At 47.4% G+C, this 57671-nt stretch carries 45 protein-coding genes (1 of these 45 running past the window's edge); 38 read left to right on the top strand and 7 right to left on the bottom strand.

From position 1 onward, the window contains the following. Window positions 1-266: 266 nt before the first annotated feature. From AC5JR3_RS20870 to map, 3 genes are all read left to right on the top strand, one after another. Complete coding sequence (locus AC5JR3_RS20870) at window positions 267-2015, top strand: pentapeptide repeat-containing protein (RefSeq protein ID WP_495848493.1); 1749 nt, start codon at window positions 267-269, stop codon at window positions 2013-2015. Window positions 2016-2151: 136 nt separating this feature from the next. Beyond that, window positions 2152-3198 carry a tRNA 2-selenouridine(34) synthase MnmH gene (gene mnmH, locus AC5JR3_RS20875; RefSeq protein WP_495848494.1) on the top strand — a complete coding sequence of 349 codons (1047 nt, stop codon included), beginning with the start codon at window positions 2152-2154 and terminating at the stop codon, window positions 3196-3198. Window positions 3199-3514: 316 nt separating this feature from the next. Next, window positions 3515-4339 (top strand): type I methionyl aminopeptidase, encoded by an 825-nt coding sequence (gene map, locus AC5JR3_RS20880; RefSeq protein ID WP_495848495.1) that lies wholly within the window; start codon window positions 3515-3517, stop codon window positions 4337-4339. A gap of 76 nt (window positions 4340-4415) precedes the next feature. Here the strand turns inward: map and AC5JR3_RS20885 are convergent, their stop codons facing one another. Both AC5JR3_RS20885 and AC5JR3_RS20890 read right to left on the bottom strand, forming a co-directional pair. Beyond that, entirely contained in the window at window positions 4416-4880 is a 465-nt protein-coding gene (locus AC5JR3_RS20885) for a hypothetical protein (protein ID WP_495848496.1), read from the bottom strand. Beyond that, window positions 4873-5019, bottom strand: a complete 147-nt coding sequence (locus tag AC5JR3_RS20890) for a hypothetical protein (protein ID WP_495848497.1) — start codon at window positions 5017-5019, stop codon at window positions 4873-4875. The genes AC5JR3_RS20885 and AC5JR3_RS20890 overlap by 8 nt, the downstream gene beginning before the upstream one ends. A gap of 53 nt (window positions 5020-5072) precedes the next feature. Here AC5JR3_RS20890 and dxr point away from each other — a divergent pair, with 53 nt between their 5' ends. The 10 genes from dxr (at window position 5073) to AC5JR3_RS20940 (ending at window position 22143) form a co-directional block, all read left to right on the top strand. Continuing rightward, window positions 5073-6269 (top strand): 1-deoxy-D-xylulose-5-phosphate reductoisomerase, encoded by a 1197-nt coding sequence (dxr, locus tag AC5JR3_RS20895; RefSeq protein ID WP_495848498.1) that lies wholly within the window; start codon window positions 5073-5075, stop codon window positions 6267-6269. Between the two features lie 58 nt (window positions 6270-6327). Further along, window positions 6328-6546, top strand: a complete 219-nt coding sequence (locus tag AC5JR3_RS20900; RefSeq protein WP_495848499.1) for a hypothetical protein — start codon at window positions 6328-6330, stop codon at window positions 6544-6546. A gap of 436 nt (window positions 6547-6982) precedes the next feature. Next, the gene (locus AC5JR3_RS20905; protein WP_495848500.1) at window positions 6983-7204 is read left to right on the top strand and encodes a hypothetical protein; all 222 of its coding nucleotides are present in this window, start codon (window positions 6983-6985) and stop codon (window positions 7202-7204) included. 284 nt (window positions 7205-7488) lie between these two features. Next, entirely contained in the window at window positions 7489-8988 is a 1500-nt protein-coding gene (locus AC5JR3_RS20910) for a glycosyltransferase (RefSeq protein ID WP_495848501.1), read from the top strand. Window positions 8989-9139: 151 nt separating this feature from the next. Continuing rightward, on the top strand, window positions 9140-10123 hold the full coding sequence (locus tag AC5JR3_RS20915) for an L-lactate dehydrogenase (protein ID WP_495848502.1): 984 nt from the start codon (window positions 9140-9142) through the stop codon (window positions 10121-10123). 695 nt (window positions 10124-10818) lie between these two features. Further along, window positions 10819-11736, top strand: a complete 918-nt coding sequence (locus AC5JR3_RS20920) for a hypothetical protein (protein WP_495848503.1) — start codon at window positions 10819-10821, stop codon at window positions 11734-11736. Continuing rightward, entirely contained in the window at window positions 11733-15566 is a 3834-nt protein-coding gene (locus AC5JR3_RS20925; RefSeq protein WP_495848504.1) for a TonB-dependent receptor, read from the top strand. Before AC5JR3_RS20920 ends, AC5JR3_RS20925 begins: the two co-directional genes overlap by 4 nt. 321 nt (window positions 15567-15887) lie before the next feature. Continuing rightward, entirely contained in the window at window positions 15888-17951 is a 2064-nt protein-coding gene (locus tag AC5JR3_RS20930) for an OmpA family protein (RefSeq protein WP_495848605.1), read from the top strand. A 45-nt stretch (window positions 17952-17996) separates the two neighbouring features. Further along, window positions 17997-19748, top strand: coding sequence for a hypothetical protein (locus AC5JR3_RS20935; RefSeq protein WP_495848505.1), 1752 nt, complete (start codon window positions 17997-17999; stop codon window positions 19746-19748). Between the two features lie 388 nt (window positions 19749-20136). After that, window positions 20137-22143, top strand: a complete 2007-nt coding sequence (locus AC5JR3_RS20940) for a hypothetical protein (RefSeq protein WP_495848506.1) — start codon at window positions 20137-20139, stop codon at window positions 22141-22143. On the opposite strand, the gene AC5JR3_RS20945 is transcribed toward AC5JR3_RS20940, so the two are convergent. Further along, on the bottom strand, window positions 22132-22275 hold the full coding sequence (locus AC5JR3_RS20945; RefSeq protein WP_495848507.1) for a hypothetical protein: 144 nt from the start codon (window positions 22273-22275) through the stop codon (window positions 22132-22134). The genes AC5JR3_RS20940 and AC5JR3_RS20945 overlap by 12 nt on opposite strands. A gap of 83 nt (window positions 22276-22358) precedes the next feature. Here AC5JR3_RS20945 and AC5JR3_RS20950 point away from each other — a divergent pair, with 83 nt between their 5' ends. The 8 genes from AC5JR3_RS20950 (at window position 22359) to AC5JR3_RS20985 (ending at window position 38638) form a co-directional block, all read left to right on the top strand. Beyond that, on the top strand, window positions 22359-26489 hold the full coding sequence (locus AC5JR3_RS20950; protein ID WP_495848508.1) for an SdrD B-like domain-containing protein: 4131 nt from the start codon (window positions 22359-22361) through the stop codon (window positions 26487-26489). 66 nt (window positions 26490-26555) lie between these two features. After that, complete coding sequence (locus tag AC5JR3_RS20955) at window positions 26556-27452, top strand: mechanosensitive ion channel family protein (protein WP_495848509.1); 897 nt, start codon at window positions 26556-26558, stop codon at window positions 27450-27452. A 210-nt stretch (window positions 27453-27662) separates the two neighbouring features. Further along, window positions 27663-28280 carry a pseudouridine synthase gene (locus tag AC5JR3_RS20960; RefSeq protein WP_495848510.1) on the top strand — a complete coding sequence of 206 codons (618 nt, stop codon included), beginning with the start codon at window positions 27663-27665 and terminating at the stop codon, window positions 28278-28280. A gap of 289 nt (window positions 28281-28569) precedes the next feature. Next, window positions 28570-30816: a serine/threonine phosphatase gene (locus AC5JR3_RS20965; RefSeq protein WP_495848511.1), complete on the top strand. Its 2247-nt coding sequence runs from the start codon at window positions 28570-28572 to the stop codon at window positions 30814-30816. A gap of 129 nt (window positions 30817-30945) precedes the next feature. Continuing rightward, window positions 30946-32202, top strand: coding sequence for a protein kinase domain-containing protein (locus tag AC5JR3_RS20970; protein ID WP_495848512.1), 1257 nt, complete (start codon window positions 30946-30948; stop codon window positions 32200-32202). 745 nt (window positions 32203-32947) lie between these two features. After that, window positions 32948-36097 (top strand): ABC transporter transmembrane domain-containing protein, encoded by a 3150-nt coding sequence (locus tag AC5JR3_RS20975; RefSeq protein ID WP_495848513.1) that lies wholly within the window; start codon window positions 32948-32950, stop codon window positions 36095-36097. A 517-nt stretch (window positions 36098-36614) separates the two neighbouring features. Next, window positions 36615-38249 carry a beta-barrel domain-containing protein gene (locus tag AC5JR3_RS20980; RefSeq protein ID WP_495848514.1) on the top strand — a complete coding sequence of 545 codons (1635 nt, stop codon included), beginning with the start codon at window positions 36615-36617 and terminating at the stop codon, window positions 38247-38249. A gap of 29 nt (window positions 38250-38278) precedes the next feature. Beyond that, window positions 38279-38638, top strand: a complete 360-nt coding sequence (locus tag AC5JR3_RS20985; RefSeq protein WP_495848515.1) for a HetP family heterocyst commitment protein — start codon at window positions 38279-38281, stop codon at window positions 38636-38638. Window positions 38639-38666: 28 nt separating this feature from the next. On the opposite strand, the gene AC5JR3_RS20990 is transcribed toward AC5JR3_RS20985, so the two are convergent. Beyond that, window positions 38667-38825, bottom strand: a complete 159-nt coding sequence (locus AC5JR3_RS20990; protein WP_495848516.1) for a hypothetical protein — start codon at window positions 38823-38825, stop codon at window positions 38667-38669. Window positions 38826-39232: 407 nt separating this feature from the next. Between AC5JR3_RS20990 and AC5JR3_RS20995 the strand changes: the two genes are divergently transcribed. The 10 genes from AC5JR3_RS20995 to AC5JR3_RS21040 all read left to right on the top strand — a co-directional run bounded on the left by AC5JR3_RS20995 (window position 39233) and on the right by AC5JR3_RS21040 (window position 43462). After that, window positions 39233-39460 carry a hypothetical protein gene (locus AC5JR3_RS20995; RefSeq protein WP_495848517.1) on the top strand — a complete coding sequence of 76 codons (228 nt, stop codon included), beginning with the start codon at window positions 39233-39235 and terminating at the stop codon, window positions 39458-39460. A gap of 197 nt (window positions 39461-39657) precedes the next feature. Beyond that, window positions 39658-39933, top strand: coding sequence for a hypothetical protein (locus tag AC5JR3_RS21000; RefSeq protein WP_495848518.1), 276 nt, complete (start codon window positions 39658-39660; stop codon window positions 39931-39933). Window positions 39934-40231: 298 nt separating this feature from the next. Continuing rightward, the gene (locus AC5JR3_RS21005) at window positions 40232-40468 is read left to right on the top strand and encodes a hypothetical protein (RefSeq protein WP_495848519.1); all 237 of its coding nucleotides are present in this window, start codon (window positions 40232-40234) and stop codon (window positions 40466-40468) included. Window positions 40469-40495: 27 nt separating this feature from the next. Further along, complete coding sequence (locus AC5JR3_RS21010) at window positions 40496-40720, top strand: hypothetical protein (protein ID WP_495848520.1); 225 nt, start codon at window positions 40496-40498, stop codon at window positions 40718-40720. 29 nt (window positions 40721-40749) lie between these two features. Further along, a complete protein-coding gene (locus AC5JR3_RS21015) occupies window positions 40750-40974 on the top strand; it encodes a hypothetical protein (protein ID WP_495848521.1) in 225 nt (74 codons plus the stop codon). A 29-nt stretch (window positions 40975-41003) separates the two neighbouring features. Beyond that, entirely contained in the window at window positions 41004-41216 is a 213-nt protein-coding gene (locus AC5JR3_RS21020) for a hypothetical protein (RefSeq protein ID WP_495848522.1), read from the top strand. Window positions 41217-41276: 60 nt separating this feature from the next. Continuing rightward, on the top strand, window positions 41277-41636 hold the full coding sequence (locus tag AC5JR3_RS21025) for a hypothetical protein (protein ID WP_495848523.1): 360 nt from the start codon (window positions 41277-41279) through the stop codon (window positions 41634-41636). Between the two features lie 58 nt (window positions 41637-41694). After that, window positions 41695-42306 (top strand): hypothetical protein, encoded by a 612-nt coding sequence (locus AC5JR3_RS21030; RefSeq protein WP_495848524.1) that lies wholly within the window; start codon window positions 41695-41697, stop codon window positions 42304-42306. 159 nt (window positions 42307-42465) lie between these two features. After that, a complete protein-coding gene (locus AC5JR3_RS21035) occupies window positions 42466-43203 on the top strand; it encodes a peptidylprolyl isomerase (protein ID WP_495848525.1) in 738 nt (245 codons plus the stop codon). 67 nt (window positions 43204-43270) lie between these two features. Then, window positions 43271-43462 carry a hypothetical protein gene (locus AC5JR3_RS21040; protein ID WP_495848526.1) on the top strand — a complete coding sequence of 64 codons (192 nt, stop codon included), beginning with the start codon at window positions 43271-43273 and terminating at the stop codon, window positions 43460-43462. Window positions 43463-43648: 186 nt separating this feature from the next. On the opposite strand, the gene AC5JR3_RS21045 is transcribed toward AC5JR3_RS21040, so the two are convergent. Then, a complete protein-coding gene (locus AC5JR3_RS21045) occupies window positions 43649-44500 on the bottom strand; it encodes a PEP-CTERM sorting domain-containing protein (protein WP_495848527.1) in 852 nt (283 codons plus the stop codon). Window positions 44501-45161: 661 nt separating this feature from the next. On the opposite strand from AC5JR3_RS21045, the gene AC5JR3_RS21050 reads away from it, so the two are divergent. Both AC5JR3_RS21050 and AC5JR3_RS21055 read left to right on the top strand, forming a co-directional pair. Then, window positions 45162-47093: a protein kinase domain-containing protein gene (locus AC5JR3_RS21050; protein ID WP_495848528.1), complete on the top strand. Its 1932-nt coding sequence runs from the start codon at window positions 45162-45164 to the stop codon at window positions 47091-47093. A gap of 304 nt (window positions 47094-47397) precedes the next feature. Beyond that, a complete protein-coding gene (locus AC5JR3_RS21055) occupies window positions 47398-47667 on the top strand; it encodes a hypothetical protein (RefSeq protein WP_495848529.1) in 270 nt (89 codons plus the stop codon). 99 nt (window positions 47668-47766) lie between these two features. Here the strand turns inward: AC5JR3_RS21055 and AC5JR3_RS21060 are convergent, their stop codons facing one another. Together AC5JR3_RS21060 and mrdA are read right to left on the bottom strand one after the other, a co-directional pair. Then, window positions 47767-48804 carry a class I fructose-bisphosphate aldolase gene (locus tag AC5JR3_RS21060; protein WP_495848530.1) on the bottom strand — a complete coding sequence of 346 codons (1038 nt, stop codon included), beginning with the start codon at window positions 48802-48804 and terminating at the stop codon, window positions 47767-47769. A gap of 1203 nt (window positions 48805-50007) precedes the next feature. Beyond that, window positions 50008-51813, bottom strand: a complete 1806-nt coding sequence (mrdA, locus tag AC5JR3_RS21065) for a penicillin-binding protein 2 (RefSeq protein WP_495848531.1) — start codon at window positions 51811-51813, stop codon at window positions 50008-50010. A gap of 402 nt (window positions 51814-52215) precedes the next feature. Here mrdA and AC5JR3_RS21070 point away from each other — a divergent pair, with 402 nt between their 5' ends. The 5 genes from AC5JR3_RS21070 to AC5JR3_RS21090 form a co-directional block, all read left to right on the top strand. Further along, window positions 52216-53340: an ABC transporter ATP-binding protein gene (locus AC5JR3_RS21070; RefSeq protein WP_495848532.1), complete on the top strand. Its 1125-nt coding sequence runs from the start codon at window positions 52216-52218 to the stop codon at window positions 53338-53340. Between the two features lie 9 nt (window positions 53341-53349). Then, complete coding sequence (locus AC5JR3_RS21075) at window positions 53350-53757, top strand: hypothetical protein (RefSeq protein WP_495848533.1); 408 nt, start codon at window positions 53350-53352, stop codon at window positions 53755-53757. 101 nt (window positions 53758-53858) lie between these two features. Next, window positions 53859-54983 (top strand): ABC transporter substrate-binding protein, encoded by a 1125-nt coding sequence (locus AC5JR3_RS21080; RefSeq protein WP_495848534.1) that lies wholly within the window; start codon window positions 53859-53861, stop codon window positions 54981-54983. Window positions 54984-55105: 122 nt separating this feature from the next. Next, window positions 55106-55984 carry an ABC transporter permease gene (locus AC5JR3_RS21085; protein WP_495848606.1) on the top strand — a complete coding sequence of 293 codons (879 nt, stop codon included), beginning with the start codon at window positions 55106-55108 and terminating at the stop codon, window positions 55982-55984. A gap of 139 nt (window positions 55985-56123) precedes the next feature. Beyond that, window positions 56124-57671, top strand: the 5' portion of a protein-coding gene (locus tag AC5JR3_RS21090) for a tetratricopeptide repeat protein (RefSeq protein ID WP_495848535.1). It continues 54 nt past the right edge of the window; the window shows 1548 of its 1602 coding nt (coding positions 1-1548); its start codon is at window positions 56124-56126; its stop codon lies off the right edge, out of view.

Raw genomic sequence — 57671 nt, forward strand, 5'->3', positions numbered from 1 at the left:
TTCCCTCCTCCACTTTTGCCCTTCTCTCTTTTGTAAAAAACCTACACCTGTGAGCTTTTTTTAAGGGGGGCTGGGGGGGATCAAAACCAAAATAGTGCAAAAGCAGTTTAGGAGACCTGTGTATACACCGAGCGTAGAGGCAAAGCTGTTTAAGGGAGCTTTTTCGTCTAGTGACTACGCGATCGCACTGACGGCAGCAGCGCATAGACTTAGATACTTTAGACAAGATGCCCAAATATTACGGCTGCGGCTAAAGCGTGACAACTATGTCTGACTCTCAACAGGATTTAGCGTCTCTGATTTCGAGAATTTCTCAGCTAGAAGAACGACAAAATGTTTCCGCAAAATACATGGTAGGGCTGAAACGACAGTTCGACAGCCTGACGCAAGAGTTCAACACGCGCCCAGAGTTGCAGCAAATCGAAAGCTTTAAAAGTGAAATTTCCGCTTTGCAACAGCACCTCCAGCAGCTACCAACTTTGAGCAATGGTTTAGATACTGAGATTAAAGACGCACCTGCTGAGCCTGAAAAGCTTGATGATGCTGAGGTAGTTAGGCGATTTACTGAACGAGTAGAGCAGCAACTACGTCAGGAAGCCCTCGAAAAAATGGTAATTGCATCATCCGAGCAGTTAGCAGAAGTTGAAGTGGAGACTGACACGGCTGAAGCTGAAGAAGCTGTAGAACAAATTACCAGAGTTTTTAGCGATCAGGAATTTAAAACTGAAAGAGCGATGTGGCTGGTAAATAGAATCTATGCAGCAGAGGAAGATACTCAGGAAATACCTGTTACTGCTGAAGAATTTTGGCAGTGGTTTAACGAGGGAAAACGGGATTTTACAGGGATTAACTTAGCTGGAATTGACTTAGCTGGCAAAAACCTTGAATATGCTGGACTTAACCTAAGTCAAGCCAATCTCACCAGCGCAAAACTAAATCAGGCAAAATTTTGTGCTGTAAATTTCAGCGGAGCAAAATTAAAAGGGGCTGAACTCTATGAAGCAAATTTACAGGAAGCAAATCTAAGCAACGCCAATCTGGAATGCACTAACCTTTGTAAAGCAAATTTATTTAAAACAAAATTAGAAAAAGCAAACCTAAAAAAGGCAAAGCTTGAAGGAGCAAATCTGAGGCAAGCAGTATTAATTGAGGTAAATCTGAGTCAGGCTGATTTACGTCGAGCAGCTTTGTCGAGTGCCAATCTAGAAGGGGCAAATCTAGAAGGAGTAAATCTTCAGCAAGCAGTTTATAACGAGAAAACTGTATTTCCCAAAGATTTTGACCTTATTAAAGCAGGAGCTTACTTGATTGCTGCTGGGTCATCCTTATTAAAGGCTAATCTTACTGGTGCTAATTTGAATGAAGTCAACTTGAGTGGTGCAAACCTGCAAGAGGCAAACTTAAATTCAACTCAATTAAGAAGTGCAGATTTAAGTCAAGCCACCTTGAGTAGAGCAAGCTTAACTAAAGCAAACTTGAATGGAGCAAAACTTCTTCAGGTGCATCTCAACTCCGCTAATCTGAGTGAGGCAAACCTCAGTTCTGCAAACTTAACGGCAGCAAATCTCAGTTCTGCAAACCTAACGGCAGCAAATCTCAGTTCTGCAAACTTAGCGGCAGCAAATCTCAGTTCTGCAAACCTCAGTTCTGCAAATTTGCAAAAAACGAACTTGGCAGCAGCAGATCTCAGTTTCGCGAATCTAATAAACACCAAATTTGATAAGAGGACAAATTTAAGTGGCGCAATCCTTACTGATGTCAATCTAGCCGGAATAGACCTTCAGGGAATCAATATGGTGAGAGCCAACTTTAGTAGGGCAAACCTTTGTGGAACATGGCTCACTTCTTCAAATTTGAGGGGGGCAAATCTCTCTTCTGCTGACCTGCGTGGGGCCAACCTCAGTTATGCATACCTGGAAGGAGCGAACATGAAAGGTGCTAACTTGAGTGGGGTAATTTTGACAGAGGCAAAGCTTAGTGGCGCAATTATGCCGGATGGCACGACTCACGAGTAGACTTTGCGGATGAGCTGAAATAGCTGGGTGAGTAAAAACGCGATCGCCTCACCATCGTGTCTCCCTTCGCTACTAAAGCCAAGCAACGACCTCACAAAGAAAGCGATCGCTACTAGATACCATGTAAACTTGAGTCATGCGATCGCCTGTTTATACCAGCACCCCTTGGACAGAAACTTACAGCGAAATTATTGATGTTCGCTCCCAAAGCGAATTTGCTGAAGACCGGGTTCCGGGTGCCCTCAACTTCCCAGTTCTCAATGATGACGAACGTGCCAACGTCGGCACCCTCTACAAACAGATTAGTGCCTTCGATGCCCGCAAAGTTGGGGCTTCTCTAGTTGCTAAAAATATTTCTCAGCATCTTGCCCATCACTTCACAGACAAAGACAAAGACTATCATCCCCTAGTCTATTGTTGGCGCGGTGGACAGCGTTCCAACAGCTTGGCACTGGTACTCAGCCAAATTGGGTGGCAAGTCACAGTCTTAGAAGGCGGCTACAAAACCTACCGCGCCCACGTCCGCGAACAACTAGAACACCTGCCCAAACAATTTACCTATCAGGTACTGTGCGGACTCACAGGTAGCGGCAAAACCCATATCCTGCGACGATTGGCACAACGCGATGTTCAAGTGCTGGACTTAGAAGGACTTGCCAACCATCGCGGTTCCCTCCTCGGTCAAGAGTGGGAAGGTAAACTCTCACCCCAACCCTCACAAAAACGCTTTGAGTCCCTTATTTTGCACGAACTCCAACGCTTTAACTCCCAAAAACCAGTTTGGGTAGAAGCCGAAAGCAGCAAAATCGGACAAGTTTATCTCCCTTCCTCCCTCTGGCAACAGATGAAGCAGGCTCGTTGCGTAGAAGTGCAACTTCCGACATCCGCCAGAATTGATTGGCTGTTGCAAGAATATCCCCACTTAGTGACTCACCCCGATATCCTGAAAAACAAACTGATGCGGCTCAAATCTCGCTACGGTTTGGAAAAGCTGACGCAGTGGTTCCAGCTCATCGATTCTGATCAGTGGGAAACTTTAGTGGGCGATTTGCTGGAAGCTCACTATGACCCAACTTACAGCCGCTCAATGAGTCATAGTTACGATCGCGTCGAGCAAAGATTACCCTTGTCGGATTTGTCGGATGCGAAGGTTGAGGCGTTTCTGGATGAGTTGAGTGCTTAAAGAAGTCCAGAACTGTATCGTTCTGTACCGGGATACGCCGAAGCGGGGATGATGGGGAAAACGCGATCGCCTCCTAGTGCAGAATTTCAACCCATAAAGACGTGGTTATACAACATCTCTACAAGTTAAAGGAATGTTAAGCTGGCTACAGTAGAAGAAACCCCTAAAATTGAGTAGTGTCGGCTACTGTTTCCCAGTTTCTCACAACACAACTTTTGTTCAGTTCTGTTGCCCTTGATGCTTTAGAAAGCAGCCAGACTGAATTAACACTTAGCTTTAATTGCCCTAAAAATTTCAGCCTTCTGTCACCCTCCCCATGAACATTTTTAGTAACCTGCTGCCTCAACCCACTCAACCTCGTGCCCAGAAAAAACGCCGCAGCATCGAAATCAAATCAGAGCGGGAAATTGAAATTATGCGGCAGGCGGCAAAAATTGTCGCGACAGTGCTCAAAGAAACCTCGGAAAGGGTTGAGCCAGGGATGACAACGGCGGATTTAGACGCTTATGCCGAAAAACGCATCCGAGAAATGGGAGCCTCCCCCAGCTTCAAAGGCTATCACGGCTTTCCTGGTTCCATTTGCTCCAGTATCAACAACGAAGTTGTCCACGGTATCCCCAACCCCAAAAAAGTGATTCGTGCCGGGGATGTGTTGAAAGTAGACACAGGTGCCTATTTTGAAGGCTTTCATGGAGACTCCTGCATCACGATTGCAGTGGGTGAAGTGACAGCAGATGCCGCCAAGTTAATCCGCGTTGCGGAAGAAACCCTCTACAAAGGCATCGAACAAGTCAAAGCCGGAGCCTACTTACTCGACATTGCCGGAGCCATTGAAGACCACGTAAAAACCAATGGTTTCAGCGTTGTAGAAGAGTTTACGGGGCATGGTGTAGGTCGCAATCTCCACGAAGAACCTTCTGTTTTCAACTTCCGCACCCGCGAAATGCCCAATGTGAAGTTGCGTGCGGGAATGACCCTAGCAATTGAGCCAATTTTAAACGCAGGTTCTAAATTTACGCGGGTTTTACGCGATCGCTGGACAGCCGTAACCGTTGATAATTCCCTATCCGCTCAGTTCGAGCATACGGTTTTGGTGACAGAGACAGGCTACGAAATTTTGACCGACCGCTCTAAAGTTTAATCGTCAGGAAAGCGATCGCGAAGGGCGTATCTCTAGGAGTTGCAACTTGCCGACACAGAAGCAATCCCACACCGCGTTACAGATTGGTCGTGCTTGAAGGTTCGCTCAAGAAATAGGCTAATGGCAAACCATCTGCCGCCCGGAGAATGATGTAACCTTTCGTAAAAGTGGGTGAGGCTTCTGCCTGCCGGGGACGACCTCTTCTCCTTTTAAAAGTACCCAAAATTTCCACTACCCGAACTGGAGTGCTGGCAAGCGGATCGTCTTCTGAGTCGAGAGGTTCTGCCCCTAATCGAAAAGCCTCTCTATAGCTCATTACACTGTTCTTGATAACTCTTGGGTTACATTCTCCAAAGCGTGTCGCTGCTATATTAATGGCTCTTTGTGCTGCATCGCGATCGCCAATATCCGCCTCAGGGTTAGCCGGAGGTAGGAAGCCTCGTAGTGTCTCATAGCTTGTAGGAGGTAGTTGGCGGCTAGGTTCTTCAGGATTTGGTGCTGGAGTATTCACAAGATCGCTGAAAGTCTTAAGTTTAACCACTGGCGTGACTAACACCAATGACTTCAACCAAGCCAGCTATAAAGATATATCTCCCCAAACCATAAAGGCGATCGCTCTCAAAAATACGCGATCGCCCTCTTCTTGACCACTCCTGACGTTTTCCTACCAAGAAGCCCAAAGAATTAGCCCAAAGAATTTTATAGTGGAGTGGCGCGTGATTATAAAAAAATTGTGAAAGCGATTACTCTTCTTGGCTCTACTGGCTCTATTGGCACGCAGACTTTAGATATTGTTGCTCAGTACCCTGACCAATTCCGGATAGTGGGGTTGGCAGCAGGGCGTAATGTGGCGATGCTAGCCTCGCAGATTCGGCAGTTTCGCCCGGAAATTGCCGCAATTTGCGCCGAAGACAAGTTTCCCGAACTAAAAGCAGCCCTAGCTGACCTCGATCCCCAGCCAATTTTACTGGCAGGAGAAGCGGGAGTGGCACAAGTGGCTCGTTACGGCGACGCCGAAAGCGTGGTAACGGGGATTGTCGGTTGTGCTGGGTTGTTGCCGACATTGGCTGCAATTGAAGCTGGGAAGGACATCGCCCTAGCCAATAAGGAAACACTGATTGCTGGCGCTCCAGTGGTGTTGCCCTTGGTGGAAAAGCACGGGGTGAAGTTGCTACCCGCAGATTCAGAGCATTCAGCAATTTTTCAATGTCTTCAAGGCATCCCTAAAGGTGGCTTGCGGCGGATTATCCTGACGGCTTCTGGAGGTGCCTTCCGGGATTGGCCCGTGGAAAAATTACCAGAAGTGACCGTTGCCGATGCCTTAAAACACCCGAATTGGTCGATGGGGCGCAAAATCACGGTAGACTCTGCCACCTTGATGAACAAGGGATTAGAAGTGATTGAGGCTCACTACCTCTTTGGCATGGACTACGACCATATCGACATCACAATTCATCCTCAAAGCATCATTCACTCTTTAATTGAGTTGCAAGATACCTCCGTACTCGCACAGTTGGGCTGGCCCGATATGCGTTTACCCCTACTGTATGCTCTCTCTTGGCCAGAGCGAATTTATACCGACTGGGAACAACTAGATTTGGTAAAGGCTGGGACTCTCACCTTTAGAGAACCAAATCACGACAAGTATCCCTGTATGCAACTTGCCTATGCCGCCGGACGCGCGGGCGGTTTGATGCCTGCGGTTTTGAATGGGGCAAATGAACAGGCGGTAGCACTCTTTTTGGAAGAGAAGATTCGATATTTGGAAATTGCCCGTTGTATTGAATATGTTTGCGATCGCTTTCAATCCCAAAATACTGCCACTCCTTCCCTAGAAGACATCTGCGCCGCTGATGTTTGGGCAAGACAGGAAGTTTTAACCGTTAGCCAACTGCTAGCCAAAGGCGATCGCATTATCTCTGTTCGTTAAAGCCAAATTATCAGGCAAGAATTGAGGCTAACGCCATGAGCCGCGTTAACAAGTCGCTATGCCAGTAGAACTACTTATCGTCCTTGTTGCCTTGATTGTGTCCTGGCTGGTATTTACCGTGCTGGTTCAGGTCGTCAAAGCCAGCATCAGGACAGCAATGGCGATCGCGATCGCCATCCTCATTTTGCAGATAGTCTTTGGCATTGGCCCCACCGACCTTTGGCAGGAAATTACCCAACTTCCCCAAACCCTGTGGCGAACTCTCACCGGGAAGTAATGCCAATCCTCGTAAATGCTTGCTACAGATCTTTTTCTTGCGCCCCCTTTTTTAAGGAGGGTTGGGAAGATCTATGTGTAGCCTCTTAAAAGGGAAATGGTATTAGGGGGTGGTGCAAAAACTGAGTGAAGTATATTCCTTTTAAAGCACTTTTAACTCTTTGCTCTCCCTACAATAAATACCTACATTACATCTATCTAAAGCCGTATTTTCGTAGAAGTTTTTACCTGTACACTTATAGGTAGCTCCCTCCTGTGATAGAAGGATAGCAAATCATCAACCGTTATTTTTTTAGTAAGTAGAGGTAAAGCTCTACTTATTTAAGAGTTTTAATCGCCTAGCTTAAATTTTTCTCAATCACATTATAGACTGCGATTGAAGCTTGTATCTGCTTTTTAGATCACTTGAATAAAACATTTGAAAGGATGGAGGATTTATGCATAATATTGGGGATAAAGTCCAAGCATTCGACGGACGTATTGGTACAGTCGTTGATGCCAAAACAATGGTAAATGATGCCATGTTTTCTAATTATCAACATATTGTGGTGAGATTTCCCGACCTCTCCACAATGGATGGGCTGTCAGAGAATTTCAAAGCTGTGTTTGAAAGACCCTTTGCCAAATTGAGAGATTTTGTTAAATATATGACCCTCTGAGCGAAAAAACTTCACTCCTATCTCCACTGAACAGTCCGCAAAGACTAATCAGCGATCGCTATCCAAATCTTGCAAAACCTGGGTCTTAGACTCAGGTTTTACCATCTCTATTAAGTACTTACCATTCCAACTGATCTCTGACACAATGTTACTAAGTTAACTACTGATTTGTGCCAGTTACCTCTATTCTTAAAGGAGTCAAATTAGGACGGCGTAAATATTTTACCTTGTCTTACATAATTTGATTTATTCTCACCTACTCAACCTTAGTATTAAATTCTGTAATGCACATTGGATTTCTCAACCCCCAAGGCAACTTCGATCCGGCTGATAGCCACTGGACAGAACATCCCGACTTCGGCGGTCAACTGGTCTACGTCAAGCAAGTTGCCCTGGCAATGGCAGAGCTAGGACACAAGGTTGATATTCTTACTCGCCAGATTGTTGACCCGGAGTGGCCAGAATTTTCTGAGCAGTTTGATGCCTATCCCAATGCGCCCAATGTCCGGATTATTCGCTTACCAGCAGGGCCCAAAGAATTTTTACGGAAAGAATTGTTCTGGTCTCATCTGGTTGAGGACTGGGTGCCTAATATTTTGAAATTTTATCAAGAGTCTGGCGGCTTGCCAGATGCCATGACAAGTCATTATGCCGATGGAGGGTTGTGCGGTGCCCTTATCGAAGATGCGGTCGGCGTTCCCTTCACCTTCACAGGTCATTCTCTTGGTGCCCAGAAACTGGATAAACTCCATGTCACTCCAGAAACCTTGCAGGAAAAGAATGATTACTTCAACTTCGCACAGCGTATAGTTGCCGAACGTTTGAGCATGAATCGTTCAGCCATCAACATCACGAGTACGAAGCAAGAACGTTTTGAACAGTACGCTCATCACGCCTATCACGGGGCGGTGGATGTGAATAATGACGATCGCTTTGCACTGATTCCACCAGGAGTTGACCCTTCCATCTTCGGTGTCGAAGCCCGCTCAAAGAACGAGGACGCCACCTATCAACTGATTCAGGATCGATTAGCGCGGGACATAGCTGAGGAACGGCGGGACTTACCCGTGATTGTGGCAGCAAGTCGTTTAGCTCCCAAGAAAAACCTTTTAGGGTTAGTGCGTGCCTTTGCCCAAAGCCAAACCCTTCAAGAACGAGCTAATTTGGTCTTCTTTACCAGTGGGCTAGATAATCCACTCCAAGAAGAAGCCAGCGACGAGGCAACCGAACAAGAAGTTCTTACTCCCATTCGTGAGGTGGTGCAAGAAAACGGCTTGAAGGGGAAAATCAGTGCCTTTGCCTTACCGAATCAAGCCGCATTAGCCGCTGCTTACCGATTCTTAGCTAAACGCCGTTCAGTGTTTTCCCTAACCTCGCACCATGAACCCTTCGGCTTAGCGCCCCTAGAAGCAGTCGTTGCTGGTCTCCCCGTGGTCGTCACCCAGAATGGTGGACTCAATGAGAGCCTGCGAAAGGATGACAAAGAATACGGCATTTTTGTTGAACCGAGTGATCCCAGTGATATTGCCCGAGGGTTAGAGAAAATAGTTGGCAATACCCAGGTATGGGAAGACTTTTCCCAGTGCGGTCGAAATTATGTATTAAAGCATTACACCTGGGAGCGTACAGCCAAAGACTACCTGAAACAGCTGGAGCAAATTGTGGCATCACCGGATGCACGTCGTCCTGATGACCTGCTTCCTATTCATCCCTACTTTCGCAATCCCAGCCCAGAAACCGATGTTTCCCTGAAAGAATTGAGTGACCTCTACTTTGGTTCCTAAGCGGCTAGGCATTGATGTGGAGAGATCAGGGGAAGCTTACAACTTGATGACAACCTCTACCTTAGTGAAGAGGAGATGTTGATACAGTTTAGATAATTAATAGAGCTGCCGAGCGTCAATTGCCATTGCAAACTGTTTAGGCGAAAACTCTATGCTGGATTCTCTATTTACCAACATCCCGGAACCGGAGCAAGATTTGAGGCTCAATCGCCGCCGTCGTCGTAAAGGGGCGATTATCGGTACAGGTCAAGTGGGTATGGCTTGTGCTTACTCAATGCTGATTCAAAACACCCTTGATGAAATGGTGCTCATTGATATGAATGCCGAAAAGCTAGAAGGGGAAGTGATGGATTTGCTGCACGGGCTACCCTTTGTTGAACCGATAGCAATTCGAGCCGGGACGTTAGCGGATAGTAAAGACGCTGATGTTGTCATTGTGACGGCGGGAGCCAAGCAGAAGCCAGGAGAAAGCCGCTTAGACTTGGTTAATCGCAATGTAGAGATCTTTAAAGATTTAATTCCAGAAATCGTTAAGCATTGTCCGCAGGCGATTTTGCTGATTGTCACAAATCCAGTGGACATCATGACTTATGTTTCCCTGAAGCTATCTGGCTTGCCCAGTTCTATGGTGCTTGGTTCCGGGACATCATTAGATACAGCACGTTTTCGTTATCTACTGGCGGAGAAGTTTCAGCTTGACCCGCGCAGCTTCCACGCCTATATCATTGGCGAACATGGTGACAGTGAAGTGCCTGTTTGGAGCAAAGTCAATATTTCAGGAATGCACCTGTTTGAGGAAGAGTCGCAGGATGACGATATTAAACAAGTTTTTGAACGCGTAAAGAATGCCGCCCACGAGGTGATTCAGCGTAAAGGTGCAACCTGCTACGCGATTGGTTTGGGGGTGACTCAGATTGTGCAGGCAATCTTACATGATCAAAATCGGGTGATGACGGTTAGTACTTTGATCGATGGGTTTGAGGGCATTCATGATGTCTGCCTTAGCTTACCTACAGTTATTAATGCTCAAGGTGTAAGTCGGACTTTGAATCTCTCTTTGTCTGGGACTGAAAAGCAGCAACTGCTACAGTCCAGTAAAGTTTTACAAAAGACAATAACAGAACTCAATCTTTGAGGGAAAGACACTCTGGATTGAAAGTCAGCTATTGCAAATTTAACTCGGCATATTCATTTGGCTAATAGATAATTTAGATGCCAATCTTGCAGCTTTTTTAACTAGCTGTTTGGTTCTGCTTTTCTTTAACGCAGAGAACGAGAGAGGTTTGGGTGCAAGGTGTTAGTTAGATACAGGGCTTTAATTTATAGAATTTCCCAATTCACTAACTGAGGTGCTACTTTTAACCTCTTTTTTGGGAAGGATGGATTGGGGTGCTCTTGTAACGAGTTTATGAAACTGTATCGAATAATACTTCAGTTTGGTTATAATCTTGACTGACTAAGCTGCCGAACCTATCAGCAGTAACTTCTTTGAGGTTTACACCGCTTTACCTTCTCTTGTCAGGAAATCTTTTTTTCCGAGGAGAGGTATTTTAAGCTGACTAGTTGACAATTCCCCACTTTTTTGAATTGAAAAGTTAACAAATAAGTGTTTTCGCCTTATCATGTCATCTACGTAAAACTACAGGGCTATGTAGAATTTTTTTGATAATTTGCTTGTGAAAATTAGTCAAAGCCGTGTATTCTCGTAGGGGCTTATTCTTTCCACAAGCCGATCATCAGGGAAATTGCATTAACTATATAGATCATCAGGGCATCTACTATTACAAGCTTTGAGCAATCAAAGAACCGTTTCTTTAGCTGTGTCTACCAATGAAATCCCTGATACAGAAGCTGGGGTGTGCTTACCAACTATGGACAGTTATCCTAACTGGATGTGTTGTCTCTATAGCACTGCCAATTGCCGCCGACCCAATTACCAATACCGCTTCAGCAACCTTTGGCGAGGTTACACCGACAACTGTCACCTCCAACGAAACCTCTCTCACCGCCACTCAAGCGACGCTAGAACTCCTCAAAACCGCTGACCGTGCAGCAGCAGAACCGGGTGATACGGTCGTTTATCGTCTGGCTTTAAGAAACACTGGTACTATTGCCGCTAGTAATATTAGCCTCACCGATACACTGCCTTTAGGTCTGCGGATAGTCCCTGACTCTGTACAAGGTTCCTTAACTACAGGAACGACTACAGCCCCAATCAACTTACCACCGATAACGGCATCCAACCGGACAGTTACGTTTAATTATCCGAGTTTGGCACCCAATCAGACGTTGAACGTGGTTTATGCCGCTGTTGTGACACCCGATGCGGTGCGGGGTGATGGCAGAAATACCGCAGTTGAACCTAGAAGTAACATGGCTAGTTACCGGCTGCGGATTGGCGAAGGAATCTTGTCTGATTGCGGCACCCTAGTAGGGCGAGTGTTTGTGGATAAAAATTTTGACGGCGAACAGCAACCGGGAGAGCCTGGGGTACCCAATGCGGTCATTTTCATGGATGACGGCAACCGCATCACCACGGATGCGAATGGGTTATTTTCTTTAGCGAATGTCATTGCTGGCAATCGCACAGGTACGCTGGATCTCAGCAGTTTGCCAGGGTACGCACTGGCACCGAATCTCTACTTTATTGAAGGCAACAGTCAGTCTCGTTTGGTACGTCTAGCACCGGGAGGTATGGCACGGATGAACTTTGCTGTGACACCTGCCTATGGGGAGGAACAGCAATGAAAGATTTAAATCAAAAGAGTGGTAATCAGCAGTTTTTGCGGCTAAATGCCAAGTTCTCGCCGCTTTCGATCGGTTTGTTCTCAACACTACTCGGAGTAATAGGGGTTCTCCCAGCTCCGGCTGAAGAGGTGAAGAATGCACCCAGTGCAGACATTAGCGATCGCCTATACAGCCAAAACCAGATTAGCGAAAACGCGATCGCCCCACAAATAACCGAGGCGATTACTCAATCTGACTCAACCGCCATTTCAGAGACAGTGCCAACAGCGGTAGAGGTGCCAGTCTCCGAAGATCCTGAGGCATCCAGCTTAGAGATAGATCAGGTAGAACCCCTCGCTGATGAGGCTCAAAGCGATCGCCCCATTGACATTCTTCCCACCCCTCAAACAGAGGAAGCCAATCCAGCACTCAGCCAAACCCTTGCCCAGCAAGGAATTCGCATCCTCAGCCCCCAATCCGGCATTGCAGGAACGCGATCGACGAATCTAGTCGTCCAATACGGCGCAGATACTCAAATAGAAGTCAGCGTCAACCAGAACCCTATCGACCCGGAAACCCCTACCCAAATTGAGCGCGACGAGACGCAGAATCTGATTACTCAGGGTTGGTACAACATCCCTTTGGAAGCGGGTAAAAATATCCTCACTGTCCAAGGCAACAACGGAACATCTGCAAGCGTTGAGTTAGACGTTGAAGACACTGCCATTCGCCTCAACGTTGCTCCTGTTGGCAACCCTCGCGTCGTAGCGGATGGTCGCTCCATCATCACCATTGCCGGACAACTTACTGACGAAAACGGTCAAGCGATCGCTGAAGATGTCGAAGTCACCTTAACCGCTAGTGCGGGTGAGTTTGTAGATGCCGACCAAGACGAAGACCAGCCAGGGTTTCAGACCCTTGCTAGACAAGGACAATTCAGCGCTCGATTGCAATCGACCTTAGACGCCCAAAAGGTTCGCATCCGTGCGGCTGTAGAAGAGCAGGAAGTAGAAATTCAGGAATCCTTGGTTCCGGCTCCCTCAACACTTGAGGCATACACCCAAGTTGAGTTCATCACCAATCTTCGCCCCTCTTTGGTAAGTGGTGTAGTTAACTTGCGGATTGGGCAGTCAGGAACAGACTTCTGGGGAAGCCGCCGGGAATTTCTCAACCCCGATCTCATTGACGATGGCACTGAGGTTGATTTAGAGGGCGCGGTTTTTGCGACTGGGCGAATAGGGGAATGGCTCTTTACAGGGGCTTATAACTCCGAACGTCCCTTAAATGAAACCTGTGATGGCATAACCCGGTTATTTCGGGGCCCGCAGTTTTGCGAACAACAGTATCCTGTCTATGGTGATAGCTCTAACGTTGATTATCTGACGCCTTCTAAAGATAGTGTCTACCTGCGCTTCGAGCGTACCTCCCCCGTTCCGGGTGCCGAACCGGATTATGTGATGTGGGGAGACTACAACACCCAAGAATTAACTAGAGCATCGCAACTCTTTTCTGCAACCACTCGCGCCTTACATGGCTTTAAAGGCAACTACAACTTTGGAAATCTCCAACTTACTGCCTTCTACAGCCCTGACGTTCAGGGGTTCCAGCGAGACACGATTGTTCCCAACGGTACCAGTGGCTACTACTTCCTCTCACGACGCCTGTTGGTGGAAGGAAGCGAGAACATTTTTATCGAAACTGAAGAACTCAATCGTCCGGGAACCGTTGTTGAGCGCAGACCTCTAAGACGCGGGCCCGACTACGAGATTGACTACGATCGCGGCACCTTGCTCTTCCGGCGTCCCATTCAGGCAACAAAATTTAACTTCTTTGGTACAGATGTCATCGAACCCAGAGAAAACGTGCCTGAGGGAGCCGTTGGTGCAACAACGCTAGTGCAACGGATTGTCGTTACCTATCAGCACGAAGGCATCGAGGGCGACGATACCGATATCTACGGCGGACGGCTGCAATACAACTTCTCCCAGGAGTTCGGCTTAGAAAGCTGGATTGGGGCAACTTACCTGCAAGAAGACCAGGGTACACAAGACTTTGAGCTATATGGTGCCGATTTTCTAGTGCCTTTGGGGAGAAACGGGCAATTTATTGGAGAATACGCCCATTCCACCCATAATTCTCCATTTCTGGGCAATGTTTCCGGTTCCGCCTACCGCTTTGAACTTTACGGCAGTATTCTGGGGAATTTAAACGGTCGCGCTTACTACCGCTCAGTAGAAGAAGGCTTTGCTAATAATGCCACCTTCAGTTTTACGCCAGGACAAACCAGATACGGGGCAGCGATCGCCGCTCAAGTTACCTCCACTACCAGTCTACAAGTTGGGTACGACCACGAAGAAAACTTCGGCATCGCCCCCGCCGTGCGGACAGACTTCTTTGATCTATTTAACCCCGTCCCGGTGCCCCTTCCTGGAACACGGGTAGACAATGAACTCACCACGATTCGGGCAGGAATTCAGCAACAAATTGGCAACGCCAGTTTGGGGGTTGATTACGTTAACCGCTCCCGCGAAGACCGAGTTAGCAACCTGTTTCAAGGCGACGCCAGCCAACTGGTTTCCCGCCTAGGCATCCCGATTACGCCCTCTTTAGCCTTTCGCGCCCAGAATGAACTGAACTTGGGGTCTAGCGATCCTCTCTATCCCGATCGCACTACCTTTGGCTTAGATTGGGCAGTTCATCCCGGCGTCACCCTACGTCTAGCTCACCAGTTCTTCGACGGCGGCTTATTTGATGACAACTCCATTACCAGCCTCGACACCCTTGTCGAACACCGCTTTAGTGAAAACACTGTTGTTACAGGTCGGTACTCAGTAATTAGCGGCTTCGGGCGCGTCACCGGACAGGGAGCTATTGGTCTCAATCACGGTTGGGTGATTGCTCCAGGACTGAGGCTGAACCTGGGCTATGAGCATATCTTCAACGATATCTTTACCCCCACGGCAGCGGGAGAACGCTTTCCCCAACCCTATGCCGTTGGTCAAACTGCCGCCTCGTTAGGACTTTTTGGCGGTGATACCTACAGCGTCGGGCTGGAATACACCGAAAGCCCTGACTTTAAAGCCTCAGCTCGTTTCGAGCATCGCACAGGATCAGGGAACAACAACACCGTTATCAGTGCCGCTGCGGCGGGTAAACTTTCCCCCGCTCTGACTGCCCTTGCCAGTTACGAACAGGCGAACTTCTCTAACCAACTGATTGAGGGACTGGGAGATTCGGCAACCCTGAGACTCGGTTTAGCGTACCGCAATCCCTTTAGCGATCGCTGGAATGCTCTTTTCCGCTACGAATACCGCAAAAATCCCTCCACGATTCCCGAAACCTTGCTGATTGGCAGTGGTACGGGTTCTAGGGAACACCTCGTCGCTGGGGAAGCCATCTACTCTCCCAATTGGCGCTGGGAGTTTTACGGGAAAGGGGCATTTCGCACGAGTACCACGTTCTTAGCTGATAACTTCAGCAACTCTTCAAGCGTATTTTTAACGCAACTGCGGGCAGCTTACCGTCTTAACTACCGCATGGATTTAGCCGTTGAAGGACGCTGGATCGGTCAGCCTTCAGAAAACTTCAACGAATTTGGTGTTGCCCTGGAAACTGGGTATTACCTATCGCCCGATTTGCGACTCTATCTCGGGTACAGCTTTGGCAGTGTGGATGACCGGGACTTTACTGGGTATCGCTCAGAAGGCGGCCCTTATCTAGGGATAACCTTCAAAGTTAACGAACTCTTTGGTGGGTTTGGGCGACAGAGAGTTTCGCCACCTCAACAACAAGAGTCCCAAGTGCAACCTGTAGCGATTGAGGCACCTGCTGCCAATACTCCGAATGAGTAGCAATTATTTAAGAAGTGTGAAGTGTGAAGGATGAAGGATGAAATGCGTTTTTGGTTACATGCCTCGTCCCTTATGGACGAAAAAGAATTAGATTTTTTCAAAACTCCTACCCCAAGGAAAAACAGGGCAGTTTCAGGTTCTAAAAATGCCTCATTTTCTCCGAGTTTTGACCTCTCCCCCAACCCCTCTCCTTGTAGAAGAGGAGAGTATGAAAACTCCTTCCTTCATAGGAAAGGGAGTAGAGAGGATGTTAGGTCTCTTCAAAATAAAACAGCCCTACCAAGAGAAAAAAATCCTTTCATCCTTCATACTTCATCCTTCATCCTTTTCCTTATCGTCTTGTTTCCTTCCCTCGCCAGCGCTCAGACAGCAACCCGTGTTGTTGTTAATGGCAACCAAGATGGAGCCATTCAACCGGATGATGCCTTGACATTGCGTGAAGCGATCGCTTTCGTCAATGGGCAACTCAACCTTGAACAACTTAGTGCTGCCGAACAAGGGCAAATTCAACCGCTCAGTTCTGGATCTCCTCTGATTGCGTTTGATTTACCAGCCGGACAAACAATTATCCAACTCCAGGAAATATTGCCCCCCCTGGAAACACCAGGATTGGTAATCGACGGCACTACCCAACCGGGATACGACGCCACCCAATCCGCCACCGCAGAAATTGAAATTCCGATTCCGGTTGTCGAAATTACTCCTGCACCGGGTATTGACATTTTGCGCGGATTAACCATCACCGCCGACAATGTCACCGTCCGGGGGTTAAGCATTTATGGCTTCAGCGAGAAGCGGGGGGCAACCCTAAGTACACCGCCTGCGGATATTTTCATTGCCCATCGCAATCCCCCTCCAGATATTAGTCAGCAGCAACCCCCGAATAATGCCTTTCCCTTCTCTGAGGAGGATGTTCCGCCGAAAAATGTGGTAATTGAGCAAAATTGGCTAGGAATCCCTCCGAACGAGCAGATGCCTCCCAAATTCTCAGCTTTTGGCGTATCCGTCTTTAATAGCCTCGGTACGACTATCCGCCGCAACCGCATTTCTCAGCACGATGGCAGTGGGATTATTACCTCCGTGCGGGCAAATAATTTGCTGGTAACGGAAAACATTATTGTCGGTAATGGGATTGCCGGAATGCCGGATGGGATTCGCTTAGAAGGCGTCATTAATGATTCGCAAATTACGTCCAATTTGATTTGTGGCAACGATGGTAGTGGGGTGTATCTCTTTAAACCTGAAGGTTCTGTAGAGATTCGGGATAACCAAATTACCTTTAACGGCAGAAGATTTCGCCGCGCGGCGGTGTACCTGATGGGGGACGAGCATCAGGTGGTTGGCAACCAAATCCGCAACCAAACAGGGCCAGGAGTTGTGGTGACGGCTTATCCGAAGAGCGATCGCAACATAATTCAAGGCAATCGCTTTGCCGAACTCGAAGGGCTGAGTATTGACCTGATCACCGAACAACATGTGGAGCCGATCCATTACCAACGCGGCGATGGTGCCAACCCTCAACGGAATTCTGCCTACGATCGCCAAAAAACAGGTAATTCGGCAATCAATGCGCCAGAATTTGGGACGAGGGAATTATTTGCCTTGGGTTCAGGCGTGCAGCTCTTTGGTAGGGCAGAGCCAGGTTCCCGCGTGGAAGTTTACCGCGTTACTGAAAGGACTCCTATTTCCAGAGGGCCATTAAGCGAGCCACTGACCGAGGTAGAAACGGATGCTGAGGGACGTTTTAGCGTAACGATTGATAACTTGCAACCGGGAGAACAAGTTAGTGCGATCGCGACTCACCCCCAGTTCGGCACCTCTGAACCTGCCCTCAATACCTTAGTACAGTTTCCTGATGGTAGCGTTCCCCCCGGCTCAGACGCACCCACACCACCTGTCACCCCGCAATGCACAACACGACCTGCACCCCCGCCACCACCACCGGAGGAACCACCACCACCACCCGAACCCCTAACGCTGCGGGTGCCGAGGAATGTTCACTTTGCCCTCGACCAATCCACCATCAGTGCTGAGAGTGCCGCCATTCTCGACCAAATTGCTGCTGTTTTGCGGGAATATCCCTTCCTGACGGTGGAACTTGTCGGTCACACTGACCCCCGTGCTAGTGCTGCCTACAACCAAGCATTAGGAGAGCGTCGGGCTTTAGCTACCCGTAATTACCTGCTGCGTCAGGGAATTGCTCCAGAACGGCTGACGATTCGCTCTCAAGGAGAAATGGAACGCCGCACCACCGGGGAAACCCGTCTAGATTTTGCCCGCGATCGCCGCGTTGAATTAATCTTCCAAGACACCAGAGGTCTGGACATCATCTTTGAAACCCAGGAAACCGACCTGCAACTGGAACCCCCTAGAGGCACAAGGTAGCATCACAACTTCGCCACGACTTAATGCCATCTACTCGTCCGACTCATGTTCTCAATCATTAGCCAGCAAGTGGAGCGATCGCGTTCTTTCGATACCATTCCTTCTCATACCAAATCCGCATTGATAGCCCCCTTGGTATTTTTCTCCCCTGCTCCCGTTCGGCTGAGCGTTCGACTGCCCTTCGGCAGGTGGAACACTGAGCTTGTCGAAGTGCTCAGGAACCGCGCTCACGCCGAAGTCTCACGTCGAAGCCTGCCCCCCTGCCCCCCTGCTTCTTCAGGAATAAAGGGGTTTTCTGAATGGATTTGGTATCACCCCTACCTCACCGGATTCGCTAGCCTTTTGCTCTTGGGGCTGTTTAGTTCCCCCGTAGCTGCTCAAAATGTTTTAGTCGAAGAGCCGTTTCAGACTAACACCACGTCCCGATGGCAGGTGGGCGTGGCTAACCCCGCCAACGTTGAGGCTCTGCCTTGCTTAACTGCCAGATCCCCTGATGACCAGTCACCTACCGACATTGGCGCTTGTCCTAATGGTCCCTTAGACCCGATTGGGTCGGGCGTTCTGAGACTCACTAACCGTGAAAAAGATCAAGCAGGCTTTGTTTTTTTCCAGGAAGCCATTCCTTCAAGTAAGGGGCTTGTGGTGCTTTTTGACTTCTTCTCCTATGGCGGAACTGGAGCCGATGGCTTGAGTTTTTTCCTCATTGATGGTAATGCATCACCCAATGAAGCAGGTGCCTTTGGGGGTTCCCTAGGCTATGCGTTTTGCTTGGAAAGTTCTGGCAATTGCGAGCGAGACATTCCTGGACTCGTTGGTGGTTATGTAGGCATTGGATTTGATGAGTTTGGTAATTTTTCTAATCCCAACGATAACGGCAAAATTGGTGGTCCAGGACAAATCCCTGATTCAGTAGCCCTTAGAGGCGCGGGTAGTGGATTGACAGGATACCAATACTTAACTGGCACCGATCCGAATGAGCTGCCTACATTGGACTTCCCCAATGTAACGACTCGTCCAGAAACCACACCCAGACGAGTGAGGCTTACGCTCACTCCTAATAACCGCATCTCTCTGGAGATAAATTTCTTTGATGGTAGAGGTTTTGTACCTGTACTTGAAGAATACGACTTGAACACAGCACCGGGTCAACCGCCTTTTCCGTCGAGCTTCAAATTTGGTTTTGCCGCTTCCACCGGAGGTCAAACTAACATTCACGAAATCCGCGCCTTTCGGATCACAACGATTGAGCCAAACCTGCGATTGGTGAAGCGCATTACATCAGTAACTAGAGGCGGCACTCCCCTGAGTGGTGTCAACTTCAACGAGGGTCAAGATAACCCCAACGACCCGGAGGACACCGCAGCAGGCTGGTCTCAACTGCCTCCAAGTGAGCGATCGCCCTCAGGAATTCCCAGAGGGATTGTTAACCTTGACAATACTGCTGTCAACAGTGGTGATGAAGTGGAGTACACAGTTTATTTCCTCTCCGATGGTGGCGCAGACGCAACGGCTGTCAATGTCTGCGACCTGATTCCTGCTGGAACTACATTTATTCGCGATAGTTTTGCACCCCAGCAGGGTATTGTTTTAAATCGAGCGGGAACCACCACCACCCTTACGAATGCATTGGATAACGATAGTGGACGTTTTGTCCCCCCTCTGAACCCCCTACCCAGCAGTAGTGCTTGTTCAGACCCCAGCAATCCGAATGGGGCAGTTTTAGTCAATCTTGGTGAAGTTTCTAGCGACCCTGGGGATAACTATGGGTTTATTCGCTTCCGAGTTCGAGTCAACTAAAGCTAATTGTCATGAGTTACCAATAAACAAAAAGTCTCGATTGTTTAATTAAGTAAAAAACGTCAAATTTCTAAAGATAGTCGCGATTTGGGGTGCATCGGAGTCAATAACCACAGTAAAGCTGAGGAGTGCGATCGCTTATGACTTAAGAGTCATTGCTGAGAAATTGACGGGAATCTATGTTGGATACCGATTGTCTGGAGTCTTAGTTAACTAGTCATTACTAAACTTTGAACAATCAAGCGGATTTGTGTTTGCTCAAGCAAGCGATCGCCTTTTTGAATACATTTTCAAAAACGTTGAGCAATCATCTTTGAAAAATAAAAACTGACAAAGAACGCTTGCTGCCAACTCGACTGTATACCCTTATGAGTTCTTCTTTTCTCCCATGCCCCCAATCATCAGCCAGCAAATTGCCAAAGTACTAAGTAAAGCTTTTCTTCCCATCGTCTTTGCTCAGAAAAGAAGCTGGCTAAGTGGTGGCATGTTTCTGCTAATAGCAACGAGTAGTTCCCATGTCGCCGCCCAAACCCTTCTAGTTGAAGAGGAATTTAAAGAGCCAACCAGCTTTGGATGGTCAGTTGGTGCGGTGAATGACGCCGCGATCGCCTGCTTAACGGCAGGTAATGCGACTACGCCGCCATCTTCAATTCCTGCCTGTCCGACTACACTCGATCAACCAGGCTCGGGAGCTTTGAGAATAACGACCGCCGAGAGAAACCAAGCTGCCTTTGCTTTCTATGACTTTCCCATTCCTGCTGGGTCTGGGCTAGAAATTAACTTCGACTATTTTTCCTACGGCGGTACTCCAATAGAGCCAGGTGGTAGTGAGGCAGACGGAATCACTTTTTTCCTATTCGATGGCTCTACCAACGCACCTGTACCTGGGGGATTTGGTGGCTCCCTTGGCTACGCTCAATTAATACCTCTTAGGGATGCACCTTTGCCTGGGGGTCTTCCTATTCCACCCACTTTACCTGGTCTAACTAATGCTTTTGTTGGTGTGGGATTCGATGAATTTGGTAACTTTGCTAGAGATGTTGAAGAGAGAGTAAGCCGGGGTCAGGGCTGTACTAATTCCTCTCCTAATGCTGAAAGAGTCCTCGATTCTGTAACGGTTAGGGGATCGGGGAGTGGGCTAACAGGATACTGTTATCTCGCCAACTCAGGGGAATTATCCGAAGGTATCGACGTTCCCAACGCACCTAATCGCGAGATTGCACGACGCCGAGTCAGGATCGTGCTGACTCAGAATTTCGACCTCTCCGTTGCAATTGCCTTTGGTGATGGTCAATTCCAAACTGTCATTCCTGGAATTAGCTTGCTTAGTTTCCCTGATCAAGCTAATCCTCCTAGCAACTTCAAGTTTGGTTTTGCTAGCTCAACTGGGGGCGCAACAAATATTCATGAAGTCCGCAACCTCAGAATTCAAACTATTGCTACCGCACCGCAACCTGACCTGGAAATTACTAAAAGTCATGCTGGCAATTTCATTGCTGGGGGGAAAGGCGAATACACCTTAACGGCGACGAATATCGGTAATGGTCCGACCTATGGACCTCTGATTATCAGAGATACTTTGCCTCCTGGCTTCAGTCTTTCCTCCTTTAGGGGTACGGGTTGGGATTGTTCTGAAAACCCACCAGGAACTGTTACTTGTGTCTATGAAGGCGACCCCCGTTCAGCAGACCCGGCATCAGACCCGCCCCTCGCTCCTGGTGAAAGCCAATCAGTCGTCATTGAGGTGAATGTAACGGATATTCCTGGCACTTACACCAACCTAGGAGAGATCACCAATCCGGCGGATCTTAACCCAGAGAACAACACGACAACAGACGAAACGATAGTTGTTGCTGACGGTCTTGAACCTGAAGCACTGCGTCTAGTCAAACGAATTACAGCGGCGACAAGAGCCGGTGTTCCCTTAAGTGGCATCGGCTTTGACCGCTTTGTTGACAATCCTAACGACCCCAATGACAATGCTCCGGGTTTTTCTCAACTTTTGCCTGTAGGCGTGACGCAGATCGATCCAGCGATTGAATTACAAAGCCAAGATGAAGTGGAATACACCATCTACTACCTGGCGGATGGTGGCGAACCACTCCAAGCAGTGAATGTCTGTGACTTGGTTCCTACCGGAACTACCTTCGTCAATAATAGTTTTGGCTCAGAGCAAGGTATTTTATTAAATCGTGCTGGACTTGTTAGCCCTCAAACCAATGCCTTAGATACGGACGCCGGAAGCTTCTTCTCGCCTCTGACTCCCCTCCCTAATAGAAATGGTTGCCAAGACGCCAGTAACCCTAATGGTGCGGTGTTGATGAATCTCGGTGAAGTCTCAAATAAGCTAGGGAGTAACTTTGGGTTTATGCGTTTTCGAGTGCTAATTGATTAACTTTCTCAGATTTTTAGTGCGATCGCGTTTAGCAATGTACCTTTCGCTACCCGCTTCGGCGGTTTTGTCCTGCGTCTCAAGAGATAGTGCAGCAAGACTTAACACGCGATCGCCTAAACCTGTGGAAAACACGGATTGCTTCTGCCACTAAGTTTGCTTGAGTAGAAATTGACTCTGAATCGGCATTGAGCAGCGATCTACCACCCGCTGAATTCGTGAGTGATTTTATACAGAACCAGGATGCCATGTCGTCTCGTAAGTCCGGTATTTTTCCCATCCCCAGTGTTTTGATTAAGCCAGGTATCAGCCCAGTAGTTTACCAATCGTTGACTGGCATCCCCCACCGATTCTGGTTCTGGCTACCTAGCAGCGTTGCACTCCTAGCTGCCTTAATCGGATTTCCCCGCACTACCCTGGCTCAAACCGTTTTCCCATCGGTGAACGGGCTAAACTTCCAAACTAGCGGACCATCTCGCGCTCCTACAGTTGGTGATTGGTATACGACAGCAACTAGTGCCAGCACTGACAGGATTCATCGCATTAGTGTCAGCATTACCCCAGCCATGCTCGCAGCGGGAGGTGGTAGCGTCACAATTACTGTTCAGGATGCAGAGAGTAACGGAGCCTTGGATGAAATTGACAATCAAGCAATTGGCAATCGAAGTTGTCCCCCAGCGAGTAGCTGCGATCCCACTCGCTTTGAATTACGTGCAGCCGATGGCACAACAATTCTCCCAAGTCAAACTGTGGGGACAGCAACTGGGACAGGTGCTCCTGATGGGACAACTGTTGTCTTTACAGTCACGACACCCGGCACTTACCAAGTTACCAGCGAAACTGGAGCTTTGCCAATTTTTGCCAACAATGCTAATAACCTTAACAACGATGACAACACCTTTAGAGTTGTTGTTTCTCAAAGTGGCGGACTAGTTGGTAACTTCCAAGGTACGGTGCAGCAAAATACTGGCGAAAACCTAACTATTCCGTTCTACTTTCTAGTTGGTCCGACGGCTAATGGAACAAGTAATTTATTCTTACGAAATTTTGATCTGGATAATGGAGGAACCGTAACTTATATCCCACCGACAGGCGGGGTTGTACAAGGGACAACATCAGATAATGGAGTTTGGAATGGTATTAATGGAAGCTTGGACACAGGCGGCGATACCGTAATTGCCAACAATACTAAATCAGCGACGGGTGGAGATGCTGGAATCTGGGGCTTAACGATCGCTAACTTTACAAACAATAACCAGACTCTTTTTGAGGCAAATGGGGATGGCGCACGCCTACCCTTGTACGACCGACGCCCCACTACTGCTGGAAACTTCACAATTACCGCTCCAGACGATAACACTCGCTCAACGACAATTGGTACGCCTGTCGATCATCCCTTTACCATCACCAATAACTTTTTTACCAACGATATTTTTAATCTCACGACTTCAGGTACAAATCCCAATTACACCGTGCAATTGCTCGATAGTGCAGGTAATCCTTTACCCGATACTGATGGCGATGGAGTGCCAGATACAGGGATTTTGACCCCAAGACAAACGGGAAACTTTATTCTTCGCGTTACCCCCAATCTAGGAGCAACAACGGCTGACACGACTCAGATTAATGCCGTTTCCTTCATGGATAACAAGGTCGATCCTGCGAGTAATACCATCCAGTCCATTCCGAAAACGACGACAATTACCACAGCGGTGACAGGTTCAATTGGCGATCGCGTTTTCAACGATTCCAACGGGAATGGCACGCAAGACCCAGGAGAACCCGGTTTAGCCAATGTCACTATTACGTTGAGGGATAGCAACGGTAATGTAGTTGCCACGACAACCACCGATGCTAATGGCAACTACAACCTTACAAACCTGCCAGCGGGTAGCTACACCGTAACCGTCACCGATCCGGCTGGCTTTACTCTCACCACGAATAACCAATCCCTAACAATCAACCTCGCTTCCGGTCAAACCGTAAGCAGTGCTGATTTTGGCTATCGCCAGACGAATAGCTCAATTGGCGACTTAGTATTTAACGACTTAAACGGCAACGGTACGCAAGACCCAGGAGAACCCGGTTTAGCCAACATCACCGTTACCCTGAGGGATAGCAACGGCACGGCGATCGCCACAACTACCACCGATGCTAATGGCAACTACAGATTTACAGGTCTACCCGCAGGTAGCTACACCGTCAGTGTTACTGACCCAGCGGGCTTTGCAATCACGACGGGAAACGACCCTTTCCTTGTGAATTTGGCAGCCGGAGCAGCCGTTAACAATGTTGACTTTGGCTTCCGTCAGAGCAATGCCTCTATTGGCAATCTCGTCTTTAACGACATTGACGGCGATGGGGTACAAGACCCAGGAGAACCGGGCATCAGTGGCATCACGATTAATCTCAGGGATGCGAATGGGAACGTTATTGCTACAACCACAACTGACGCCAACGGGAACTATACATTTAATAATCTCCCAGCAGGTACCTACACTGTTGCAGTTCCCAATCCTCCGACTGGCTTCAATGCCACTCCCACGACTGCCCCTGGTTCAATTACCCTAGCAGCGGGTCAGAACATTGATAGTGCCGACTTTGGCTTCCGTCAGCCTAACGGTTCGATTGGCGATCGCGTCTTTAATGACACCAATGGCAATGGCATTCAAGACCCAGACGAACCCGGTATTAGCGGCGTTACTGTTATTTTGAGTACTAACGGAGCGGAGAGCGCCAGAACCACCACTGACGCCAACGGCAACTACAACTTCACCAATCTCCTACCAGGAACTTACACCGTTGAAGTTCCCGACCCTCCGGCTGGCTTCACTGCCACAACTCCTGCCCCTAGCCCGATTACCCTAGAACCCAATCAAAGCGTTGACGATGCTGACTTTGGCTTCCGTCAACCTGACGGCTCAATCGGCACCATTGTTTTTCGGGACTTGAACGGTAACGGCACTCAAGATGCTGGCGAGACAGGATTCCCAGGTGTCACGGTAACCCTGCGAGATACGAATGGGAATGTTATTGCCACCACTACAACTGACGCCAATGGTAACTACTTATTCAGAGAGCTACCATTTGGTACCTATATTGTCGATATTACCGACCCTACTGGCTTTACCCTCACAACCAACAACGATCGACTGACGGTCACGCTCAATGACAATAATCCCAACTTCTCCTTAGCAAACTTTGGCTTCCGGGCAGCAGGTACAATTGGGGACTTGGTTTTTAACGACGCCAATGGGAATGGCACGCAGGATGCTGGAGAAAGCGGCATTGGCGGCGTCACCATCACCTTGAAAGATGCTAACGGCACGGCGATCGCCACAACCACCACTGACGCCAACGGCAACTATAGCTTCACCAATCTGCCCCCTGGTAACTATATCGTTGAAGCGACGACCCCGGCTGGCTTTACCCTGACCACGGGAAATTCTTCCTTTCCTGTTACCCTGAATCCCGATCAGTCTGTCAGTAACATTGACTTCGGCTTCCGCCAACCCGGAGTCAGCCTTGGAGACTTAGTTTTCAACGATATTAACGGCAACGGAACTCTAGATCCGGGCGAAACGGGACGTGGCGGCATCACCGTAACCCTAAAGGACGCTAACGGCAACGTTATTGCCACCACTACCACCGACGCTAACGGGAACTATCGCTTCGGTGGTCTGGCAGAAGGGACGTATTTTGTCGAGGTAAGTCCCCCTCCTGGCTTTACCCTGACAACGGGTACCGCCTCTATCCAAGTGACAGCTACAGCCAATCAAACGGTCAACAATCTTGATTTTGGTCTCCAACCAGGTACAACCGCTGCTGGCAACCTCCGCTTAGTCAAGCGCATTACCAATGTCACTCGCAATAGCGTTCCTATCAGTGGGGTGGATTTCACTCGCTTTGTGGATGATTCCAATACCACTAATGACAATGCTTCAGGCTTTTCTCAACTGTCACCAGTGGGAGCGATCCGATTACTAGAGGACAATGCTTTGCAAAGTGGCGATGAGGTGGAGTACACGATCTACTTCCTCTCCGATGGCGGTACTCCAGCTAACAATGTAAGATTCTGCGACCCAATCCCTACCGGGACAACCTTTCTGCCCAATAGTTTTGGTGGAGGTAGAGGGATTTTGTTACGTCAAGATGGGGTGGATGCACCGCAATCTAATGCCTCGGATACCGACAAAGGGAGATTTTTCTCGCCCCTTGCACCTGTAACGACTCCTTCTTGCCCAGATCCGAACAACCCCAATGGATCGATCGTCTTGCAGTTGGGCAATATTACCAACACTGCCCCTAATAATGTAGGATTTGTACGCTTCCGAGTCAAAATTGACTAACTTTTGTCTGGGTGGCTCTAAGATGGCAGAACATAATTAGCAGTGAAAAAAGTCTATCCATAACTCATGAATGCCTTGATTGATAAAATTCAAGCCAGCTTTTTGGAGCTGATTGGTTCTGCCATCGAGTTCTTGCCAGGATTGATTGCAGGCTTGGTGATTTTCTGTTTGACGAGCTACGCGGCTGAGTTTGCCGAAAGAATGGCGTCACAGGTTAGTCCTCGAGTCGTCCGCAGCAAGTCCTTGCAATTTCTCTTAGCACGGACGAGTTACGTTGCGGTTTGGGTTGTGGGAATTTTGACGGCAAGTGTGTTGGCATTTCCGGGATTGCGACTAGGTGATATTGTTGCCGCTTTAGGGTTGGGTTCGGTTGCTATCGGCTTTGCGTTCCAAGACATTTTCAAAAATTTCTTGGCTGGCGTACTGCTGCTCATCCAAGAACCGTTTCAAATTAATGACCAAATCGTGATTGAAGACTACGAAGGGACGGTTGAGCGCATTGATATCCGCACGACGCAAATTCGTACCTATGGGGGAGAACGGGTACTGCTACCCAATTCCACTGTATTTACCAATGCGGTGCAAGTAAGAACGGCTTACGGATATCGGCGGACAGATTTGGAAGTGGGAGTGGATTACAATACTTCGCTACCTGAAGCCGCAGAAATTTTAGACAAAACCATTCGACAGGTGGAGGGAGTTTTGTCTGATCCGCCACTGGAAATTGACTTGGTTAGCTTTGGTGAGAGTTCGATTGATTTTGTGGTGCGTTATTGGACGACGCCGAGACAACCGCAAGTGCGTTACGTCCGCACGCACGCAATTATTGCAATTAAAGAAGCGTTTGACCAGGCAAATATTAATATTCCCTACCCAATTCGGACTATTTACTCCTATGACCAGCAAAAGTTTAATGATTATTTGCCAAGCTCGGCAAATGATGGCGATTCTAAGTCAGGGTAAGGAGTTTTAGTCAGTAAAGGGAGCTTAAAAAAACTAAAATGTGACTATAGAATTTAGCGCTTCAGATATCCGAACTCTTAGAGAATTCGGGTATCGCGGAGCAGGAACCACACCAGGTAAGTGAGGACGTTGAGGAAAAAGAACAGGAAATTTTATCACTCCTAAAGGGGTATCTATAGACCACGGACATGGATAATTGATTGCTGACTAATGACGAATGACGATCGCTACCTCTTGTTTTACAAGCCTTACAATGTCTTGAGTCAGTTTACCGACAAGGAAGCGGCAGAAACTGAGCGGGAAACGTTGAAAGATTACATTCCGGTACCGTCGGTTTATCCGGTGGGACGGTTGGATCGAGATAGTGAAGGATTGTTGCTGCTCACCAATAATGGGCGTTTACAGCACCGACTTTCAGATCGACAATTTCAACATCCCCGTACTTACTGGGTGCAGGTCGAGCGCGTTCCTGATGCGGCGGCTATGGAGACACTGCGCCAAGGGGTGACGATCCAAGATTACCGCACGCGACCCGCTAAGGTAAGGCTTTTGGAAAAGGAACCGGACTTACCACCGCGCAATCCTCCGGTGCGCTTTCGCTTATCTGTGCCGACGGCGTGGCTGGAGATGACGCTGACGGAAGGGCGCAATCGGCAGGTACGGCGGATGACGGCGGCGGTGGGATTTCCAACGTTGCGGCTGGTGCGGGTAGCGATCGCCCGCCTCTGTTTGACTGGGTTAGCACCGGGAGAGTGGCGTGATCTGACGGCGGCTGAACTCAAGGGGCTTTTGCAGTTGTGTAGACTCTCTGTATCTAAGCTAATGTGATCGGGGAGCTTGTGTGGCATTGTTTGATTTCGGTTCGGTTAAAGTGACAACAACCGGACTCGGTAAATTGGTGAGCGTAGATTAAAGATAAGTTAGATAAATAACCGCAGGGTTGGGGAGAGATTTCACGGCTATCAGTTGCTGCCTTGTCCATAATCCTGTAACTCTGAAGAAGATGTAACCAGAATGGTTTATACGCAAGAGGCGATAGGGAGATGTGGCAAACTAGATGGCAGTTAACTTGTCAGAAAAATTTAGAAACCCCGATGGGATTTGAGGAAGTTCCATTATGTTGATCTGTCCCCAGTGTCAGTTTGAAAACCCCAATACAAACAAGTTTTGTCAAAGATGTGGAACTTCCCTGACTCACAAAACCTGTCATGAATGCGCTACCCTTGTCCCGGTAAATGCGGCAAATTGCCAAAATTGCGGGGCGTTTACAGGAACTGTCTGGTGGGCAATCATTTCTAGAGACTCAGGAGACTCAGGCTTACAGACGGTGGCGGAGGGTGAAGCACAAGCGCCAGTAGAGGCAATAGAACCAGTTGCCCAGAACGCGGCGGAAGTAGAAACAGAAATACCTCAGCCCTTAATTTCAGAAGCTGACGAAACCTTACCGCCGCTAGAGTCTTTGCCGGAATCCACCTCCAAGACCTCAGAGACTAGTCCCCTTCCGGAGCCGGAAGAAATAACAGAAATACAAGTCCCGCTCAATCAGGCAAGTTTAGATTCAGAGGATCAAGAGGCTGTAATGCCTGAGAAAGGGAGTCTGAATGCTTCCCAGGAAGTGGCAGGGAGCGACAATGCTGTTGCCTCAACAACGGCAGTCACATTTTTAGATACGCAGCAACGCTACCGACTGTTGTCTTCTCAAGGCTTTGAAACGATAACAACTGGGGAAGTTGTCGTACCAGTGTTGGACTCTCAACCGTTTCAAAAGTCGCTTTTGGAAGCGCTGATGGAGCAGCAACAAACCGATGGGGGAAACTTGGATGCGGCTGGTTTTTCGGCACGAATTGAATCAGACGCTTGGGGAGTGATTGGCATTCCCGCGATCGCTAAACCTTATCTGGCTCTACAAGGCTCCTATTACCCGATCATGCCAGAGGTACACGATGCTTGGCAGCAGGATCAAACGGCGGTGGTATTGCTGGAAGACCGTTCGGATTACCAACTCCTCTCTGAGTTGTGGGGACAAGAAGATATCCCAACGTTACAGCTTTTGTACTGGCTGGATGAAATGGCAAAGCTATGGGCAGCTTTAGAACCTTGGCACTGTCGTCAGAGTCTCTTGGAAGAGAGCAATTTGCGGGTGGATGAAGACCAGTCTTTAAGCCTCCAACGCTTGTATGTAGAAGCCCCAGGGCAGGTATTAACGCTTCAGGATTTGGGGAACAGGTGGCAGCAACTGTTCAATCAGTCCCAGCGAACGCAGTTTACCTCCCTCGATCAGTTACTTCGCTCTTTGCACGGTGGTGAGATCCAAACCGTCGAGGAATTGCGATCGCACTTAGAAGCGATCGCCCACGAACAACAATCTTCTTCAGATTCAATTCCCGAAGCCATTAATTCCACCGCGATCGCTACAGGAGCCACTCAGTCCATGACATCAGCATCTAACAACCCAGCAAATACCGGAGTCTTAGGCAAGGAGGGCGAGCGTAGCAATGAGGCAGACGATCTGCCGACAGTAATTTTACCAATGCAGTTATTAAGTCTCGATGATGCGGGTTGCACTGATATTGGTCAGCAGCGAGACCACAACGAAGACTCCTTCGGTATCCAAACCTCGATCAAAAAGCAGGAAATGCCTATAGGACGGACGCTGCAGGCACGGGGCTTATACATCCTCTGCGATGGGATGGGGGGACATGCAGCCGGGGAAGTCGCCAGCGCCATGGCAGTAGATAGTCTAAATCGCTACTTTAGTGACCGCTGGAAAGATGAGTTGCCCACAGAAGAAACAATCCGCGAGGCAGTGCATCAGGCAAATCACGCCATTTATGATGTTAACTTGCAAAATTCCAGCACCGGCAGCGGACGGATGGGAACGACGCTGGCAATGATTTTAATTCAAGATACCAATGTGGCGATCGCCCATGTAGGAGACAGTCGCCTTTATCGCCTCACCCGCAAACGCGGCTTAGAACAAGTCACCACCGACCACGAAGTCGGTCAACGGGAAATTCGGCGGGGAGTAGAAGCCGCGATCGCCTATTCTCGTCCCGATGCTTACCAGCTCACTCAAGCCTTAGGCCCGCGCAGCGAACAATTTGTCAGCCCTGACATCCAATTTTTAGAACTCAATGAAGATACATTATTTATATTGTGTTCTGATGGCTTGTCGGACAACGATCTGTTAGAAACATGTTGGCAGACTCACCTGGCTCCTTTACTCTCGTCTCGTGCCAATTTAGATCAAGGCATTCTGCAACTTGTTGAACTTGCCAACGAGCACAATGGTCATGACAACATCACCGTTATTCTCATCCGCGTCAAAGTGCGACCCAATTTTGACGGACAGCAATTAATTTAAAGATGGGGATTGGCAGAGCGGGAATTGACGCTTTGATGAATAGAATTTTGGTAATCAATCATGAGCAAATAGCAATGAACTATGAATAACGGACTAATGATTCATGTCTAAATGACTAATGACTAATTTATGGTCACGCTGACACTTTTACATCCCCCGGCGCACACTCCCTTACAGCAGTGGCACTTTCAAAACCAATCGATTATTCGGATTGGTCGTTCCCCTGATAATGATGTCGTTATTAACGATCCCTTAGTCTCGCGGTATCACCTGGAACTAAAGGCAATCAATGCCTCAGCCGATAGTGCCTGGAAACTGCTCAATCAAGGAACCAATGGCACCTTTCTCAATGGGGTGCTAGTGTCGCGGGGGCTGCTTCCAGCGGATGCTCTAATTCAGTTGGCAAGAGAAGGGCCGTTGCTGAAATTTCAAACCCAGCCATTAACTGCTCCTGATTCGCCAGCGACGCCCAGCGCTCCACCGCCAAAGGAGTTACTGGAGAAAACAATCCACTCTTTTGTGCCTTGTACCCATCCAGACAATTCACCCAGTAATTTATTTTGCATTCACTGCGGGCAACCTTTGGTAGAGGTGCAGCGATTTATCCACCAGTATCAGGTACTGCGGACGCTGGGTCAGGGAGGGATGGGGACAACTTACCTAGCCTGGGAAAAAGGGGGGAAAACGTCATCCCATCCGCATTTGCTAGTGCTCAAAGAAATGAATGCAGATATGGCACAAATCAGCAAAGCTCAGGAACTGTTTGAGCGAGAAGCACGTACCCTTAAGGCGTTGAATCATCCAGGGATTCCTCAGTACTATGACTTCTTTGTCGAAGATGGGAAAAAATACCTGGCAATGGAACTCATTCATGGTCAGGATTTAGAGCAGCGAATTTATCAGCATGGGCCGATTGCCCTCCCGCAGGCGATTGGGTGGATGATCCAAACCTGTGACGTTTTAGACTACATTCACTCCTGTAATCCGCCATTGATTCACCGGGATATTAAACCCGCTAACTTAATGGTTCGTCATCGAGAGCAGCGCGTGGTTGTTCTTGACTTTGGCGCGGTGAAAGAAATTGGCACTCCCCTCGGAACTCGCATCGGTGCAGAGGGATACAGTGCCCCAGAACAAGATCTGGGTCAACCCTGCACTCAGTCTGACCTTTATTCAATTGGCCCAACGCTGATTTTTCTCCTCACTGGAGTCAACCCTTTCAAGTTTTATCGTCGTCTGGGTTCTGGCTATGGTTTTGATGTTAAAGGGATTCCCACGATTACGCCGCAGTTACGGGAATTAATTGAGCGAGTATGCGCCCCCAGACCGCGCGATCGCCACCAAACGGCTCAGGAGTTGTCACGCGCTCTCGCTGCTTGCCTGTAGCGTTTTGGGAGATGGGTGATCAGGAGATGGAGGGGATGGAGGGATAAAAGTTTTAGCTATTAGCTTAAAAATGTGCAAGGTTATTTGATAACAGCTTATTGAAGAAATTGAGGGAAAGGCGATGCCAATTCCAAGTCAGTATTTGGATGAGCAGGTGAGGCATTGCGTTTGTACCCTACTCCAGTAAATTTACTTAGAAACGGTGACAGGGGGGATTTGGGCAGCAAGGCGGTTTGCTGTTGTCACTGGGATTGACTTTGCAAATAAAGGCGATCGCCTCAATCTATTTTGCTAACCTAAACCGGAAATAATAGTAGCAATGCTTTTGTTACTTTTGCTACCTCATTTGTCCGTAAAAACCTCAGTATTTAGCATAAAGATTGGCTTAAAACAATTTAAGCTTGTGAATTATTTGTGGAGTCAAGGTAAAGATTTAGTGAAGTAGAACTTCCAATACAGATTTTTAGTTGACAAATCCTCAGTAGATTCACTAGTTTGGAATGAACAGCACTTGAGAAATTGCCACTATGGCTCAAGATCGCTTGTTTCACAGGAAATTATGCTAATTGTTGAAACTTTAAAACGGTCAATCCTCATGATTCAATTGGTTATTTTCTTTGAAAATACCTAGCGTCTGTAGCAAGTTTTTTTCATAAGTTTTTTTTTAATCAATCATTATTAGCTATCAGGTAATTCTTACTCGATAGCGCTTCCGGCGATAATCTTCATTTTTCGAGGTAGCTGAATGAAGCAAAATTCAGGAGTGCTTGCGCCATCTCTCGTTGTTGAGAAAGATTCTCGCTTGACTCTGCAACGTCTTTTACCACCCTTACAATCAACACCAGACAGTCCCAAACTGCTCTCAAATTTGAGCCAGGACTTTGAATTTGTAGAGTTTCAACTGGGCGATTCTATTGATAGCATACCCACTGGCTCTCAAAATTCTGCTTATAGCGAACAAAGTCAACCGTATTTTTATATAATTTGCCAGGGGCGGGTACGGTTACTGAGCTTCGATGCTCAGAAACAACGAGAAGTTTCCGTCCAAGTCCTGACAGAAGGGGAAATCTTTGGCGGTGAGGCTTATTTTTGCCAGGAGGAGTGGTTGCCTTATCAGGCGATCGCGGCTAGCCCGGTGCAAGTCGCCCGCATTTCCCTAGACGCATTGCGCCCTTGGCTGGAGAAACCGGAACTCGCAGCCAACTGGCGTGCTAGCGCCCATAATCAGCAACGCCTCATCTTTTTTAAAACCGAAAGTGACTTGTGCGGCGAGAGTGTCTCCTTGGGGCGATCGCTTACCAGTCACCAACTGCAACAACTTTTACCCTACTTAGTGGAACAACGCATTCAAGCTGGGGCAGCGTTGGCGCAAGCGACACCCGCTAAGGCGGGTCGTTTTTGGCTGCGTCGCGGTCAAATTGATGGTCAATCTTTGCCGGAGGGGAGTTCCTGGGGCTATCCAGCAGATACTCCCCTAACTGGTATTGCCCAAACCGATTTACTGGTTTACCAGCTACCCGCCGAACATTGGGAAACCGCCTGCGCGATCGCTCCCCTGCTAGCGACGGCTTGGGGAGATCCCGTCCCAACAAAGAGCAACGGACGCCAAGCCCGTCCTACCGGGCTTCCCTCCTCCCCCATTACCAGCAACGCTTCTCGTTCCCCTCAACTGCAAGTTCCCCCAACTCTCTCCTCAAACGAATCCCCAACGGTGGAATTTCCTAAACCGTTGAAACATCGGCGCTGGCGCTGGGGGAGCTTTCCCTACATCGAGCAACAAAGTACCTCCGACTGCGGGGCGGCTTGCTTGGCAATGATTAGCCGCTACTGGGGCAAGTCACTGAGCATTAACTTTATCCGCAATTTGGCAAATATCGGGCGGGCGGGGGCGTCTTTAAAAAGTCTTGCCAAAGCAGCAGAAAGTTTGGGTTACCAAGCGCGTCCGGTGCGGGCAAGTTTAAGCCGTTTGGTGGAGCAACAGCAGCCCTGGATTGCCCACTGGCAAGGCGATCACTACATCGTTGTCTATAAAGTTAAAGGCGATCGCGTACAGGTTGCCGATCCAGCGCGGGGAAAGCGATCGCTCACACGCTCAGCATTCCTCGCTGGCTGGACAGGATACGCCCTGTTGCTCGAACCCACAGAAGCTCTCAAAGCGCTTCCCAACGAAAAACAGTCCCTGGGCAGATTCTTGGCAGTACTTTTGCCCTACCGTTCCCTGTGGGGGCAAATTCTTCTGGCTTCCTTGCTCATTCAAGTTTTTGGGCTAGTTACTCCCCTATTTACCCAAATCATTCTTGACCAAGTAGTGGTCAACAGAAGCCTCAGCACGCTGAATGTTTTTGCCATCGGCTTATTGATTTTTGGAGTTTGGGGCATTGGCTTATCCGCAACTCGGCAGTATCTGTTGAGCTATTTTTCTAACCGCTTGGATCTCACCTTAATTAGCGGCTTTATGAGCCATACGCTGCTACTGCCTTTAAAGTTTTTTGAATCCCGCCATGTGGGAGATATCCTCACAAGGGTTCAGGAAAATCAAAAAATCCAGCGTTTTTTGGTTAACCAAGTAGCGATAGCTTGGTTGGATTTACTGATGGGGTTTGTCTACCTAGCGTTGATGTTTTATTACAACTGGCAACTTACCCTGTTGGTGCTGGCACTCATTCCCCCCATTTTCTTTTTGACCTTAGGTGCAACTCCTTTTCTGCGGAAAATTTCGCGGGATGTGTTTAATGATGCCGCCGAGCAAAACTCGGTACTGGTAGAAACGATGACAGGTATTGCCACGGTAAAAGCAACAGCGGCAGAACAAGAGTTGCGTTGGCGTTGGGAAGACCGTTTAACCAAGTTCCTCAACGCGCGATTTCGGGCGCAGAAGTTGGGAATTAATTTGCAAGCTGCCAATGGCTTGATTAATTCCCTAGGAAGTACCGCTTTGTTGTGGTACGGGGCATTGTTGGTGATTCAAGGTGAGCTAACGATTGGTCAGTTTGTTGCCTTTAATATGCTGGTTGGGCGAGTCCTTAGCCCGGTGCTGGCACTTGTCGATATTTGGGACGAACTGCAAGAAGTTTTGATTTCTGTAGAACGGCTGAACGATGTTTTTTCTACTCAGCCGGAAGAGTCGCCAGGAAACCCCATGCTGGTGTTGCCACCCGTGCGCGGTGAGGTGCATTTGGAAAATGTTACCTTCCGCTACGACACGGAGGATGAACGGAACACGCTGGAGAACATCAATTTTTCTGTAGAGGCAGGGCAAACCATTGCTCTAGTTGGTCGTAGCGGTTCCGGTAAGAGTACGTTGGTCAAGCTGCTTCAGGGGTTATATCATCCCGTCAAGGGTCGAATCTCGATTGATGGTCATGATATCCGTCATGTTTCTCCCCAGTCTTTGCGATCGCAATTGGGCGTTGTTCCCCAAGACTGTTATTTATTCTCTGGGACGATTTTAGAAAACATAACCCTGTATCGCCCGGAATTTACGATGGAGCAAGCGATTGAAGTTGCCAAGCTAGCGGAAGCTCATGCATTCATTCAAATGCTGCCTCTGGGTTACAACACCAAAGTCGGAGAGCGGGGCGCAAGCCTATCGGGAGGACAGCGGCAACGGATTGCGATCGCCCGTGCTTTGTTGGGAGAACCACGGATTTTGATTTTGGATGAAGCAACTAGTTCCCTAGATACCGAGTCAGAACGGCGATTTCAGCAAAACCTCGCTCGCCTTTCCCGCGATCGCACCACCTTCATCATCGCTCACCGCCTCTCCACGGTACGCAATGCAGACTGCATCCTCGTCCTAGACCGAGGCATTCTCGTTGAACAAGGCACCCACGACGAACTAATGGCAAAAGAAGGGCTTTACTACCATCTAGCCCAGCAGCAGCTCGATCTTTAACGGCAGCGGCAGCTATTAGCGCGATCGCCGCCACCCCTGGCATTTCAATTTTCTCTGCCGAAAGCATATCCCTCTAGAGGTATACAAGTATGTTATTTACCTTCCCTAAAGTCCCAGCCGTTAACAAAAGTCAAGCAAAAAGCTGCCAAATTGGCAGAGGTGGCTTAGACCAGCAACTAGAATATATACGGAGAAGACTGTTAATTGTCCAAAATAACAATAAATCAACCGTATCTTCACTTAAATAACCGTAAAATAACGTGTTATTTTTTATCGGCAACCCGCTTGCTGTTGAGTATTACAAAAGTATTAGGTAGGCGCTTTTCTACTTCCTAAGCCAGATAAATTCCGTTCAGTTCCCTACTGAGACTTCTGCTAATCCAGAGATTGAAAACTACAAACAGCAATGTTTCTAGTTCGAGTGATGATGCAGCACAAACAATACTTGGCATCAAATTTCTACTAACGCAACGCTGACCAAGAGCAAATGCTAAAGTTCTCGTTCTAGGTCAATAACATGAGCTTTTTTAAACGTTTTTTCCGAAGCAGTTCCCCATCAACGGTTTCCAGCCAGCGAGATCGAGTTACGGCATCAAACAGCACCAATGCTGCCCCAAGGGAATCCTCCTTGTCAGCCACGACGGATACGGCTTCGATTTATGGCGGTGTGGCTAGCAGGGCGCTGCCAGTTCCTGAAACCTCGACGGCTACAACTCAGTGGTCTAGTTCGGTGCAGACGCTGTTAGATCAGCCTCCTGCAACGCTTCCCTTTCGCCTCATTGTTGGCGGCATGATTTTCAGTGTTGCCTTTGGTGCCTGGGCATGGTTTGGGCAAATCGAAGACGTGGGTAAAGCTCAAGGGCAGTTGGTGCCGCAAGGAAAAACCTACAAAGTTCACCCGATTGAGGCGGGCAAGGTGACGGCGGTGGCAGTGAAAGAAGGCGAGACAGTCCGCCAAGGGCAGGTGTTAGCTGAGTTGGATACTGAGTTGGCACAAAAAGAAGTCGATCGCCTCCAGCAATTACTTAGTGCCTACCAAACCGAATTAGGTCAAAAGCAATCGTTGCTGGAACAAATGGGTTTGTCTGCTCAAACCCGTACCGCGATCGCCTCAGCCGATTTGGGCGCTCAACGCAGTGCGATCGCTCAGGCAAGGGAGAAAGCCGCCACAACTCGCCGATTGCTGGCACAACTGGGAACGGAATCCACGGCTTATCAAGAACGAAGAACCCGCCTAAAACCGCTCACATCAACGCTGCAAGAACGCCTCCAGCAGCTACGCACCGAGGAAGCGGCACATCAACAGCGCTTAGAACGGCTAAAAACGCTGGGGAAAGAAGGAGCAATTTCCCAAGAATATATCTTTCAAGCCGAGCAAGCCTTGCGCGATACGCAGCAGCGCATCACTCAAAGCCAACTGCAAGAAGAAACCAGTACCAACGAGCAATTGTTTCAGGCGGAACAATCCTTACGCGATCGCACCTCGGCGATTACCACAAGCGAAGGCGAACTGGCTTCTGCCCTCGAAGAAGTCGAGCGTTCTCAAAGCGAATTTGCCCGGAAGCAAGCAGAGGGACGCAACATCAAAAACGAAGCCGAGGAGCAAATACAGCAGCTTAAAGTGGAAATTACCCAGCTTGAAGCGAAAATTGCCGAAACGAAAAATTTGCTCGTCAGTGCCCAAGCCAAACTACAACAACGGTTTCTCTATGCTCCTGTTGATGGCGTCGTTTTATCCCTCAACCTGCAAAATACGGGCGAAGTTGTTCAACCCGGACAAACCCTTGCCGAAATTGCTCCCCAAAAAGTCCCCTTAGTTCTCTCCGCCGTGCTGCCGAACCAAGAAGCTGGCTTCGTCGAAAAAGGGATGAGCGTGCAAGTAAAATTCGATGCTTATCCCTATCAGGATTATGGAATTATCCCCGGCAAGGTTGTATCCATTTCCTCTGATGCCAAAGCCGATGAACGGTTGGGGGCAGTCTATCGCGTAGAAGTGGCATTAGACCGCAACTATGTCACCGCCCAGCAAGAAAAAATTTTCTTCAAGGCAGGTCAGACTGCCACTGCCGATATTATCATTCGCCGCCGCCGTATTGCCGATGTATTGTTCGACCCGCTCAAGCAACTGCAAAAAGGCGGAATCAATTTGTAAATGTCAGTTTTTACAGGGAAATAACAATAATGCATCAACGCGCTTCACACACAGACACAGGTCTAGATAAAGCAATGAACCCCGAACAATTTAACCAAATTGTTGAAGCCATTCTCGCGGGTAAGTACTCTTGGGCTTGTGTTTTGATTCTGCGCTTTTCTGGATACAATCCTTTACACTACATTCCTTACCGCACGTATAACCGCTTGCTCAAAGATAACTGTCCCCCTCGCCAAAAGCGCCTGAATAAAGCACGTACTTCTGAGCCATCTGAGCAAGCAACCGCTAACGAACGCTGCACTAAAATTAGCGACCTCGCTTACTTAGAAGCCGTCAGCGCTCGACACAGTAAAGTTCGAGGTGGTGGTATCGCTGCTTGGTTTCGGTGATACACACACAACAGAGGACAGGATTATACTAATGCCCTTTCACAGGTGTTGTGCAATCACGGTATGGGGTGGCAAGAGTCGCCCCATCTCTTCCTTCACCTTCATCTAAATTATCTGTGTAACCACTGAGTGGGCGATCGCCTTCTAATACCAATCCTCTAATTCCCCTCCCCGTGAACACCACCATGGGTTGGGGTGAGGTTCCGACGTCGCCTCTTCATCGGAAATGGGTATAAAAATACGTTCAGCATCCTAAATAAAACAATGTCTTCCTACCTGCTCCCAAGAGGTAGGTTTTTTTGTTAAGTTTGCCGAACTTTAATCAATCCCAAGTTGCAGCCATTACTTTGACAACAGCTTCTATAAAGCAAATTTCACCCTCTAAATTAAAAGTGCAAAAACCGAAAATAAATACACTGAGTTTTTATGAAATTTACATGAAGATTACTTAAAGAAATGATGAATTATTTCTAAATTCTCTATATATAAAACTAGAAAGAAACTGCCAAAATGGCAACATAACCTTTTTGAAAAAGCTAAATTGTTAATACAAAGATTTTGTATCCATAAAACACTTTTCTTGAGGAAGCAATCATGGTTATTTCCGATCTAAATCATCTAGAAGTTGTTACTGAAGAGAAAAATATCCTTGGAGGCGGTCGGTTTCGTCGGATTCCTGTAGCAAAAGCAGAGTCAGTAGCAACTGCAGATGCTATTGGTAGCCGTTATACTGAATCCTACACGTTCACCAGCGCACAATCTGTTGCAGGTCTTTTCTCTAGCTCCGCCTCCGCATCTTTTGCGGAATCTAGAGGTAACTAGATCTAATTTATTAGGCTTTTTACGCATGAAAATCGCTGGAACCTAAACTAACAAAAAGTATTTCAGCGATTTATTTCTGTTCTATAGCTTGATGATTCCAGCAATCAGGTCTGCTACTTAGTTTTAGCTAACTCTAACCTCATTCAATTCACCTAAAACTATCCGTATCCCTTAAAAATAAGGTAAGGAGAGACACAATGACTCAACTCAAAATAGCCGATATTAACTTCTGTGAAACAGTTCTTCAAGAAGAGGGTGGTATTACAGGAGGTCGCATTACACCTCGTGTTTTCACTGCTGCGGCTACTGCCTCTGACACATTTCTAGATGCAAGAGCTAATAGAAGTGGAGACCTCGCCAGTGGATTCACCCTGAATCTTTTCGGTCGCGGTAGTGCTGCTTCTGCCGCTGCTTCCGCAGTCTCCCTCGGCGGTCAGGCATCAGCAAATGCCTATGCTAATGCCAATGAGTAATGTTTCTTAGCCAAAGCTAAATTGATCAAGCTATCAGTGAAAGCAAATTTGTGCTTTAGCTGATAGCTAATGAAATTTTTAAACCTTTAAATTTACTGTCAACAGTTTTACTTGATTCTAACTACTTTTATGTTGTTAGAAAACTTATTCTATGTTAAAAATTTTTGCCTTTAAAGCAAAATATATAAACAATATTTTTTAAAACTATTATGCCAAAATGGCAACTCTAATCAAAAACAGATTGCTACATTAGTAATATCAACAAAGAAGTTGATAACTCATAAAAAGGAGCAAGCCAATGATTATTTCCGACTTAAATTATCTCGAAACTGCTTCTGCTGATGTTGTTGGTGCACATAGTTACAACAGCGTGAATACGACTACTTACAAGCAGGCTTTCGTCAATCAATACTCTGGTGCCTATAGCGAGACATCCGCCGTCTTCGGTGATGACTACGGCTACAGCTACTACGGTAACTCCTCCAGTGCCTACTCCAACGCTAGTTCTTCTAACTCCTCTTACATCAATCAGTAAAACCCTCTAAATTAAAGGAGCAAACCAATGATTATTTCCGACTTAAACTACCTCGAAACTGCTTCTGCTGATGTTGTTGGTGGAGATAGTTACAACAGCGTGAATTTCTCGACTTACAAGCAGGCTACCGTTATTCAAGACTCTGACGCCTATAGCGAAACATCTGCCTTCTTTAGTGATGGCTACGGCTACGGCTACTCCAACGCCTCCTCCAGTGCCTACTCCAACAACTCTTCTTACATCAGCCAATAAACCCCTTTCTCACTTGAAGGAGCAAACCAATGATTATTTCCGACTTAAACTACCTCGAAACTACTTCTGCTGATGTTGTTGGTGCATATAGTTACAACAGCGTGAATTTCTCGACTTACAAGCAGGCTACCGTTATTCAAGACTCTGACGCCTATAGCGAAACATCTGCCTTCTTTAGTGATGGCTACGGCTACGGCTACTCCAACGCCTCCTCCAGTGCCTACTCCAACAACTCTTCTTACATCAGCCAGTAAACCCCTTTCTCACTTGAAGGAGCAAACCAATGGTTATTTCTGACTTGAACTACCTCGAAACTGCTTCTCCTGATGTTGTTGGTGCTGGCGGTTACAGCAGCTTTAGCCTCACCGACTTGAACCTCAAAACTGCCTTAGTCAGACAAGACTCGAAAGCTAAGAGCAGTGCTTATGCCGTTTACGGTAATGCTTACTCTAGTGCCTACTCTTCCAACTACTCTGTCATCTACCAGTATGACTAAGTAGTTTAGTGAGGACAAACAGTGTAGAGATGTCCCAGTTTGACTAACAAAATCTAAAGTATGGAAACCGTAGGAAGCAAAATCAAGGTACCAATGAACCTGATACTTCCTGCGGTTTTACTTTCTAAGAGGAAAACAATGAGTTTAATAGTTATTGCTGAACTTGATTTTTTAGAAGTTGATTCTAGCAAAAATCAACTCAAAGGCGGTTTTTTATTTCCAAATCAGCCTGCGCGTATACCCTTGCCTTCCTTGAGCGGTAAAGGAACTGTTGCCTTTAGCGACATTAGCTCTAACCAAAACGGTACTGAAACTCAAATAAGTTCATACAGTGTAGCCGAGGTTTCTCCCAATGCCCAGGAGGATAGCTTGACTCTTAGTTCTGTATCTTCTTCTTTAATTGTTGTTAATTCGTTTTAGTTGATTCATCGAAGAGAAAAACGCTTTATTTTGTTTATTGCTAAGGAAATGAATAGCGATGACTCAGTTAACTCAAAGCGCGTTTTACCTGACTCTGTTTAGCATAGTAACTGCCGTTGTTCCTGCTGCTCAAGCTAATCCCGTTCATAGTAGTGCGAGTTCTACTTCATCTGCTATCAGCAACAACGGAACTGTGACAGCAACCACGACGACTTCAGCAACAGGCAACGCTACCGCTACGGCTAACGCCACCGCCACTTCAAACAACTACACGGCTACATCTACCTCTTCTTCTACAGGTGGATTTAGCAACAGCTTGTCTACAGCCACGTCTCCAACTAGCCTTCCTAGTAGTAGTAGTGCCACTACTGGCTTTTTTCCAACTGCTACCTCTAGCAGTGCGAGTGCAACAGCCTTTACCTCGCCAACTGTAGCGAATACAACCAACGCGAGTGCTGTTGCACCTACCATTAACTCTGCTATACCGACAAGCAACTTAAGTTCGCCCAGTACCTTTATTGCTGCCTTTTCCACGCCACCTGTTCAAGACGGCGATACTAATTTGGCAGCAAACAAGACGGCTAGCGGCAATGCTTCGACTTCTTTAAGAGTAATTGGACCCTATAGCCGCGTTTTCCCAGGCTTGATTGGTATCGAAGAAGAGCGGTAGAATGACTACTAATCAAGGCTACAGCGATCGCCCTAAGACAAGTTTATACTTTGTTTAGCGCTTATCCGATGCGGTTGACTAACGCAGCCGCATGTTTTCATAGGCGCGAGTCGCTGAATCTACGGAATTCTTTTAGGCAATCAATGGTAGAACGGCAATATGATCTCTTTGTCAAAAGAACCGATTCAACCGGAAGAAATTCTCAGTTTTTTGAAAAAAAAAATTTGTTTCAAAGAAATTTGTCAAGAAATTTTACAGCAACAGATCGTTGATAGAGTTGCTCAAGAAAAAGGCATAGCAGTAACGCCAGAAGAGATACAAACTGAAGCCGAGCACACTCGTCGAGAAAAGCATTTAGAAAAAGCGTCAGATACTCTGGCTTGGCTAGCCGAGCAGATGATTACACCAGAAGACTGGGAAGCGGGAATCCGCGATCGCCTAATTACTCAGAAATTAGCAGAAGACTTACTTTCTAAAGAAGTTGAAAAGTATTTTGCACAGAATCGGCTAGATTTCGACCAAGTTTTGCTTTATCAAATTGTTGTTCCTTATGAAAAAATTGCTTACGAACTTTTTTATCAAATTGAGGAACAAGAAATCAGTTTCTACGAAGCGGCTCACCTTTACGATCTTGATGAAAGACGCAGGCATCAGTGTGGTTATGAAGGAATACTTCATCGCTGGAGCTTGAAACCTGACGTAGCCGCCGTAGTTTTTAGTAGCAGTCCAGGGGAAATAACTCGTCCGCTTAAGACAGAGCAGGGATATCATATCTTCCTGGTTGAGGAATTTATGGCGGCGGAACTAACACCGCAATTGACAGAAGAAATTCGGCAAACAATGTTTCTTGAGTGGCAAAATAGCGAACTCAACTACCTGCTTTACAACCAAAGTTGAAGAAAGACTTTAGTTATTCACAATAAACCTAAACTCGTACTACTAATAACACTATAGGAATAGAATTATGGCTCGCTCCCAAACTGTCAGAAAATGGATAGTTTCCCCGGATGGGAAGGTAATTGTTCAAGCTCACAGTGTGGCTAGTGCTTCTGGCGAGCAGGAAAGCGTTACACATCAAGACATTGCCGTTAAGATTAGTATCGATAGCAGTTACAGCCGAAGTAGTAGCTTTAGTTCAGCTTCTAGTCGCAAGTAGATGAATTCTACAAAATCTTTTTCAATTTCAATCGCCATATAGCAGCTTTAACTCATTCGCGAACAATTGGTAAGGGCGTATAGCTATACACCCCTACACAGCAACCCTAGGGTTTCATGACTCATCTATGGTTGCTACATTCACTGAATTACGGCTACGCAAGAGCCAACATAGACTCTATATTCCCTAATTAGCGAATTTCTTTCTTGCCTTTAAACCAATGCCTGCTAACCCAAAAGTTAGGAGGAAACCAATGGTAGTTGAAGGCTCAGGAGTCTTCACCGTCACTTGATTTCGCTTTGTTTCAACGAACAGCAGGTTAGTGGTATTAGCAAACGTTCGAGAGTAGGATGCTTGAATCGAGCCTTGAGTAAATTTTTCCTTACCAGCAGGAGACTCGATCGTGCTGGAACGTCCAAGAGTCATGTAGGTATTTTGTTGAGTGGTTATAAAATCGCTATTACCCTTAGTATCTACTTTACCCGCAAGTAAAAATGAATCTAGGAGGGTTCCGCTGTCACCGTCAACTATCTGGAATGACACCTCTCCTGAGGCAGTAGCACGCTCTGAATCTAAGTCGTCAACTTCTGCCGTCAGCCCCAGAAACGCTAAGAAGTTAAACGCGAAGGTTTCGCCAGGATTGATTAAAAAGTTTCCCAGCACCCTTGCTTCGCTTTGTGCCAAACCAAAGTAGTTGGTTCCTTCTCCCTCTGCAAAACTTGATGAGCCATTGCAAGCCGCAGGAGTTGTTAGTTTTCTCTCTAGACTACAAGGTAGAGAGAATGAAGGAGCGCTGACAAAAATAGCATCGGCGCTAGCGTCAGTCACCACTGAGGAACCAGCACTCGCGATCGCTAAAGTATCTGTATCAGTTGTTGTCTGAGTGCCTAACGGACTTTGGTTAAAGTTAACTTCAAAACTACCTGTCGATGAGGCAAAGGTTGCTGCTTGGCTAGGAGAAGCAACAAGCGTAGAGGTAGCTACTAGGGGGGCGCAGAATAGTAAGACTTTTTTTCCTATTCCAACCTGAATTTTCATTCGTCTCTCCTCATTAATTACTGCGATTATGTTTTTTAGACAAAGCAAAGTTAGAGAAAAAAGATGCTATTTTCTCAATAACAAAAATGCTGACTCAAAAAGTCTTTTTTCTCAGTTCTACAGGATTTAAACAGCCTTAAAATCTTGTAGAACCTGAATCGTGGTAGACAAGATAACCCTAGTGGTAGACGCAAAAGCGAAATTGAAGTTACTTGAAACGGTGATATTACTTAAGTACTTGTTGCCTATACTAAGTTGATATTTACTGAATATCTTGAAGATAAAGCGAATATACGTAGGAATTAAAAGAAGATTTAGTAAAGACATTTAAGTCTTGCAAAGCCATCCGTAAATTTAATGAGTTGTTTGACAAGCAAACATAAAATTCTTACAAAATACCTACTAACTTCATGAAGCTTTTATAAAAGTCTCAGAAATTTCTGAATAGACTGTAAATTTACTTAGGTAGATAGCAGCAGCCTCACAGGGGAAGAGAAAGCGCTGTAAAAAGGGCGCGATGTCCAAGTTGCTCGGCTGAAGGCGATCGCCCTGACGGGTTCCTTCTCGCCTCCTTGATAACTTCTTAGGAAACTTATTCCGGAGGTACTGAGACGCCGAAGGAATATACGAAGACATTAAAGATTTTGGCGGGAAGGATTGCGTGAAAGCGGACGCTCATCCGCTCTTGTTGGGGCAGTTACTACAGGAGCGTTACCAAGTTGTTCAAGTTCTCAGTGCTGGGGCATTCGGACAAACCTACATTGCCCAAGACACTGAGCGGTTAGACAGTCCAAAATGTGTCATTAAGTGTCTCAAGGCTCACAATCAACACTCAAATTTGCTGCACATTAGCAGGCGTTTGTTCATGGCTGAAGCAGAAACTCTGCAAAAAGTGCATGATCATCACCAAATCCCTCAGCTACTCGCTTGTTTTGAAGAAAATCAGGCATTTTATTTAGTGCAAGAGTGGATTGATGGGCAATCCCTAATGACTGTCTTACCTGACAGGAAGCATGGTGACACGCGGTGGAGTGAAAGTCAGTGTATTGCTTTGCTGCGAGATGTTTTGGGGATTTTAGAGTTTATCCATCGCCAAGGTGTCATTCACGGCGATCTCAAGCCGAACAACTTGATCAGACGCCATTGTGATGGCAAGTGCGTGCTGATTGACTATGGTGCGGCGCATCCGGTTCGCCCTTATCTGCGCCCTCATGCCGTCAAGTTGGCGCAATCTGAGGTATTAACAATTAAGCCCTTTGGTTACTTACCGCTAGAGCAACTGCTTGGACAACCCCAACCTAACAGTGATATTTACGCCTTGGGGATAATTGGCATTCAAGCTCTCACCGGAATTGATCCAGCAAATTTACAAACCAATCCGGATACTAACGAAGTTCTCTGGCGTAATGAAGTATTGGTGAGCAACCAACTGAGTAGCGTGTTGGAACGGATGGTTTGCTATGACTGCAACTCTCGTTACCCGTCAGCCAGAGAGGTTTTACAAGCACTGGAACCCTTATCTTTTGCTGAAGCACCAGTCTTGGTGGCATTTCCTGGCTTTTTGCCCGTTGAGCCTGTTTTGCCTAATGCGATCGCGGAAGTTCTCGCCGACTACTCTTTTCTAATTCCCTCTGAGAACAGCCCTGCTGTTAATGCCGATGCCACACCTCTTGATGTGCAGATCATGAGCGCCGAAACCGAGAGCGAGACTGTAGAGCTTCAGATGAGTTTTAAAGAACTTGCTGCAGCTTTTGTTCCCGATTTGCCGCCGCTGCTTAAGGGAGTGAGTGCGGGAATGGCAGCGACAAATGCTATAACGATCGCCGTTGGGCTATCCTCACTGATCCATGTTGGGGCGTCTAATACTGGCAGCGATCTGTTGTGGCAAGCAACAGAACAGTATCAGGCAGGAAATTTCAAAGGCGCGATCGCTCTTGCTCAATCTGTTCCTAAGGAGAGTACTGTCTATGAAGAAACCCAGGCGGCAATCCAAACCTGGCGCTGGGAGTGGCACAGCGCTACAGCTCGTTTCCAATCAGCACAACAGGCATTTAAGGAAAGTCGGTGGCTGGATGTGGCAGAAGCTGCCCGTCAGATTCCTGATGTCCCCTACTGGCAAGCAAAACTTGCCCCACTGCTAGAGAAAACAGCCCCCAAACTAGAGGCAGAAGCGCACAATCTCCTGCAAAAAGCCTATGATCGAGCCGCGAGCAAAGACTTCGCTGGCGCTCGCAACTATCTCTTACAAATTCCCCAACAAACCTCCATCGGCAGCCAAGTACAACAAAAACTAGCCGAGTATACCCAAAAGCAGTCCATCAAAGCTGATGCCATATTGCAAAAAGCTTACGAACGCGCCGCCAAGCAAGACTTTACCCAGGCGGTAGTCTACCTCAGACAAATATCAGAAGACACCCCCGCCCACAAAACCGCAAAAGTCAAAATTGCCGAGTACACCGCCAAGCATCGTATCAAGGAAGAAGCCGAGGCGCTAGCCGCTTCGCAGAAATCAAAACAATCTCAAATCTCCTCAGCATCTAGTAACCTCAATCCTGGTACTCGTCTCCGTGAAGTGGTAGGAGTAGGGAATTAGTTATCCCTTCGGCGAGGTCAAAAGTTAGAGGTAGGGGCAGAGTCGCGGGGAGCTTGATACGCCAACAAATCGGTAAATCAAGGGGTGTAAAAATTTTGTCAATCAATCAGGAAAGAAAATATTACAACCCTCCTGCACAAAACGCGATTGAAATAAACAATGACACTTTGAAAAACCATCTGTTAGGATAATCGCCGCAGAGATTCTAACGCTCATAACACAGGTGGTAGAGGTAAGCTGCTGATCAATCTAGAAAGTTTCGGCACTAGCCGGATCAGGAAGAGGAAAATAAGGAGAGTGACTGATGTCTGAAGAACCACAACCCCACCAGCCTTGGTGGCAAACGATTCCGGGGATGTTTACGGCAGCCGCTGGCGTAATCACAGCGATAACAGGTTTGGTAATCGCCTTGAAGCCAGCAAATGTTCCTAGTCCTCCAATTAATGCAATCAGTTCGCCCTCAGTTGAGACAACGACCTCACCACCCGCCCAAACTCTCAACCCGCCCTCATTAACTGAAGCAAACATTGTGCCCAGCGATCAGGGAAAACCTCAAAAGAAGAAAAAGAAGTAAGCAAAAAAGAGCGATCGCCCTCTTCCTTCCCTTACCGATAGAGGTAATAAAAAACGCGATCGCTCAAAGACGAATTTATATTCGCTCTCGTAAACTCAATTACACCATTGCTGGCTGCTTCTCCATCTCTTCGCTGTACTGTCCCATGCTGGCAGCACTGTTGCACTTGGCACGGTGCAGAGACAGTTTTTGAGATTTCTCCACATTCGCATCCTCGCCCTTCCAGTTGTCTAGCGCGGGTTGCTGGATAGCACGGGCGTAGGAGAACGTAACGCGCCAAGGCAGTTGCTTATACTTGGCATTCATCGCGTTTAGATGGGCGGAGGAACGCTCCATACTCTGACCACCGGAAAGGAAGGCAATACCTGGAACGGAAGCGGGAACGCAGTCGAGCAAGCACTTTATGGTGGCGTCTGCCACTTCTTCCACACTAGCTTGCTGGGGGCAATCCTTGCCAGAAACCACCATGCTGGGCTTCAGAATCATTTGATCTAAAGCAACGTTTTGCAGATGTAGTTGATCGAAGACGGCAATTAGGGTTTGTTCCGTTACTTCATAGCAACGCTCAATTGTATGATTTCCATCGATCAAGACTTCCGGTTCAACGATGGGAACTAAGCCGCCTTCTTGGCAAAGTGCCGCGTAGCGAGCCAAGGCGTGAGCGTTGGATTCTATGCAGGCTCGGCTGGGAATACCGTCCCCAATTGTAATCACTGCCCGCCACTTCGCAAAACGCGCTCCCATTTTGTAGTATTCAGCAATGCGATCGCGCAATCCATCCAGTCCTTCCGTTACCTTCTCGTTTGGGTGTCCGGCTAACTCTTTCGCCCCTGCATCTACCTTGATACCGGGAATCATGCCGTTACTCTGCATCAGTTTAGGGAAAGGAACGCCGTCTTTTGTAGACTGGCGGATTGTCTCGTCATACAAAATTGCCCCACTGACATACTCATTCAGATTAGGGATTGTCACTAGTAACTCTCGATAAGCACGCCGCTTTTCTTCCGTTGTTGGAATTCCTCTTTGTTGAAATCGCTTATTACAAGTGCCATTACTCTCATCCATTGCCAAAACCCCTTTATTGTCAGCCATCATAGCTTTGGCGGTGGCTTGGAGTTCTTGTGTATATTGACTCATGTGGTTAATACCTCTGTAATTTTCTGCTTTAAATTTCTGAGCTTATTGCTATAAATTTGCAACAATTTTGTTAACTGTCAAATCAGCTTTCAGCACGAATGCGGGGAACATTCGATGCTGACAAAGCCTTTAATCCCTGAGGGAGTAATTTTGTTCTTCAGCAATTAGCCTAACGAGTGAAGCGCTTACACCTTTAAGAGCACAAGCTATTGCTAACAATCTAGGTTGCTGAGTTAACTGGCGATCGCAATAGCTGAAAGTTCCTCACTCTAGCTCAGTTGAGCCAAACCGATATCGGAAGTGTATTTCAACGCCCAATTCATCTGATTTAAGCAAAGGCTGCTACTCAGCTTACTTTTTCCCTCCTCCTAAAACATCCCTCAATGGTTGTGAATTATTTATTAAGATTTGGTTAAATAAAATCAGAAATGGTGTAGAGCATCCTGGTAGAACTGAGACCTCTAGACAACTAGAACAGCGATCGCGTAAATCTTTACAGAAACCCTTCTAGTTGACGTTGCAAAATCTTCTGCCAGGATGCATTGACTTCTTAAGTATTAAAAAGTCGGATAACGAGCCAATACTCCGGAATTTCTACTGCTAATTAAAAGAATTTTCCATTTGTTGGCGGTAAACAAGGTCTTGAATCGGAGTGCAGACAAGTTTTTCTTTTCTTCCCTGTGCTGCTTGATTTAAAACCTGTTCAACGATGTTATTACGAACTCCATAGGGTATTTCTGTGTGACAGTGAAGACAAAACCAGTAAGGTTTTCCTGAGCGGACGTGAGACATTAAAGTGTAAGAACAGAAGGGACAGGAATGCTGATTTAGCATGAAAGTTCTCCCTGAAAGCTAAGGTAAGAGGTATAGCATTGAGGCGATCGCTCTTTGTACCCTTACGCTTTTAATTCTCCTTAAATATCAAAGAAAGTTCCTGAATGTTTTCATAACTAAACAAAACTTGTATAAGCGTAACTGAGGTCAAAGGGAAATATGCCTCTAACCTCTCCAATTAATTAGGGCAAGAACTTTCAGTAGGCTAGTGCAATCGTAGTTGAACAAATAGGGATGGCTGATATGAAGAGAGCGGGGAATGGGACTGCCGCCCTAAAGTGGGTTGATTCCTAGCCGATGACCAAAAAGTTCGTCAGTCCTGCTCAAAATCAATCCCAACTCTAGACTCTTTGCCCAATCCCCAATTAATTACTTCTTAGGCTGAGCGGTCTTTGCGGACTTTTTGAAGTAAGCCTCCATTATTTGACGCACCATTGGGGCAGCGACGGAACTACCGCCACCACCGGAGTGCTCGGCAAATGCCACAACGACAATCTCCGGCTTATCCGCTGGCGCATAACCTCCAAACCAGGCATGAGGTTGACCGGGAGGAGCCTCTGCCGTTCCGCTCTTACCCGCAACAGGGGGCAGGTGTTCAACCGATAAGATTTTCCCTGTCCCACTGGAAACCACCGCTCGCATACCGTTTCGCAGAGTTTGTAGAGTTTGGGGCTTGAGGTTGAGAGATTCTTTCCAGGTTTTCGAGCCTTCGTTGTCCTTTAAAAGGTGAGGCTTGACGCGATAACCGCCATTAGCAGGCGCAGAAAACATCACTGCAACTTGTAAGGGAGTTGCCTGGGTAAATCCCTGACCAATGGACATATTGACCGTATCGCCAACCGTCCATTCCCAGTTGTAATTTGCCTGCTTCCATTCATTATCGGCAACCAACCCAGCGGATTCTTCTGATAGCTCAATTCCTGTTTTTTGACCAAAGCCATAGCGACGTGCCCACTGAATCAGCGTCGGCCCGCCAACACCTTTGCCGATTTGACCATGGAAAGTATTACTACTCATCGCCATTGCTCTGACATATCCCATCGGGCCAAATCCTGCCCGGTTCCACTCTCCAAAAGAGACTCCTCCGACCCGCAGATAAGCAAATGTTGGTAGCACCGTACTGGGAGGATATTTTCCAGATTCCATGCCTGCTGTAGCTGTAACGGCTTTAAAGGTACTGGCAGGAGGAAAGCCTCGCAAAGCACGATTAACAAAGGGATTGCCTCGTCCTTGGAGTTGTTTCCAGGTTTCTGGGGTAATACGGGTAGAGAAGATATTGGGGTCAAAGGTGGGACGGCTCACCATTGCCAAAACCCCACCATTGTTGGGGTCGAGTACCACAATCGCGCCCTTGCGATTTCCTAAAGCCGCCTCTGCTGCTTTTTGAATCTCAAGATCAAGGGTGAGAGTCATGTCCTTGCCCGCTTTTGCTTCTTTCTCTCCTAAAATCCGCAAAACCCGACCTGAGCCATCAACTTCTACCTGCTGACCGCCCCACTCGCCTCGAAGGTGTTTTTCAAAGGATTCTTCAATCCCCATTTGACCAATAAAATCACCGAGACGATAGCCTTCCTCCTTGTGTTCGGCGAGTTCTTCGTCGTTCATTTCTCCGGTGTAACCGAGAACGTGAGCGCCTAAATCGCCGTTGGGGTAGTCTCGCACCGCTTCGATATCTACCTCTACCCCAATTAATTCGTTGTTATATTCCGCTAAAGCCGTAATCTGGGCAGGACTAATGCCACGGGCAATGCGAATCAATGAAGGCGAGTTGTAGCCAGCTTTTTCTAGGCGAGTCTGAATCTCGGCTTCAGGAATCTTTAAAATCTCCGAAAGATTCGCCAGGGTTTCTGGCCATTCCGACTGTTTACGAGCAATCGGCCAAAGAAAAACGGAGTGAGATAATCGGCTACTGGCTAAAATCTTGCCTTTGCGGTCAAAAATATTACCCCGTACAGGCGGCTTGGGAATCAAACGAATACGGTTATTTTCCGCAAGTTGACGGTTCCGTTCTCCCTGAGCAATCTGGAGATAAGCTAAACGAGAACCGATCCCCCCTAGCATAAAGATGGAGACGAAGAGCATGAGAACTACCGACTGGTAACGGCGTCCAACGTTACGGCTAGTCGATTGACGTCCAATAGAAGTAGAAGTAGAAGTAGGCCGAACTAAAGTCATAAGTGTTTGTCAGTGGTCAGTTATCCGTTGTCAGTAGTCTGAAGGCAGGTTGTAGGTTACGAGAGCTTGAAAGTTTTCTTTTATGCTCTTTACCGATCCTTTGGGAACGCCTACGGCGAACAACTTTTCAACTTTCAATTCCTTGACCAATACTGATGAGCGATCGCCTAACGGGTCAAGGAACATCAATAGTTAACCAAATTTAAGATAAAACTTGCAAATCCTCAAAGCATAGCACCGAATGGACAATCTCTTTATCTGTGTAGATATTACTGTCGGCAGAGGTTTAGTCTCAGTCTTAAGACGGATAAAATAAATCAAAGTTCGTTATCTTGCGTCCTAAACTCGCCAAAATAGAGCCAGCCAGCACATCTTTATCACCGCCCTTTTACGTACATCCCTATGTCTCAAACTCCTCTCAAAGAACAACGTTCTCCGGAGACAGCGACTGCCCTTGATGTTGAACTTCGCAAAGTTTTTAAAGTCTTCAATGGCGAAACCGCTGTCCGTGGTGTTGATCTAGAAATTCACTCAGGAGAATTTTTCAGTATTCTCGGTCCTTCAGGCTGTGGAAAAACAACAACCCTTCGCCTGATTGCTGGGTTTGAGACGCCTTCAGCCGGGGAGGTGCTAATTCAAGGTCAGTTGATGAATCATACTCCGGCTTACAAACGCCCGGTAAATACAGTGTTTCAAAGTTATGCCTTGTTTAATCACTTGAGCGTATCGGAAAACATCGCTTTTGGGCTACGGCTGAAAAAATTGCCAGGAGCAGAGGTAGAAAATCGGGTCAAAGACGCACTCCGTCTGGTGCAAATGGACACTTATACCAATCGCTTCCCCGCCCAGCTATCTGGGGGACAGCAGCAACGAGTTGCCCTAGCACGAGCGCTAGTAAACCGTCCAGCCGTGGTCTTATTGGATGAACCGTTAGGGGCGTTAGACTTTAAGCTGCGTAAAGAGATGCAGGTGGAGTTGTCTAAGCTGCATCAAGAGCTAGGGCTGACGTTTGTGATGGTGACTCACGACCAAGAAGAGGCGCTGAGTCTGTCCGATCGGATGGCGGTGATGCGTTCGGGGAAAATTGAGCAGATTGGTTCTCCCACGGAAATCTACGAACGCCCTCGGACGCCGTTTGTGGCTGATTTTATTGGCGATACTAATTTGTTTTCGGGGCGTGTGGAGGCGGCGGATGTCTCCTCAATGCAGGTGATTACAGAGACAGGCTTGAAGATTGTAGTGCAGACGCAAGACAAGCCCAGCACAAACTCATCACGGGATTTGGTAGTGAGCGTGCGACCGGAGAAAATTCATCTGAGTCTAGAACCAGTGGCTTCACCCACGAACTGCTTTGAAGGACGCTTAAAGCATGTGATGTACTTGGGGACGCATGTTCATTATGTCGTGGAGTTGCTGAGTGGCGATCGCATCATGATCAGACAACCCAGTACTAAGCAGTTACCCGACCCCCAGACTCCGGTTTATCTCCATTGGGCAGCAACCGATTGCCTCGCGTTGGGGGAGTAATGCCCTAAAATGCCTCTACCAGGATTGACGGAGTTTTTGCAAGAGCTGGAATCTCACTGCCATACTCAGGCGATCGCTACTTTTCTCAATGGGCAAGGTGAGTCCTTGGGGATCGAGCTGACTCGCCATAGACAGTGGGTAGAGTACGGCGAGCATCACACCAGCAAAGCCCTGTTCATGGCAAAACTAATCAACGGCTGCGAACCTGTAGCCTCACTGATTCTCCGCTCCCTCACCTCAGAAATCGACGAACTGACACAGCTACCCATTAAAGAAATAAGAGGCTACATTCTTCAACGTCACGGTGACGACTTGAGCTTTGAGAAACTTCCTCCTACTACCATGTTTGCCTGCCACAATACAGACGCCGAAACAGGGGAAGTGCTCCCTCTCGAACAATCAGTACGATACTGTTGAAGTTATTAGTCTTTTTTTTCCTTTAAATCTCATCCTGGACTACAAAAAACTGCGCTAACCTACTTCATCCTTCATACTTAATTCCCTATCTCTAACTAACCGTGCCTCCAACTGCTCATCGCTCATTCTATAGACGTTCAACTCGACGTCAGTTCTTAAAAACAGCGACAACGGCTGCACTCTCTGGGCTGGCGTTGTCTGGGTGTGGCTGGACGCTAGCAAACGTGCGACCAGCCGCTAGCAGCAGCGGTTCCTCAGATGAGCTATATATCTACACCTGGTCTGGCTACACCGACCGCGATTTGCTGGAGCGCTTTCGCAAAGAAACGGGAATCAGGGTGATCGCGGATGTCTTTGACTCCAATGAGGCGATGCTAGCGCGGATTCAAGCAGGTGGTGGGGGGCCTTACAGCATCATTTATCCCTCTGACTACATGGTGCAGAAGATGGTGGACTTGGGGATGTTAACAGTACTTGATTATTCCCGCATTACGGGGATGGATCGGCTATTTCCTCGGTTCCTCGATCCGAAATATGACCCAGAGAACAAGCACAGCATCCCTGTGAGTTGGGGTACAACCGGGTTAATCTACAACACCCAAAAACTACAACTCCCCCCTGAAGATTGGAATTACCTTTGGAACAATCAACAGCAACTTTCCAAACGAATGACGTTGTTGAATGACTTTCGCGAGGTAATGGGAGCAACATTAAAAATGCTGGGGTACTCGTATAACACTACCGATCCCCAACACATTAAACAGGCATACGAAAAGCTAACCCAATTGAAAAGCGCGATCGCTTCCTTCACCTCAGATGCTTGGCGACCCCAGGTACTAAGCGGGGACTTGTTTGTCGCCATGTGCTACTCCTCCGATGCCAATGAAGTGATGGAAGAATCGGAGAATTTGCAATACGTACTTCCTAACAGTGGTTCTTCCCTCTGGAGGGACACCCTTGTAATTCCCCAAACCGCTCCCAATCTTGAAGGAGCCTATGCCTGGATGAACTTTATGTTACAGCCCGATGTTGCCGCTCAAATTTGCCAGCGCTTAAGTTTTGCGACTCCTAACGAAGTTGCCTTCAATCTGTTACCCCCGGAAGTTAAAAACAATCCCAGTCTCTTTCCTCCAGAATCTGCCCTAGAAAATTGCCAAAGCATTGTGCCAATTGACGAGGCGCTTCAATTGTATGAGCGCTATTGGACGCAGTTGACTAGTAGCTAAATCAAGACAAGATCAAGGGTGAAACATTACAAGATTCATAACCACTAACCACTGACTATTGGTAAATTGTGTCTACCCAACTTACTCCTCCTGGCTTACCCAATCCTGCTGCAACTGATAGCATTGCCGAGCCACCTGTGCTGGTTAATAAAAGACATCCTCGGCTGAGTTGGCTGGAGCCTTTGGTCTTTCTAGGGCCAGCGGGAATTTGGTTGATTTTGCTGCTGGTGCTGCCGACGTTGGTGATTTTCGAGCTAAGTTTGGTGCCGAATATCAAACCAGGGCAAGTAGTAAATCCTTCGGGACTGGAGAACTATCTCCGGGTGTTTGAAGGAATTAATTTATGGGTAATCAGGCGATCGCTTACTTTTGCAGTTGGTAGTACCATCATTTGCCTGCTGCTAGCCTTTCCCGTCGCCTACTGGATCGCTCAGATAGCACCAAAGCGTTGGCGCAATCTTCTGTTGCTGGGGTTCATTTTGCCCTTGTGGACTTCTTCACTGCTGCGTTCCTACGCTTGGATTACTATCTTGCGACCAACTGGAGTACTCAACAGCCTCTTGGCTAGTATTGGCTTACCGACGTTGCAGTTACTCTATAGTGAGCCTGCCGTTTTAATTGGAATGGCGTATAGCTTTTTGCCCTACATGGTGTTGATTCTTTACGCTTCTTTAGAAAAGCTAGACCGCCGTCTTCTTGAAGCCTCGGCTGATTTGGGAGCCAACCCGATTCAAACCTTTTGGAAAGTGACAGTACCGCAATCGATGCCCGGAATTGCAGCGGGGTCTTTACTAGTATTCATCAGTGGTTTAGGAGATTTTGTCGATCCTGAATTACTAGGAGGTTCGTCGAGTATGACAATGGCGCGTTTGATTTATAACCAGTTTTTACTATTACAGAACTGGGGGTTTGGTTCAGCGTTGAGTATGGTGTTGATTTTTGCTGTGAGTATAGCGATCGCGCTTTTGCTCAAATACGGCGACACAAGCGCCCAAAAGTAAGTAGCCAGGAAAGTCAAAGGCGCTGCTGTACCCGACTAGTTTTAAGAGAATTCTCTACTGTGTGTAATCTCAATCAACCACACTGCCTGTTTTGTTGAGCTAAGATCCTGGGCGATCCGTCATATCCATCCCTAGGCAGATGAACATCCAGGAATTTATCTTATCTATCAACGGCAATGCAGTTTTGATAGCTGCGGATGGTAATTATTTGGGACTAGTTTCGAGCAATCAGAAACATCAAGATTCGATTTGCAATCCCAGAGGGCAATATGGCGACTCTTGGGGAAGTTTTAGCATAAAAAATCAATTTGGGCAATATGGCGGTCAATTTGGAATTCGTAGCCCTTATAACCCTTTCTGTCAAGAGCCGCCAGCCATTGTTTATCAGGATAGGATCGTTTTACGAGTAACCCAAAGTAATCATTACCATTTCTACGGTAAAGAACCGCTCATTGATCCTGATGTTTTATTTGGGATTTTGTTCTCCGTAAGCGGTTATTCTCAACCTGCTGCCAGTAGGAGTCAATATTCAGGCGGTTCCTACCAACCCACTACTACTCAGTCCTACTCTTCTCATAGAGCATCTTCCTATCAAGCCCCAGCTCCACAAACTGATCATTATGATTGGTTTGACGCTGGCAATGAATTTCTAAAATCTCAGCAGTATGAAGAAGCGCTTTCTTGCTTCACTCAAGCCGTTCAGCTCGATGCTAACTATGCTATAGGTTGGTACATCCGAGGCATTGCACTAGCTCAGTTACAGCGCTACGAAGAAGCAATTACTTCCTATGAGTACGCAATTCAATCAAACGGTGACTGGGGCAATAGAAGTCCTACGGATGCTTGGCATTTCAGAGGAGATGCTCTACTTCAATCACAGCGTTATGAAGAGGCGATCGCTTCTTACAATCAAGCCGTTCAGCTCAATGCTAACTATGCTATAGGTTGGTACAACCGAGGCATCGCACTATCTGAGTTACAACGCTACGAAGAAGCAATTACCTCCTATGAGTACGCAACTCAATCAAGCGGTAACTGGGGAAATGTGAGTCCTGCGGATGCTTGGTATTCAAAAGGAAATATTCTACTTCAATTACAACGCCAAGAAGAAGCGATCGCTTCCTACGATCGAGCCATTCAAATCAAACCCGATATAGTTGAAGCTTGGTATAACCGAGGTCTTGTACTCAGAGACTTACAACGCTACGAAGATGCGCTGGCGTCCTTTAACCAAGCCCTTCAAATCAAACCTGATTGGTTTGAAGCTATATACACCCAAGGATTAACTTTATTCCAATTAAAGCGTTATGAAGAAGCATTGGCTTCCTTCGATCGAGTCATTGCGGTTAAGCCTGACTTAGCTGAAGTATGGTTTCTTCGAGGTTCTGCCTTGGCGGAACTCGAACGGTGTGCAGAAGCACTCATCTGCTCAGATCAAGTAATACGACTCCAACCAGAAACCAGTAACGGTTGGGGTTTACGAGGTATAGTGCTAGCAAAATTAAAAGTATACGAAGACGCCCTCGTTGCTTGCGACAAAGCGATTCAAATCCAAACTGATCACTTCATTGGGTGGTATGGCAAAGCTTGCTGTTATGCCTTGCAAGGTAACGTTGAGCTAGCCGTAAAAAATCTTCAGTGGGCAATCGACCTTGAGCCAACATGCCGAGAAGGTGTCAAAACAGAT

The organism is Kastovskya adunca, assembly GCF_059505785.1.

Excerpts from the sequence above, each read along its gene's own strand:
- AC5JR3_RS20995 (WP_495848517.1), top strand. The coding sequence starts at position 39,233 with ATGGTTATTTCCGATCTAAATCATCTAGAAGTTGTTACTGAAGAGAAA.
- AC5JR3_RS20940 (WP_495848506.1), top strand. The coding sequence starts at position 20,137 with ATGCCCCCAATCATCAGCCAGCAAATTGCCAAAGTACTAAGTAAAGCT.
- AC5JR3_RS20975 (WP_495848513.1), top strand. The coding sequence starts at position 32,948 with ATGAAGCAAAATTCAGGAGTGCTTGCGCCATCTCTCGTTGTTGAGAAA.
- AC5JR3_RS20925 (WP_495848504.1), top strand. The coding sequence starts at position 11,733 with ATGAAAGATTTAAATCAAAAGAGTGGTAATCAGCAGTTTTTGCGGCTA.
- AC5JR3_RS20935 (WP_495848505.1), top strand. The coding sequence starts at position 17,997 with ATGTTCTCAATCATTAGCCAGCAAGTGGAGCGATCGCGTTCTTTCGAT.
- mrdA (WP_495848531.1), bottom strand. The coding sequence starts at position 51,813 with ATGACTTTAGTTCGGCCTACTTCTACTTCTACTTCTATTGGACGTCAA.
- AC5JR3_RS20955 (WP_495848509.1), top strand. The coding sequence starts at position 26,556 with ATGAATGCCTTGATTGATAAAATTCAAGCCAGCTTTTTGGAGCTGATT.
- AC5JR3_RS20960 (WP_495848510.1), top strand. The coding sequence starts at position 27,663 with ATGACGAATGACGATCGCTACCTCTTGTTTTACAAGCCTTACAATGTC.
- mnmH (WP_495848494.1), top strand. The coding sequence starts at position 2,152 with ATGCGATCGCCTGTTTATACCAGCACCCCTTGGACAGAAACTTACAGC.
- AC5JR3_RS20990 (WP_495848516.1), bottom strand. The coding sequence starts at position 38,825 with ATGGTGGTGTTCACGGGGAGGGGAATTAGAGGATTGGTATTAGAAGGC.
- map (WP_495848495.1), top strand. The coding sequence starts at position 3,515 with ATGAACATTTTTAGTAACCTGCTGCCTCAACCCACTCAACCTCGTGCC.
- AC5JR3_RS20985 (WP_495848515.1), top strand. The coding sequence starts at position 38,279 with ATGCATCAACGCGCTTCACACACAGACACAGGTCTAGATAAAGCAATG.
- AC5JR3_RS20980 (WP_495848514.1), top strand. The coding sequence starts at position 36,615 with ATGAGCTTTTTTAAACGTTTTTTCCGAAGCAGTTCCCCATCAACGGTT.
- AC5JR3_RS21010 (WP_495848520.1), top strand. The coding sequence starts at position 40,496 with ATGATTATTTCCGACTTAAACTACCTCGAAACTGCTTCTGCTGATGTT.
- AC5JR3_RS21060 (WP_495848530.1), bottom strand. The coding sequence starts at position 48,804 with ATGAGTCAATATACACAAGAACTCCAAGCCACCGCCAAAGCTATGATG.
- AC5JR3_RS21035 (WP_495848525.1), top strand. The coding sequence starts at position 42,466 with ATGATCTCTTTGTCAAAAGAACCGATTCAACCGGAAGAAATTCTCAGT.
- AC5JR3_RS20900 (WP_495848499.1), top strand. The coding sequence starts at position 6,328 with ATGCCAGTAGAACTACTTATCGTCCTTGTTGCCTTGATTGTGTCCTGG.
- AC5JR3_RS20910 (WP_495848501.1), top strand. The coding sequence starts at position 7,489 with ATGCACATTGGATTTCTCAACCCCCAAGGCAACTTCGATCCGGCTGAT.
- AC5JR3_RS21025 (WP_495848523.1), top strand. The coding sequence starts at position 41,277 with ATGGAAACCGTAGGAAGCAAAATCAAGGTACCAATGAACCTGATACTT.
- AC5JR3_RS21045 (WP_495848527.1), bottom strand. The coding sequence starts at position 44,500 with ATGAAAATTCAGGTTGGAATAGGAAAAAAAGTCTTACTATTCTGCGCC.
- AC5JR3_RS20905 (WP_495848500.1), top strand. The coding sequence starts at position 6,983 with ATGCATAATATTGGGGATAAAGTCCAAGCATTCGACGGACGTATTGGT.
- AC5JR3_RS21005 (WP_495848519.1), top strand. The coding sequence starts at position 40,232 with ATGATTATTTCCGACTTAAATTATCTCGAAACTGCTTCTGCTGATGTT.
- AC5JR3_RS21040 (WP_495848526.1), top strand. The coding sequence starts at position 43,271 with ATGGCTCGCTCCCAAACTGTCAGAAAATGGATAGTTTCCCCGGATGGG.
- AC5JR3_RS20870 (WP_495848493.1), top strand. The coding sequence starts at position 267 with ATGTCTGACTCTCAACAGGATTTAGCGTCTCTGATTTCGAGAATTTCT.
- AC5JR3_RS21070 (WP_495848532.1), top strand. The coding sequence starts at position 52,216 with ATGTCTCAAACTCCTCTCAAAGAACAACGTTCTCCGGAGACAGCGACT.
- AC5JR3_RS21030 (WP_495848524.1), top strand. The coding sequence starts at position 41,695 with ATGACTCAGTTAACTCAAAGCGCGTTTTACCTGACTCTGTTTAGCATA.
- AC5JR3_RS20915 (WP_495848502.1), top strand. The coding sequence starts at position 9,140 with ATGCTGGATTCTCTATTTACCAACATCCCGGAACCGGAGCAAGATTTG.
- AC5JR3_RS20920 (WP_495848503.1), top strand. The coding sequence starts at position 10,819 with ATGAAATCCCTGATACAGAAGCTGGGGTGTGCTTACCAACTATGGACA.
- AC5JR3_RS21075 (WP_495848533.1), top strand. The coding sequence starts at position 53,350 with ATGCCTCTACCAGGATTGACGGAGTTTTTGCAAGAGCTGGAATCTCAC.
- AC5JR3_RS20965 (WP_495848511.1), top strand. The coding sequence starts at position 28,570 with ATGTTGATCTGTCCCCAGTGTCAGTTTGAAAACCCCAATACAAACAAG.
- AC5JR3_RS21055 (WP_495848529.1), top strand. The coding sequence starts at position 47,398 with ATGTCTGAAGAACCACAACCCCACCAGCCTTGGTGGCAAACGATTCCG.
- AC5JR3_RS21020 (WP_495848522.1), top strand. The coding sequence starts at position 41,004 with ATGGTTATTTCTGACTTGAACTACCTCGAAACTGCTTCTCCTGATGTT.
- AC5JR3_RS21000 (WP_495848518.1), top strand. The coding sequence starts at position 39,658 with ATGACTCAACTCAAAATAGCCGATATTAACTTCTGTGAAACAGTTCTT.
- AC5JR3_RS20970 (WP_495848512.1), top strand. The coding sequence starts at position 30,946 with ATGGTCACGCTGACACTTTTACATCCCCCGGCGCACACTCCCTTACAG.
- AC5JR3_RS21015 (WP_495848521.1), top strand. The coding sequence starts at position 40,750 with ATGATTATTTCCGACTTAAACTACCTCGAAACTACTTCTGCTGATGTT.